The organism is [Clostridium] symbiosum ATCC 14940 (assembly GCF_000466485.1).
Taxonomy (GTDB): Bacteria; Bacillota; Clostridia; order Lachnospirales; family Lachnospiraceae; genus Otoolea; species Otoolea symbiosa.
Genome location: NZ_KE992800.1, coordinates 1 through 54,470, shown reverse-complemented (window position 1 = coordinate 54,470; position 54,470 = coordinate 1). Strand labels below are relative to the sequence as shown.

The window sequence follows — 54,470 nt, the reverse complement described above, 5'->3', positions numbered from 1 at the left end:
GTCTTGCACTGGAATTTACTTTTTCAAGTCAGCAAAGAAAAGGCTGTTACATAATATTATACGCACCTTACAGTCTCTTATAGCATGATGGAGCAAATAGTGTAAATTATTTTATAGAGAAATATGGAAACATAAAATTGCATGAAAAGGCACCGGTTTAGTGTGCCAATCGAAAATATCAGCAGTTTTACCAAAAATTAAAATGTTTCACGTGAAACATTTTAGTAAAGAAAATAGACTTTTTTACAGCAAAAAGTAGGAAATAGAAAGCAGATGTGCTATACTATAAAATGACGTGTAGGAGAAAAACGTTTTAGAAAGGAAACATCATGGGACGTACAATAGCGATTGCAAACCAAAAAGGCGGGGTCGGAAAGACTACGACTGCGATTAATTTGTCCTCCTGTCTTGCTGAAGCAGGTCAGAGAGTTTTGACAATTGATTTTGATCCGCAGGGGAATGCTACCAGCGGTCTGGGACTGGAAAAAGGCCAGATTGAAGATACCGTATATGAAATGATGCTGGGGGATTGTTCTTTTGAAGATTGTCTGCAGCGTGAGGTCCAGGAAGATCTGGATGTACTTCCTTCAGATTCCAATCTTTCCGGTGCGGAGATTGAACTTCTGGATGTGGAAAATAAAGAGTTTGTTTTAAAAAGCCACCTGGATCAAGTGAAAAACGACTATGATTTTATTATAATTGACTGTCCGCCATCTCTGAGTCTTTTAACATTGAACGCATTAGTGGCTGCAGATACCGTATTGGTTCCAATACAGTGTGAATACTATGCCCTGGAAGGATTAAGCCAGGTTCTGCGCACAATTAATATTGTAAAAAGAAAGATGAATCCTTCTTTGGAGATGGAAGGAGTAGTATTTACAATGTATGATGCCAGAACAAATTTGTCTCTGGAAGTTGTTGAGAATGTTAAGAATAACCTGAATGAAAAAATATATAAAACAATTATACCACGAAACGTACGTTTGGCGGAGGCTCCAAGTCACGGAATGCCGATTAATATTTATGACAGTAAATCGACAGGGGCAGAAAGCTACAGGCTCCTAGCCGCTGAAGTAATCAGCAGAGGAGAGGAACTATAACAGATATAGCTGAGAATGTATAAAATTACATTTGTTACTTCTTCATAAAATAGAGCATATAGTAATAAAAAATGAATGGATGAATAAACAACACAGCACAAAGGGAGGAAACAATGTCGAAGAGGACAGGACTTGGAAAAGGATTAGGAGCTTTTTTCGGTGACGATTATGATATTTCCCAGACAAAACCAAGGGCTCCGGAAGCTGTTAATGAGGAGATAAGAACAGGAACCCCGGAAGAGCCGGCAGATCATGCAGATAAGAAAGCTAACCTGGAGAAAATGGATATGGTACTTCCTGTTGCCAAAAAACCTCAGAAAAAAACGGAACCGGCTGCAAAAAAGACAACAAAGCCGGTACAAAAAGTAAAAATCGTAGAAGTTGAAAAGGAAAAATTCCTGAACATCACGAAAATCGAACCAAACAGCAGCCAGCCCAGAAAGATGTTCGATGAAGAACAACTGAATGAACTGGCAAATTCCATAAAAGCATATGGTGTATTGCAGCCTCTTCTGGTCCAAAAACAGCCCATGGGGGATAATTATGAGATCATTGCAGGAGAACGCCGCTGGCGGGCTGCAAAGCTGGCCGGTCTGAAGGAAGTTCCTGTTATAATAAGAGAATATACAAGACAGCAGACAATGGAGATTGCACTGATCGAGAATGTCCAGCGTGAAGATTTGAATCCCATAGAGGAAGCTAAGGCATACCAGATGCTGATCCGGGAATTCGGTTTAAAACAGGAAGATGTAGCCGAGCGTGTTGCTAAGAACAGAGCGACAATAACAAACAGCATGCGTCTTTTAAAGCTGGATGAGAGAGTACAGGAACTGTTAATACAAAACAGGATTACAGGCGGCCATGCAAGAGCGCTTCTTGTCCTGGAAGATGGGGAACAGCAGTATCAAATTGCCAATAAGATTATTAATAATAAATTAAGTGTCCGAGAAGTGGAACGATTAGTTAAATTATTAACAAAACCTGCGAAGATTAAAGAAGTTAAACCGGAAGAAAAGGATTTCAATATCTTTTATCAGGATCTGGAAGACAAATTAAAAGCTGTGATGGGTACAAAAGTTATTATTAATAAGAAGGATAAAAATAAAGGGCGTATCGAAATTGAATATTATTCATCTGCGGAACTGGAAAGAATAGCAGAGCTTCTCCAGTCCATTAATGGTTAAATATTAATTTTTATGAATTTTATTGCACACTTTTCAATGTCATAGAAATTAAAGAACTGAAATGAGGACATAAGATGGAAAATAGTATATTGAATAACATAGGATTTGATCCTGGATTTTTGATTATCGGGTTAAGCGTACTAACTTTAATATCATTGATTGTCACCATTATCTGCCTTTCACAGTATAAGAAGCTGTACCGCAGATATGATATGTTTATGAGGGGAAAGGATGCGGAAACTCTGGAGGATACGATTTTGGATCTAATGGATGAAGCTGCGTTTCTCCGGTCTGAGGACAGAGCAAATAAAGATTTGATCGAGTCCATGGAGGAGCAGGTCAAAGCCGGATACCAGAAAACAGGAATTGTAAAGTATAATGCTTTTAAAGGAATGGGCGGAAACCTGAGTTTTGTAATCGCTCTTTTGGACGATAATAATACAGGATTTGTTTTGAACTCCGTACACAGCAGGGAAGGCTGTTACCTCTATATGAAAGATGTTGTGGAGGGGAAAACGGAAGTGCTTCTGGGAAGTGAGGAAAAGGAGGCCCTCGAACGGGCTCTGGGTTATCACTAAACCCATTGCAAGCCTCCGGTCTGTTGCAGTGAAAATAGCTGTTGCTGAGAAGAATCGGTCAAAAGTATTGCAAATTACCGTGTTTTGTAGTAAAAGTAATAGATACAAAAAAGAGCAACAATAAATTTAAAAGGATAGAAGGTGAAAGAATGCATAAGTTTTTACGCGCTGCGGGATTCAGCATGTATCAGAAGAAGAACGACATAAGGGCGCTCCTTCGCTGCCTCTCTAAGGAAGCGGTGAGTTCCAAGTGTATACAAATAGACAGAGATACCAATTTGTGTGAGATGAAGACAGAAATTGCCCCGGGTTTGGGAATCGCCATGTACGGTGAATTGAATGAAAAAGATGAACTGGATGTGGAATACTATTTTCCCTATATTTCCAACGATACTGTCACATCGAAGGCGGAATGTTCCATACAGCGCCATGCAGAAAAAGAAACATATGCAGGTCTGCTGGATGAATATAAAGTGGGAATTTCATTAATATTTTACCTTCTTAACCCAATGGAATACAGGGAGAGGACCCAGAAAACCAATTCACCGGTCAAGGTGGAATCGGCCAGCCTGTCAGCGCTGTCGGTCCATGGAAAGATTCTTCTTCCAATTAAAAAAACAGCCATGCAGATAGAAAAAGCCAAGGTAGCTTCACGGAACAGGGACAGTCTATTGGAAGCGGCGAAGAATGGTGACGAGGACGCGATGGAATCATTAACAATAGAGGATATTGATCTTTATTCCCAGGCCTCAAGACGTGTGGAGAAAGAGGATATTTATTCGATTGTAGATACCTGTTTCATGCCAAGCGGTATTGAATGTGACCAGTATTCAGTGGTGGGCGAGATCCGCGATATCGATTTGAAGAAAAACAGGATAACCGGTGAAGAAATCTATGATATGAATCTGGAATGTAATGATTTATTCTTCCGGGTCGCCATCAATAAGATGGATTTGCTGGGTGAACCAAGTCCCGGCCGCAGGTTTAAAGGGCGGATCTGGATGCAGGGAACAGCAAATTTTAAAAACAACGGAATTTTGTGATAGAAACAGGCGTATTTTTTACAAAGGGACTTGACTTAATCAGGGAATATGAATTATAATTGACATCGTGCCTGTGATGAATAGGGCAGTAGACAGGAGAAATTCTGTATGAATTTATTCATCAATCCTAATATGTGTTTCTGTAGCTCAGCAGGATAGAGCGTCCGCCTCCTAAGCGGAAGGCCAGCGGTTCGAATCCGCTCAGGAACACTGAATACAATGCCGAAAACCTTGATGTGAGAGGTTTTCGTTTTTTTAATTTAACAGGAAAGTTCTCCTGTTAAATTAAAACCGCTCCTCGGAGGACCACAACTCTAAAGAGGGCTTGTTCACTAAGCTCGTTACACTTGCTAAGTGAGCTAATGCCTGCGGCGGTATGGAATAATGTCGCCACAGCGACCCGCCGCAGGCGGTGAAATATGTAATAGCCATCTGACTGATGAATAAGCAATCAATGGCTGCAGAGTAAAAAAGATTATTTACTATTCTATCAGGGTTCGTTCCTGAGCCGGAACGAGCCAATCAATTCCTTCAACAGCAGCGCCTGTGCGGACAGTTCTTCGCTGGCCGCCGCGCTCTCTTCGGCGGTAGCTGAGTTGAGCTGGACAACATCGGAAATCTGCGTGATACTCTGATGTACCTGTTCCACGGAGCGGGCCTGATCGTCGGAAGCTGAAGATATCTGCTCAATAATCATCTCCACCTCTTTAATACCGTCCAGGACATTCTTGAGAGAGACAGCCGTTTCACCAGAAATACGCGTTCCGTGTTCCACTGCTTTTAACGAAGCGGCGATGAGGGACGTCGTGTTATGGGACGCTTCGGCGCTTTTTTGCGGCCAGATTCCTGATTTCTGCGGCAATGACGGCGAAACCTCTGCCGTTTTCACCGGCTCGGGCAGCCTCGACGGCTGCATTGAGGGACAATATATTTGTCTGGAAGGAAATATCTTCAATTGTGCTGATAATTTTACTTATCTCGTTGGAGCTCTGTCGGATGTCCTGCATAGCCGACAGCATCTCCTGCATGCGGCGGTTGCTCACCTAGGCTTCATTTACCACCGTAGTTACGCTCATATTGGCTTTTGAAGTGCTGCTGACATTGGATATAATCTGCTGGGAGATGTCCTCTATGACCGCCGCCAGTTCCTCTGCCGCCGCCTGTTCCGTAGCGCCCTGAGCCATCGACTGCGCGCCGCAGGCTCCCTGTTCGGAGCCATAGGCTACCTGCTGGGCGGATGAGCTGATTTGGGAAAGCGTATAATTCAGGGATTTTATAATCTGCTCCAGGGCATCACGTATAAAAGAAAAATCTCCTAAATAATTACCGTCTACGGAAAGTTTCAGATTGCCCCGGGAAATTTCTTCCAGAACGCGTGTGACATTATGAATCATATCCTTGAGAGCGGCAACAGACGAACGGATGCTGCCGGCCATTCTGCCGATTTCATCATCTGTCCGGCCGAGAGGAATGTCGACGCCCAGATTACCCTGTGAGAACTCTTCCATGATTCTGCTGATACCGGCAAGAGGTTTCATGGTACGGTGTACAATAAACACGATAACAGTTGTAAGTCCGGCCAGAATTATGAGGGACAGCACACCCAGTATGGTGAGCAGCCGGTTGTGTGTCGCATTTACTTCCGAAATCGGCAGCGTGGCGACAGCCAGCCAGCCGGTCATTGCGCTGTTTCTGAACATGGAGGTATACCGGATGCCGCTATAACTGAAGTTGAGAACGCCATTATAATTGCTGTGAACCTTATCTTTATACTCCTGGGGGATATCGAGTTCGGAAACATTCCTGCCCGATGCGCTCGGATCGTCGCTGTATATGTAATCCGAATTATTGGAGATAAGTTCAAGATAACCGTGTTCCCCGACTTTGATCGATGAGATTACCTGGCCCAGACTGCTTAAATAGACATCTAAACCGGTCAGACCGGCAATCTCGCTGCCTGATTCAGAAAAAACCGGGTTTACGATCGAGACAATGATCTCTCCGGTGGCGGTTCCAGAAAGGGATCGGAAATCACGATGTCCTTCGTGGTAAGCAGCCGGTGGTACCATTCATTACCGTCAAGATTTGCCGCAACGGTACTGCCGCCGGAAAGCAGATAGGTGTCAGTATCGGAATCAGCCGCCCAAACCTGCAGCACTTTCTCATTCTGCATAAGACCTAACGCGTCGGACAATTCTTTTAACACGGCATCCATATTATCATAGGTGCGGATGTCCTGAGGAGAAGAGACGGCCTCGAAGTAGTTCTGCAGCGTGGAATTCTCTTCAAACGTTCCTGCCACGGCTATTTTCCCCCTGAAAAAATCATCGACGGAAGCCACGGCGTAATCGGTCTGGGCATCGAGCAGCCGGTTATTCAAATCGGATATGGTACCGGCAGTGGCAAAGCGCAATGTAAATCCGCCGGGGTAAGCTTGGCTATTGATTATGGGAGAGCTGTCTCTGTGTTAAAACAATGGTTCAGCATTTTCAGAAGCTCCTGAATCTGGATGGGTTTTGATAAATGCCCGTTCATACCGATTTGCAGTGACTTGCGGCTGTCCTCACTAAAGGCATTGGCCGTCATTGCAATAATCGGGATGGTTCGGGAATCGGCCCTGCCCATGGTGCGAAGTCTCTTTGTCGTCTCAATTCCATCCAGAACCGGCATATGGATATCCATTAAAATGGCATCATAGTAAAAAGGTTCTTTTTTACAGAACATCTGAAGGGCAATCTGCCCATTTCCTGCTGTCTCTACGAAAAAGTCATTCATTTCAAGAAGGGTCTGGGCTATTTCACGGTTAATTTCATTATCCTCCACAACTAAAAGCCGTTTGCCGTTAAAACTATAGGAGGGGGACTCATTTAATATTTCGTGCTGGGGTGCCGGAACCTCGCTGTATGGGAGAGAGACGGTAAAAAAGAATTCGGAGCCGCGGCCGGGTTCACTTTTTACATCCAGAACGCCTCCCATCATCTGTACCAGCCGGCTGGAGATGGCAAGCCCAAGGCCGGTACCGCCATATTGTGAAGAGATATTTTTTGCTCCCTGTTCAAACGCGTTAAAGATAGACGGCAGGACTTCCGGGGAAATGCCGATGCCAGTATCCGCCAGTGAAAAGCGCAGGGCCAGCCCGGTATCTTCTTCTTTAACAGGATGAATATGAAGAGTAATGGAACCTCCCACATCTGTAAATTTAATGGCATTTCCGATGAGATTCAGCAGAACCTGTTCAAGCCTTAGCTGATCGGCTGTTAAATGCCGTTCGGTACGGCAGTCATTTTGTATGGTAAAGGAAAGTCCCTTTGCTTCGGCCTGCATCCGCACCATCTCGTCTATGGAGGACAGAAAGGATGAAAGAAGCATCGGTGTTGGGTTCAGTTCCATTTTCCCGCTCTCAATCCGGGACATATCCAGGATATCATTGACAAGGTGAAGTAAGTACTTGCTGGAGTTATCAAGTTTTTCCAGACATTCCAATACCTGCTCCTTATTTCCGGCGGCAGAACGTGCGATAGCGGTCATACCGACGATTGCATTCATCGGGGTCCGTATTTCGTGGCTCATACGGGAAAGGAAATCTGTTTTTGCCTGGCTGACGGCATCGGCACGGGCTTTCATGACAAAGGAGGGAACAATTTTACCAATCTCCGCCAGCACACGGCGCTGTTCTTTTGTCCAGATATAATTTTCCTGGCAGACTTCGAATCCGATGGCGCCGATATAGACGCCGTTATTCCATATTGCAAAATGGAGGCAGGAGGGGAATGGGGAAATCTCTTTGTTCGGACAGACATCGCACAGCCCGTCGGATGCATACCGCATGGCGGCAGCCTCGTATTTTTCTCGGGTAATATAATAAGGCTTATTTATATGAATATAAGACATATCATTTGACCACTGGTATGTAAAACGGCAGGAGAGGAAAGAAGGATCAATTTCAAGCAGGGATACACGGTCCATATGATAAATCTTTCCAATTCTTGCGAACAACAGGGAGACGGCATCCTCCAGATTTTTCGATTTCCCCAGCAGATCCAGAGCGAAGGATATCAGATTTTCTCCGCGCTGCGCATCTTCCTGTTCAATAGTATTGACAATGTATTTTTCCGTATAGAGATTGGTCAGCATAACTCCAAGCTCATTGGAGGTGTCGAGATAGCAGGCGGCGTGTCCACGGCAGCGCTCTTTGACATAATTCAGCGTACTTTCTGCGCATCGGTAGAGGCCGCTGTAGTTATTGACGACTTCGGTGGAACACATACCGATACTGACGCTGATCCGGCTCTCTCTGCCCGGTAGAATCATGAGATTTTGAACCTGGTCGGCGATACGGGGGCCGAGCACGGCAGCCTGTTTTTTATCACAATTCCTGATAAACAGCATAAACTCATCGCCGCCCAGACGGATCTGGAGATCCTGTTCAGAGGTGGAGCCGCGCAATATATCGGCCACTTCCAGAAGAACGGCATTGGCAAAGGAGGTTCCCTCTTTCTCATTAAGCTGGCCGAAATTGTCCATATCCAGTAGCATCAGAACACAGTTTTCCCCTTCCGGTTTTTCCTGCATACATTTCTGGGCCAGCCTTGTGCCGGTCTCCTTATTCCATAAGCCGGTCAGGCTGTCACGGGATTTCGCGTTTTCCAGCGCGCTGGCCATTCCCTTCTGATTGGTAATGTCTTCAATGATACCCACAACAAAGTCGGGCCGCCCGTCTTCCGTCCAGGTTACGGTTGACATAAATTCCCGGCACCAGGAGCCGGAGAGTGTCTGGAACTCTGCATTGGCAGTTCCCAATCCGTTATGGATGGCTTCATACATTTCCCGGCAGGCGGCGTGGCAGGAGGGGACGACAAAGGAATCCAGGAAGCTGTCCGGCATCTGTTCATACCGTTCGCTGCAGTGATAGTATTCACAGGTACGGCGGGGAATGACACAGGTCCGGATCAACGGATAATAATAAAATTCACAGATGGATGTATGTTCTAAGGCAATATTCAAAATCTGGTTGCGGGCTTCCAGTTGTGCCGCCAGCCGGTGATTTTGCAGTATTGCCTGCTTATTCTGATCAATATTGAGAAAAACGCTGTGGTTCAGCAGATCTTCACCCGTGTCCTGACTGACGGAGCCGGAGACACCCTGTAAAACACTGGGGGCGGACATATGCACAGCGGCAATTTTCCAGCCGTCCGGAGTATGGATGCAGGCAGCGCTTATCCTGGCCTTTAAAGTGAAGAGCGGGCCGGAAGAGACGGGTCTCATTATTGTTAAATCAGCCATAAAAACAGCGTCATCCTGGGATACCGACGTCTCACAGGAGTTAGTTAATTCCGGCAGATAGGGCTCCGGATCCTGGGAGTATTCTTCTTTCAGGGCAGCCTCCACCTTCTGGATACCACACAGGCTGCCATCGGTTCCGATGCCGATCCATTGGATTTCATCTGTCAGAAGAGAGAGGACAGTATTTATGTCCCTTTTTTTCAAATAGGCGTCTAAAAAAGCTCTGACAGTCTTTTCAGCTGCGCCGTTCGTTATGCTCATATAAAGTTCCTCCAGAGCCAGAGCAGTTGCTGCCCGGCCATGTGATTTATTGGATTTGATACGCTGTATTTTATAATTTCTGCAGGTGTTTTTATTGATTTAACAATATCATTTATGACGGGATTTTGCAATGGAGATTTAGTTGAGGTTGGGGGACCCGTGAGCCGTAACTGTGCAACTCATGGTTGCATCATGGTAAAAATGCAATCTGCTATTTTTAGATAATTATATCTGCTAGAATAAAATCATTAGAAAATATTATGATTCCGGAATAGTATACGAAATTTAAAACGATTGAAATTCTGGTGTCTGATACGTGACATGGACGTATCCGGCTTCAGGTAAACAGGGAGAAAACAGGAGGACAGAAATGCCGCATATTTTATCAGAGGAAAACAGAGAGATTCAGGAAATGGCCAGAGAGTTTGCCGAGGCAAAGATAAGGCCGGTATCAAAGGAGTACGATTTGAAGGGGGAAACGCCGCTTTCGGTGTATAAAGAAGCAGCCGGGCTGGGATATACGTCCCTGTGTATTCCGGAAGAGTTTGGAGGAGCCGGACTTGGCACATTTGCCAATATTCTTGTAGCAGAGGAATTTGCCAGGGCAGACGCTGGATTCTCCGTTGCCGTACAGGCCAGCACTTTGGCGATGAAGCCGATTCTTCTTGCAGGGACGAAGGAGCAGAAACAGTATGCAGCTGACGCGCTGATCAACGGAGGCATGGGGTCCTTCTGCCTGACGGAGCCAGACGCAGGCTCTGACGCGGGAGCTATCAGGACAAAGGCGGTAAAGAAGGATGGGGAGTACATAATTACAGGCCGCAAATGTTTTATAACCAATGCACCCCATGCTGATTTCTACGTTGTCTTTGCCAAGACGGAGCCGGACGCGGGAACGAAAGGGATTTCAGCATTTCTTGTTGAACGCGGCAGAGAGGGGCTTTCGATTGGAAAACACGAGGACAAAATGGGAATCCGCCTTTCCACCACGGCTGATGTGATACTGGAGGAAGTACATGTACCGGAAGCTCATCTTCTGGGGGCAGAGGGAAAAGGATTCAAGCTGGCAATGCAGACACTGGACAGAACCAGACTGGAATGCGCGGCCATGGCGGCGGGGCTGAGTCAGAGAGCTATTGACCTAAGTGTAGACTATGCAAAGACCAGGGTGACATTCGGAAAACCGATAGCGAAGCTGCAGGCAATCCAGTTTATGCTTGCAGATATGGAAATCAGGAACCAGGCGGCCAGGAGCCTTGTATATCAGTGCGCTGCGATGATTGACAGCGGGGCTGTGGACGGAAAGATGAACGCGCTTGCCAAGACATTCTCATCGGAAGCCGCCATGCAGAACACACTCGATGCGGTACAGATATTCTCCGGATATGGATATTCCAGAGAATATGAAGTGGAAAAACTGATGCGTGACGCCAAGATATTTATGATTTTTGAGGGTACAAACCAGATTCAGAGAACGGTGATTGCGGGACATTTAATAAAATAAAAACAGTATGAACAGAGAGGGGGACGACCCATGGCAGGCGTTTTAGAGGGGATCCGTGTAATCGGCCTTACCCGTTATATTGCAGGGCCATATTGCGGCGCCCCCCTCCCTGTCTTTCTATAGCGTCGTCGCTTTCGGCAGGCTGAAAATAAATTCCGTTCCAACGCCTTCCGTACTGACCACATCAATATTTTCACCGTGGGCCTGTATAATTTCTTTGACAATGGCCAGGCCGAGTCCGGTTCCTTTCTTGTCTTTTCCACGGGATACATCGCTCTTATAAAAACGCTCCCATATCTTTTTGATATTATTCTTTGGGATACCAACACCGGTATCCTTCACCGACACAAATACCTTCTCATAGCGTACCGAGGTCTGGATATAGATGACCGAATCCTCCCGGCTGAATTTGATGGCATTGTCAATCAGATTGTAGAGAACCTGCTGAATCTTGCCGAGATCAGCGTAGACCATCTGGATGGAATCGGAGAAGGTGAGATCAAAAGTGATTCTTTTTGCACTGCATGTACCTTCAAAGGTAGCCGCCGTATCCTTGACGGTCCTGTTGATATCGAAATTAGTCCGGCTCAGATAGCCTTTGCTGTCCAGTGAATTGAGAGTCAGCATGCCCTGGGTCAGCTTATTTAAGCGCTCGGTTTCGGAGATGATGATTCCCAGGTATTTTTGGTACAGCTCCGGCGGGATTGTCCCGTCCAGGATTGCTTCCAGATAACCTTTGATGGAGGTCAGAGGGGAGCGGAAATCATGGGAGACATTGGCGATGAACTTTCTCTGGTATTCTTCCATATCATTCAGTTCGCTGGACATATAGTTCAGCGTGTTAGCCAGATAGCCGATCTCATCATGGCTCGTTATTTTTATGTTGTGTGACAGATTTCCCGCCGCGTACTCATTGGCTGCATAGGTTATTTTCTTGAGCGGGAAATAGACGATTTTCGTAAATATCAGCAAGATAATCAGGGACAGGGCAAAAATAATCCCCGATGTAATGTACACAATATTCAGGAATCCGTTCTGTTCCGCCTTAATAACACTGATAGGAAGGTGAATGGTAATATAACCGTAGGTATTCATGTTTCCCGTAATGGGGGAGGAGACAGACAGGACATCGCTGTCAAACATCCCGTAATACCGGCCGATGGTGTACAGCCGGTTTCCCTGGGCAGTCGGATCAAAGCCTTCCACGGCAGTGCCGGCTGCTTTCCGGCTGCTGTCGGCAGTGATAATCCCGCTGTGGTCCATAATCCAGATCCTGGCCTTCATGTAGGTTGCGACCGCATCCAGTTGAGGATAAGCGGTTGCCAGGTCCAGATACTTCCCCTCATATACCTTGCTGCAGTTATCGGCAATCATGGTTGCCTCGTCATACAGGGCTTCCGCCTTCTGCTCAATCAGATGTTCATAGGTCAGATTAGATGATACGGTTGCTATCGTAACAAAACCCAGGAAGCCGAACAGCAGATAGCCCAGGATAAATTTGTAATAAAGTGTATGTGTCATGACATTCCTCCGTCTCGTTAGTATAAGACGCTGTTCAGGGAATAGGTGAGGAAGTCCACCAGTTCTTTGATCAGTGTTGGTTTTGGATAATTATTTCTTACGGCCAGCATCATCGGATAGGGAAACGCATTGTCTTTAAATGGTATGGCCCGCAGTTCCGGATATTTGGGAACCAGATTCGACGTATTGGAGTCGATGCACAGGCCGCACAGGCCGTCTTCACTGCACAGCTTGTACATGTAAACCGTGTCGCTGGTACGGCGAACGTCGGGGGTGAATCCCTCCGCCTGGCAAAGCCGCAGGAATTTATTGTACGCAAAATCATTGATGCATAAAATAAATTTTTCATTTCTCAAATCTTTAATTTCCAGCTCCTCCTTCGATGCGAGAGGATTGCTTTTTTCCACAATCAAAAGACGTCTGGTGGAGGGCAGGCTGTAGGTGATGAAGCCGTCCGTATTCTCATAATCGGATATCACGACAGCATCCAGCGTCCCCGCTTTCAGACACTTTAGGCCCTCGATATAGCCGTGCTCATACGGTTGAATTTCCGTATGCGGGTGCAGCTCTTTAAAATATTCCCAGATCTTTTTTGAACCGAAGTAAATCAGTCCTCCCGACAGGCCAAGCCGTATTTTTCCCTTGTGGCGCGTGGCCGATTCTTCCAGCTTCAGATTTAGCTGGTCCCATTCCGCAAGAATCGGGCGGCTGTCCTCCAGAAGCTCCTGGCCGAACTGGGTCGGTATCATGCCCTTGGGGGTCCGGTAGAACAGGGCGGCGCCCAGTTCCTTCTCCAGTAACGACAGGGATTTGCTGAGAGCCTGGTGGGAGATAAAAAGCACTTCCGAGGCCTTTAAAAGGCTGCCGCTCTCACATACCTGCATGAAATAACGTAACTGTCGTATTTCCAATAATCTCACCTTCCCGTATATGTGTACACGTATCTATGGTATCTTCACTGTACTGCCTGTTTTGGCAGGATGAACTGTGACCTATATTATACATCACTTTATTTTTGGATGCAACTTTCAGTTGCATTCCTGTAAAAATTTAAACTGCTATTTTTAGAAAATTTGCTCTGATACAATAAATACATAGAAAATTAAAAGGACGGTGGAAGAAGAATATGAAGATTATTGTATGTGTAAAACAGGTTCCCGATACAACGGAAATTAAAATTGATCCTGTGACAAACACACTGATACGCGCCGGTGTCCCCAGCATCGTGAATCCATATGACGCATATGCCCTGGAAACGGCACTCCGTTTGAAGGAACGCTATGGGGCGGAGGTCCTTGTTATTTCCATGGGACCGGAGCAGGCCAAAGAAGCGTTAAAGGAATGTCTGGCGGTAGGAGCGGATCGGGCATGGCTCATCAGCGACAGGGCGTTCGGCGGTTCCGACACGCTGGCGACCAGCTTTGTACTGTCCCGGGCAGTTGCGTGGCTGAGCAAAGAGCTGGGAGACGTCGGACTGATCCTCTGCGGCAAACAGGCGATAGACGGAGATACGGCCCAGGTTGGACCGGAGATGGCGGAACATCTGGACCTCCCCCAGATTACCTATGCATCCGATGCAGAGCTGTCGGAGGACGGGGTTTTAGTGAAACGGGAGAATGACGACGGTTACGACATGATTAAAACAAAACTTCCGGCAGTGGTAACGGTAACGAAAATCTCCGGGGAGACAAGACTTATAAATCCTCAGGCCAGTGAGAAGACACTGGCAAAAATGACAACCTGGTCAACGGTGATTGTCGGTTTAATTGCCCTTATCCTGTCATTGCAGTTTTCCAGCATTATCTCCCTGCTGTCCATGGCCTATACTTTTATGACGGCTGGAGGATTGGTGATGATAGCGGGCGGAATCCTCTGGAAGAAAGGGACGACCCAGGGTGCCATTGCCAGCTTCCTGATTGGAATTGCCTGTGTTATTGTCAATAAAATGGGATTACAGATGCCGATGGCATCCATCTTCCCGATATTGCCGTCTTTGATTGCCTATGTGGCGGTCAGCCTGATGACACAGCCGAAAAAAGGCTGAGCCATTTTGCCGGTGCGAAAGAAAACAGGGGAAGGATAAGACTCATCCAATCACCCCACAACCCCGTCCGCCGGCCGTCCCGGCGGCGTCCTCACCTGCTAAACGAAACCTGGACCAGGAAATTTCAACCACCTAATAATACTCGACTTATGTCTCATAATGTGGTAAAGTTATATAGTGTGACTTGATACCAAATGAATGATTGGAATGTATAGTTATGGGACAGTATATTGTATTAGACTTGGAATGGAATCAGAGTCCTCTTGGGAAAGACGGCTCCATGGATCGGCTGCCGTTTGAAATTATTGAAATCGGCGCGGTCAAGCTGAATGCTAGTTTATAAATCATATCGGAATTCCGCCGTCTGATCCGGCCCAGAGTATACCGGCAGATGCACTTTAAAATTTCTGAAGTAACCCACATGTCGATGGATGAACTGAATATGGAAGGCGAGGAGTTCGGCAAGGCCATGGAAGAGTTTCTGGCCTGGTGCGGGGACGACTATAAATTCTGTACCTGGGGTTCCATGGATTTGACGGAGCTTCAGAGGAATATGGTGTACCATGGCCTGGATATTCCTTTCCGAATGCCGCTGCTGTATTACGATCTTCAGAAAATTTACGGACTGATTAGGGGAGATAAGCAGAAGGATTCGCTGGATACGGTTGTGGAGGAGCTGGGGATTGCGGAAGACAGGCCGTTTCACCGGGCGCTCGATGATGCGTATTATACCGGGCGTATCATGGCCGAGATGGATTTTTACAGCATGGTGGAGTATGTCTCAGTGGATTATTACAGGCCGCCGGAGACAGAGGAAGATGAGATTTACCTGGAATTTCCGGGATATGCGAAGTTCGTATCCAGGATGTATGATACAAAAGAAAGAATACTTGAGGAGCGCAGAGTGACGGACATGGTCTGCTACAAATGCCGCCGTACACTAAGGAAAAAGATTAGATGGTTTTCCTCAAACCAGAAGTTCTATTTTTGCCTTGCTTATTGCCCGGAACACGGTTATATGAAGGGCAAAATCCGCATTAAAAAATCGGAGGACGGTTCCGTCTTTGCCGTTAAGACGACAAAGCTGATAGGAGAAGACGGTGCGGCTCTGATTACGAAAAAGAAGGAAGAAGCAAAAAAGAAGCGGGCAGATCGCAACAAAGCGAAGCGGGCATTCAGAAATAATTCGGATAAATCTGTATCAGAAGAATGCGGAACACTTTAAAAAGATAGTGGGAGAATATCGGAAACGGTATTCTCCCATTTGTATTGAAGGCGGTGACCTGCGCGGGGAGCATGCCGGTAATCGCTATAGATTTTCAGGCGCGCCCTGGCGCTGGCTGAAACTGCCGGCAATCCGTAAAAACTCGTCGGTCATGGCTTCGGGAGTTTCCCTCATGCCGCCCTCAAGCCAGCAGAGCAGCATATTATAAAATGCGCCGGCAAAATAATAAAGCTCATATTTTGCAATGGAATTGGCCGGCATATCGCCGTAGGCATCAATCTCACAGTCTGTGATAACATCCAGCAGAGTGGTGGAAATCTTTGCATGGTGAAACGCCAGCACGAGATCGGCATGTTCACGGTAGAACCGGAACTTATACAGTATCATCTCCCTGCTGTGCGGACTCTCAGTTAAGGCCGGCATTTTTTCATGATATTCAAGACTCAGTTTATGGATTCCATAGCCGATAATTTCTTCCACCGATTTAAAGTTCCGGTAGAAAGAAGCCCGGGCAACACCGGATTTTTCAATTAACTCTGTAACTTTAACCTTTGACCAGTCTTTTTCGCCTGCAAAATCAACCAGTGCCGAGAATAAACGGTCTTTTACCAGTTGATTGGCTATTTTTCTTTTATCCATGATGATACATTTTCCCATATTTTGTCTCAGGTTGACGCATTGACATCAACGATCTATGTGATACAATATGTATCATATAAAGATTTCTTTAATCTGTCAAGAGGAGGAGCATATGGTTTTTTATTTTAGTGGTACGGGGAACAGTCAGCTAGTGGCAGTCCGGATAGCAGAAATGACAGGCGATAAGGCAGTATCGATTAACCGATATATGAAGAAGGGAGAAAAAGCGGTGTTCCGTTCGGAACGCCCGCTGGTATTTGTTGCTCCTGTATATTCCTGGCGTCTGCCAAGGGTGGTGGAGCAATGGATTATGGAGAATGATTTTGAAGGCAGCCGCGATGCTTATTTTATATTGACCTGCGGCGGCAGCGGCGGAAATGCCGCTGTTTATGCGGAAAAACTCTGCCGCCGAAAAGGGCTGCGTTATCGCGGTCTGTGTTCGGTGCTTATGCCGGAAAATTATCTGGCTCTGTTTCCCACCCCAGGTGAATCCGAAAGCCGGGAAATTATTGAAAAAGCCGGTCCGGTCATAACCGATCTTGCAAGGCAGATTCAATCAGGAGAGACATTGACCGCGCAGCCGGTTTCCCTTGTCGGCAAGATTGAAAGCGGCCCCGTCAATCCGCTGTTTTACAGACTTTTTGTAAAAGATAAAGGTTTTACTGTTTCTGATAAATGTATCTCCTGCGGAAAATGCGCCCTGCGATGTCCGCTGAACAACATATCCATTGAAGGCGGAAAACCCGTATGGAAGGGCCGCTGCACCCACTGCATGGCCTGTATCGGGGGATGTCCCACGGAGGCAATCGAATACAAGGCTAAGTCCAGCGGGCAGCGCCGCCATTATATCATGGACGATTCTCTTTGCTGGAAGAATGAATGTCCAGAAACGCTGTAGTTCTCCATCCGGCCAGAAACCTAGTAACGCTATTTTCTTTTTCGTCCTTTACCGGCGGGAGCTTTCCGTTCCCGCTCAGGGGAGGAAATTCTCTTCTGCTGCATCATCAGGTCAAAATCAGCTTCCGAAATTCCCGTTTCCTTTAACCGCTCGGCTCTGCGCCGGCGCCGCTCCAGTAAAGCCGCCTCTTCCTGCGCCCTGCGCCGTTTGAAGACCAATACGGCAAATGTCCCGGAACCGCCGGCAACAACGACGACGGCGAGAATCTTCCAGAACAGCGACGGTATTTTGAGGGAAATACTGAATTTATTGCCGTCCTGTTTTGACGGCTCCGATTCGGGCGGCTGTGCTGCTCCATCCGCGTTTCGCGCTGACGGTCCTGGGGCCGGTTCCTTGTCCTCCGGATGTGAAATATCCGGATTTTCAGCAGCGGGAGCCAACGCAGACGGCTGCACTTCAAGGAGGGCCTGGGGCAGAGCCAAACCGGCATCGGAGACAGCATCCTTTAATGTAAGGTAAGCGTGTCCAACCGTTCTTTCTCCCAGCAGGTAATTTACGCAGGCGATTGCCCCTGACGGAGCTCCGGCCGGCAGTGTGTAATCAAGAGATACGGTTGTTTCGGAAAAGTCCGCTGTAACCGGAAGAATAATTTTACTGTCCGGATCAATGGTCAGCACCTGCTTTTCAGAGGTGGGCAGGCCGGATATTTTCAAATCGTCGCCAATGGTAGAAAATGTTTTATCATAATCGGCTATTCTTACCGCTTTAAAATTATTAAATCCAAAGTTCAGCAATGCCTTTGTGTCGCTGTACTGGGTCCCGGAGCTGTGCAGGATGACGGTAACAAACTTCGTATCTCCCTGCTGTGCGCCAATGACCAGCGTATTGAGAGCAATGGAGGTATAGCCGGTCTTGCCTCCGATTACATCGGGACGGTACTGATCCGGCCAGTTTTTCTTGATCATTTTGTTGCCGGGGGAAATTCCCTGGCCTTCCGGGTTCTTCTTATTGGGAGGCAGCTCATAGTATGTAGTTGCCACTATTTTTGAAAAATCCGCGTTTTCAAATGCCGCCTTTGTAATCAGCGCCATGTCGTAAGCGCTGACATAATGGTTTTCATCATTCAGTCCGCTCGGGTTTGAAAAATGGGAATCCTGACAGCCGAGCTCGGCCGCCTTTTCATTCATCAGCACGGCAAATTCTTCCGTTGTGCCGGAAATGTGTTCAGCCAGGGCATTAGCCGCTTCATTGGCAGACTTTAAAAGCAGGGCGTAAAGACAGTCTTTTACGCTGGCGGTATCTCCGGTATCATAACCGGCGCTGCTGCTGTTGGACTCCACATTGTACACCGCATTCTGGGAAAAGGTCACCGTCTCATCCATCGAACAGCGTTCCAGCACAATCAATGCGGTCAGGACCTTGGTGATACTGGCCGGGGCGTACGTGGCGTGGATATTCTTTCCATATATTACGGCGCCTGAGTTGGCATCCATAATAATACCTGCATCGGACTCAATGGACACGTTGTCCGGCCAGTCGGCTGAAGCCAGCACGGTGGACGGACAGAGCCAGGCCATCAAAAGCAGGGATAATAACATGCTTATAATTTTTCGTTTCATTCTATAATCAAATCCTGTTCTTGTTAATAATCAGCGGGTTTCTGTCACTGTATATATTAATATTTGTAATATAAACGTAATTACTATTTAACAGTATATAGGAATCCGAATTTCATGTAAAGAAAAATTGTCCACATGTGGAAAAGTCTGTAAATTCCATGTTATTGTTTACATCATGCATAAAGAGGCATGCTGTGAACCAATGTCACTTAGTTAAGCAGGTGAGGACGCCGCCGTAGGCCAGCGGACGGGGTGGTGGGATTGTCCTTACGGCTGTTTTTCCGGCGTCCGGCGGATAAAAAAAATACATATGGCGAACAACAGGATGGTTGCCGCTGCAAAAGTGACACCAATTCTGGCAGCGGTATCCACAAAAAATGGTTCCGGGACAATGTTTATCAACAAATCGGTTGATGGATCCAGAATCCACAGGTCATTGGTAAAGAATATTTTGTGGAAAAGTATAAAATATTTCGTGAAGTCTGTGGATATTATGGCTGCAAGGGCAGCAGTTAATGCAAAAAACAGCGCAGTACCGATACAGAGCATCCGAGGCAGCAGGCGTTTTATATCAGCTTTCGTCCGCCAAAGCAGTGCGATGCTGAGAAGGATAATCACTGCACAAATCCTGCGGATGGCGATCGCAGCTAAAAAGAGATGCTGCACATCGACCATATGGGCGATCTCCCGTTCATTGAAAAACTCCCGCTGAACGCCTCCCACAGTTGTGGGGACATGAAGATCCGCCCTCTTACCACGGAGAAAGGCCATCATCTCCTGCGTCACGTCCAGAAGATCCTCCATTTCCATATTTACATCCTCTGCAACACCATATTTTTCATACTCTTTTTCATAATAGCCCGGGGTCCAGTATGCGACAGCCTCTACCGATGTGATCAGAAAAATAATCATCAGGCAGAATGCGCACAGGATACCGAGAAAATGCTGGAAATATTTCATCACTTACCTGGCAGAAACACCGGCTTTTACGGAATATTTCTGCGGCTCCTTTCTCAGATAAACAGCCGTCCGTTAATCAAGACGGCAACAATCGCTTTGTTCCATAATGTAAAGTACCAATAGATTATAGCAGAAAGCCAATGCGGGGAAAAGGTCAGTCGGGCGGAAAAATTGTGAATTTTTTTACAGCCGTCCCCGGAAGACCTTGCAAAGAACCGCAATTCTCCTGTATACTAACAGCAAAAGGCAGAAATTCAGGAGGATTTATGATAAAAGCAGTTATATTTGATATGGACGGGGTTATTATAGACAGCGAGATGGAGTACTTAAAATATATCTATGAGTTCGCTAAGGAAAAGAATCCGGACATCCTGATCGAGGATCTGTACGGAACGGTTGGAACGACAAAACGGGACTGCTGGATTGTGGTGGAGAAGGCGGTGGATAACGGTGAATCCTGGGAGGAGTTAAGACAGCAGTACCGCAGCCGCTGGGACGAGGTGTTTGAGTTAGTGGATTATCAGGCCATTTTCCGCCCGGAGGTTCTTACGGTAATGGACTGGATACGGGAGAGAGGATTTAAACTGGCTGTTGCATCCTCCACCAACATCGAGCAGGTCACAAAGATCCTGACAATGAACCATGTGGCAGAGCGTCTGGAACTGATGGTAAGCGGAGGAATGTTCAAAAGGAGCAAACCGGATCCGGAAATCTATTTTTATACGGCAGAGAAACTGGGGGTAAAGCCGGAGGAATGCCTGGTGATCGAAGACTCCACCGTGGGGATTACCGCGGCCCACAGCGCCGGAATGCATGTGGCGGCTCTGATAGACCGCCGGTTTAACTTTGACAGGAGTCTTGCTGACTTTGAACTGGGAAGCCTGAATGACATACCTGGGCTGGTTGAAAAAATAAGCGGTAATGCAGTCCGGCGTGCCGTTTATCCAGATTGGCTGCAAAATATCTGATTGACAACGGCCACAGCCGGATTTTGTGCCTGAATGGACCGTCTTACATATCCGGGCACATGAGGAGGCAGGGCTGCCCGTTTTTCCGGAGCTGATTCGGGAAGTACCGGTAGCGGAAAGCAATATACCCTATATTCTGAAACAGATGAAACAGGAGGACGCGGGATTTACCGCAATCTTTGCATTCAGCGACAGCATGGCCTGACCGTATCAGCCGTTTTTTTCCGGTGCGAGGAGACTGACGGCCGCATATACCGCCGCGCTTATCAGAATGCTGGAAATACTGGCGTAAGGCAGGCGTATCAGTTCCAGCGAGGCGGCCAGCGAAACTGCCATGCCTGCAAAGGCGCTGTACAGCGCTCCGCGGCTGGTGCCTTTTTTCCAGATGACGCCGCCCAGGAAGGGAACGAGACAGCCGGAGGCCATCAGGCTGTATCCCATGGAGAGTACCCGGATAATGTCGTTCATTTTCAGCGCCAGAAGTATTCCGATGCAGCAGACTGCCATATCGGCCAGAAGCATCAGGCGCCGGCAGGTTCTGCTGTCTGCTCCGGGATTTACCATACCAAGGTAGATATCATGGACAAAGTTTGCGGCCACGGCAATGTAAGCGCTGTTGCAGGAGGAGACCACGGCGCAGATTACGGCCGCCAGGATCACGGCGGCCACGGCGGTGGGAAGGCGCGTGAGCAGCAGAGAGGAAAATACATTTTCAGCGGGAATACCGGGAAACAAAGCGCGCCCGTACATGCCCAGCAGGGGCGGAATGAATGCGACCGGGATCAATGTCAGTCCGGCCAGAAGATAACCGCCTCTGGCCGATTTGAGGGATTTGGCAGAGGCGGCGCTCTGGAATGAGATCTGGTTCACTGAGCTTGCCAAAACGATGGGAGCAGTCATAGAGACTAAAAATTCGGCGCCAAAGGGCGCTAGATGAAAGCTGGAAGCAGGCAGAGCGGCTGCCAGTACCCCAGGACCGGGAGCGGACATCATCAGAAACAGGGCTGTGGACATTCCGATAAAGATAATGACGCTCTGGATGGAGGAGACTGCCATAGACCCCCATAAACCAGCGGCGTTTGAGTATACCAGCGCGATAACCGCAGTCAGGACGACACCCCACTGGGCCGGAAGGCCCAATGTCAGGAATATGGCCCTTCCGGCCAGAAGCTGCCCGGCCAGCAGAGAAACGCTGCAGGAGATACTTGCGGCAGTATAAATCATACGGGTCGCATGACCGCTGTAACGGCGGGCAAAATAATCGGCCGGGGAGACATAGTGATGGGTGCGGATGAAACGGCACAGGGCCGCAGTGATAAAGTAGGAAAGCCCGCAGCCGATACCATACCAGGCGCCCGCAATGCCGTAGCGGGCGCCGTATTCCGCACCGCCGATGACAAATCCGCTGCCGATTTGGCCGCCGATGGCGCTGCCTGCCAGCAAAAACAGGGAAGTTTGACCGGGGGCCGCGATAGTGTCCTGAAAGCTGCGTATCCGGCGGCTTGCTCGCCTGCTGATGAGCAGCATCGCAGTTCCATAGGACAGCAGGATTAAAATAACAATGGACGGGGTGGTCATAAGGTGCCTCACTTTCGGTTGAATAGGTGAATTTGGGTGGAGTAGAATGAGGGTGCTGCAAAATTAAAGCAGCACCCTCGGTATTAGTTCGTTCGCCCCGCAGGGGCGCCTGCAAAATTGCGTTTTCTATGCGGCCTGCGCCTCTGTATTCTTGCTGCAAAGACTTACGATAATGTAAGCGATGGCAGACGGAATGACAGGGAAGATTCCGGCCGGTATGATACTGCCAAACGGGAATACGACACCGGTCCAACTGATAAGTACGGTGGCAACGCCAACGATGGAAGCGGCAACGGCGCCGGCTGCAGTGCCTCTTTTCCAGGCCAAACCGCCGACAAACGGAACGAAACAAGCGGCAGCCAGGAAGGAGTATACGGAGTTCAGAAGCCCCAGGATGCTGCTGGCGGACAGAGCCAGAGCGGTTGAGGTAGCCATGAAGCCGATATTGACTCCCAATGTAATTTTCTTTAACTGGGCCTCTGTTGGGTTTTTCTTCAGCGTGCCCTGCCAGATATCGCGAGTCAATACAGTTGACATCGTGATCAGGCCGCAGTCGATGGTGGACATGCAGGCGGCCAGAACAGCGGCGATAATCAGCGCGCAGACAATGGCGGGAAGTTCCATCAGGATGACATCGAAGAAAGCGCTGTTTCCGGTGGCGCCGTATTTAAAGGAACCGTAAGAGCCGATAAAGGCGGGCATCAGAGCCAGCGGAATCATAACAAGGCAGGAAAGATAGCAGGCAATACGGGAAATCTTCGCGCTCTTTGCGGAGTTAACACGCTGATAAGTCGGCTGGTCGGTTACGATACCTAACAGCAGAGGCAGCATCATGCCTGCAAAACCGGCTGCGGACAGACCGCTGAAATCCAGAGAGGAGCTTGCCAGGTTACCGGCCTGAATGGCTGCGCTCATCTCGCCTACAGCGCCCTTGCTGAACAGGACAATCGTGGTGGCAACGAGGCCGACCAGGATAACGCCTGTCTGGATAACGGAGGTGGCAAAAGCGCCCCACAGTCCGGAAAGCTGAGAATACAGCAGAACGACTACGGCAATAGAGATAGCGCCCACGTTGCCCGGCAGCCCAAGCGCTTCAAAAAGGGCCTTGCCTGCCATAATCTGTCCGGCAATTAAGCCGATGGAGGAAATAGCGGTACTCAAATCATAGATAGTGCCTGGAATTTCATTGTGATAACGTTTACGGGTATAGTCTGTCATAGACATATAGCCGTTGTTATAAATAAAGTTATTCAGAAAAAGAGCTACCACGACTGTGGACAGCGCACAGGCAATACCGTAGGCGGCGCCTGCAAGTCCGCTGACAGCGCCCTCTGCAGCGCCTCCGACCACGAAACCGTTGCCTATCTGGCCTCCGATTGCGCCTCCCATCAGAAGCAGCACTCCGGCGGAGCGGCCCATGCTTAAATATCCTTCAAAGTTGCTCGCCTTGCTGCGGCCCATCCATCCAATCACGACCATTGCTGCAAAATAAAGTATTAATACAATTACGATAGTTGGAATCATTGCGTTCATATATCATATTCCTTTCTGCCGTGTTACGGTGTGAACACGGTCTCCAGATTATTAGGGATATGTAACAGTTCATACAACATGAAATGTTACAGGATATATCTTATCTATTCAATATAAGAGCCTGCATCATAGCCCTCGTGAATCGCCAGACGGACATTCCGTGCCTGCCTGCAGTCGCCGATCTTCCAGAATTCCGGGGCACAGGAGCGGAAAGACTCCGCTTCATCCAGCTTCGGAGCCAGGCCAGCGGCAATTATGACCGTATCGGCCGGAAGCTTGATTTCTTTCCCGTCCTGCTCTGCCGTAACGCCATCCGGAAGAATGCCGGTACATCGCATGCCGGTGCGGGCCGTAATGCCAAGCCGTTCCATTTCCAGCAGAACTGCTTCGTGGTGAAGAAAAGGTGCATCACGGCACAGCTCAGGTTTCATCTCAAGGACGGTCACTTTCTTACCCAGTTCACCCAGAAAGATACTTTCCTCACATCCAACCAGGCCTCCGCCCAGAATGACTACATTCTGTCCAATCTATTCCATATGCTCATGCATCCCGACTGCGGAAACTGCGATTTCAAGGTCCACGCCCGGCACAGGAGGCACGATGGGATCGGCGCCGATGGCACAGACGATGGCGTCGGTCCTCAGGCTCCTTGCCAGTTCCGGCGTCATACCGGTATTCAACATGACGGTTATCTTACGCCGTTCCACTCTCCGGATTAATACCTGCATAAGCTGATCCAGCTTTGATTTGAACGAAACGTGTTCGGCAAAACGGATAGCTCCTCCCAGCCGGCCGGATTTTTCCGCCAGGATAACCTGGTGTCCCCGGTCGGCCAGTGTGATGGCCGCCTCCATACCGGCAGGACCGCCACCGATGACAAGCACTTTTTTAGGAATGAGGGCAGGACAGACGTCCTTTTCGGTATATTCGCGCCCGGCTACCGGATTGACGGAGCATCGTGTCAGGCGGGAGGAATATTTGACATAGGGGACAAAGGACTCACTGATACAGTGGTTGCACCGTATGCAGGGAGTGACATCATCGGCCCGGCCGCCGCGGAGCTTGCCGGGCATCTGGGCATCGGCAATAATGGAGCGGCCCACGGCGATGATATCGGCTTTGCCTTCGGCCAGCACCTGTTCCATCAGCTCCGGTTCATCCAGTCCGCCCACAACGGCCACCGGTGTTTTAACGGCCTTTTTAATAGCGGCCGCAAATTCCACATTGACGCCAAATGGGTGGAACATGCTCGGAACCATATGCTGATTGGTTTCCGGGTAATGGAACGTACCGGCAGTCACATGAATCAGATCGACTTTTCCATCCAGTAACTTTGCAAATTCAACCTGATCATCAATGGTCAGCCCGCCTTCTACCAGTTCACTGCCGCTTAACCGGAACTCGATCAGGAGTTCGGGGCAGCGCCTGCGGATGGCATCCACCACCATGAGGGAGATTCGCGCCCGGTTTTCCAGAGAGCCGCCAAATTTGTCGGTCCGGTGATTGTTCAGCGGGGACAGGAATTCATGAAGCAGCCAGCCGTGGCCGCCATGGATCATAACCATCTCCACACCGCCCAGCCAGGCCATCTCCGCCGCATTGGCAAAACAATTCACTATGTAGTCTATCGTTTTTTCATCCAGCGCGGTGTAATCTTTTCCCAGGTGCCCGGGGGCGTCGCTGGGCGCCCAGATTGGTCCGTCGTAATATTCCGGATTCGCCCGGCCTCCGGGATGAAGAATCTCGATTGCGGGAATGGCATTGTGGCGCCTGATGGCGTCAGTTGCCAGAATCAGGGAAGGCATAACTTCCGGATCATCCAGAGCCAGGCACAGGAGATGGGATATTCCTGTTTTCAGGTCAATTCGGGCCTCTCCCATATTGACAATGGCGGCGCCTCCTTTGGCTTTTCGTTCAAATATGGCAATGTTATCCGGGGTAAAGTGAGCCTGGGGGGTCAGATTGGCCACCGACACAGGAGCCGCTTCAATCCTGTTTTTTAAGACGGTACGGCCCAGCCGGAGCGGCTGAAACAGATGTGCATACGGATGCATGGCAGTCCTCCTTCTCATGTCCCATTCTGGTTTGAGACATATTGAATAATTTGATTGCGGCACAGAAAATAGCTTGTTGATATTATAATTTGATGTTTTGAAAAAGTAATTAAATAATTCTGATTAGTGATTTAAAAATTCTGATATTATCTGCCGCTGATCACGGGGGTACTTTTCACACGGTAATGTCCCGTGCGGCAATTGGGCGCGTTACTGTTCACAAAATGGACGGCATTGCGGTCTTGTGTTTACCGCCTGTATTTGCTAAAATTTAAACAAAGAAGAGTTGGGTAGGGGGAGGTACAAGAGGATGGATAAATCGAAAAAGATACCTGAATCACTGGACTATTGGAAAAAGTATATTACTCTGCATCACGTATTGGCCTGTGAACTGTCTTACAGCTTAATCTATAACAATATTCGCCCGGATAAGGTCGGAGATGCCCTGGCCACCGTAGGGCTTGACACACTTCCCAACCGGTTTTTGCTGCTTCAGGTGGACGATTATTACAATTACAGCAGCAAGATGATTATCACCCAGGAGTTTTTTCAGAAAACCATCCTGATTAACCTGATGCGGGAATGTATGGACAGCATGGGACTGAAGGGATTTATGGCCAATCTGGTGAGTCTGGACAAGATAATCTGCTTTTTGTGCTGTCCGGAATGGGAGGGGCCGGATATCAACAGACGACTGATGGAGGTTGCGGAGTGCTTTAAAAAATGTGTCCGGACAAAAAGCTCTTACACGATTTCCGTCTGTATCAGCCAGCAGTGCAGCAGGCTGGGGCAGTTTTCCCTGATGTATCCAAGAATGGATCTGGCGCTGAGCAAAAGCTACTTCTCGGGAAAGGAGTTCAATATCCTTTTGGAGGAGGTGGAGCCGGATGCGGAGGAGGTCCGGGAGGAGGCCGATATAAATAAATTTTATCCTGAGCTGCTGGCCGCTTTTGCCAGAGGCAACCGGGACCAGCTTGAGGAAGTGCTTCAGGGAATTGTACGGGCACTTCTGGAGGGACGGACGCGCCCGCAGAAGGCGAAGATGGAAATGATCCGGCTGCTTCAGCGGATTGAGGATTACTGTGTGCGCTGCGGCGTGCCGGAGAGCTGGATTCAGCGGCGCAGCGACGCAGCCATGACCAGGATCCTGTCATGCGGCTTTGTGGGGGATACGAGGATCTGTTTTCTGGAGTTTTATGACGAGGTGACCCAGGCATTGGGAGAACACAGTGCAGACGAGGAGTATTCCTTTAAAATTCCTGTTACCGAGTATATTGATACCCACTATATGGAGAATATCAGGTTAGGCAGCCTGGCAGATATCATGGGATTCAGCGAGGGGCATTTCGCCCGCATATTCCGTAAGGAATTTGGCATGACTTTTGTCCAGTATCTCACGGAATGCCGGATCCAGCGCAGCAAGGAACTGCTGGCCGATACCTCGGTCCCGATTGAGCAGATCGCCTATAGAGTCGGGCTGAACAGCTACAGCTATTTCTGCACCTGTTTTAAGCGTACCTGCGGTATTTCCCCCGGGGCCTTCCGGGCCGGAGCCGTCCGGAGCGTGGAGGCGGATTCCTTAAATGTTCCGGAGAAGAAAAGTTGAAATTTTAAAATATAATGTTTAAATATTGAATAACATTTGGAACAGCAAACTGTTAGGATGTACATATTGGCACAGAAAAAAAAGCGTATTCTGGTAAAAATACACAAACTGTCCGGCGGCGCGGTGTTGTTCCGCCCCCGGGTTATCAGCAATCAGAATCTGGCTGAAAGCTGAAAACATTTTAGAGAATAGGAGGCCTATATGTCCCATTATCCACATTTGTTTGCGCCTATCCGTGTGCGCAACGTTTACATCAAGAACCGTATTGAGTCTGCACCCATGTCCGCCAGCGGCGACGTTCCATTCTATACCCGAGAGGCGTATGAAATGTATGATACCATTGCCAGGGGCGGCGCCGGTATTGTAACGCTGGGTGAGGCAGGCGTGCATAGCCTGACCGATCATGCCCATCCAACCATGCCGCATCTGGATGACGAAAATCTTCTTCCGACCCTGATTCAAACCGTTGACACCGTACATAAGTGGGGAGCGCTGGCTTCCATCGAACTGACCCACTCCGGCTGCCGCGCAAAAGGCGCTTTTCTGGCGGAGGGCGGTTATGTCATCGGACCCAGCCCAATGGAGGCGAATCTTTACGGAGACAAAGTCATCGAAATGGACGAGGACATGATGAACATGATAGCAGATGCCTATGCGCAGGCTGCCTACATGGCCGAATTTGCAGGCTGTGATATTGTAAACATCCATGGCGGCCATGGATGGCTGATCAGCCAGTTCCTGTCCGACCTGAATAACCACCGCACTGATAAGTACGGCGGCTGTATAGAAAATAAAGCGCGGTTCCCGCTTATGATTGTGGACCGCATCCGCCAAAGATGCCCGAATCTGATTATCGAGTTCCGTTTAAGCGGTGAGGAGGATACCGAGGGAGGCATCCCGATTGAAGAAACGGTGGAATTTGCCAAACTGCTGGATGGAAAGGTGGATATTATTCATGTTTCCGCGGCGACCTTCCATGATACGGGAACCGCATCCCGCATGTTCCCGTCCGTGTTCTACCCCAGGGGCTGCAATGTAGAAAATGCTGCGAAAATTAAGGCTGTCGTAAAGGAATCCCTGGTTTCCGTTGTCGGAGGCATCAATGATCCGGATTATATGGAGTCTGTGCTGGTGGATGGTAAAACCGACTTTGTCGTGGTCGGCCGGCAGTTTATAGCGGATCCCGACTGGCCAAAGAAGGCCCGTATGGGAAAAGCCGATGAAATCAGTAAATGCATACGCTGCGAGACATGTATCAGCGCCGGCTTTATTCCTCATGTTCCGTTTTCATCCGGTGTGCTCCGCTGTACCGTGAATCCGGCCTGGGGACGTGAATATGAGAATACCCGCAAAGAAGAGAAACCGGACCGTGTAAAGAAAGTACTGGTAGCAGGCGGGGGCCCGGGCGGCATGGAAGCGGCAATTACCGCTGCGCGCCGCGGACATAACGTGATTCTGTGTGAGAAGAGCGATCACCTGGCTGCCAACCTGGACTACTCAAAACAGCTATCCTTCAAAAAGGATATTGTAGAGTTCCTCAAATCCATGATGCTCAGGGTACAGCGTACCCCAAATCTGGAACTTCGTCTGAATACGGAAGTTACCGAGGAGCTGATTCTGGCAGAGAAGCCGGATGTACTGATTGCCGCCTGCGGAGCTGAGCCGGTGAATCCGCCCATACCAGGGCTTGACCGGCCCATCGTACATCACATCACCGATCTGTATAAAAAACACATTTCCGTCGCTAAGAAGGTGGTAATTATCGGAGGCGGCCTCGCCGGAAGCGAGGAAGGCCTCGGCCTTGCCTGGGAAGGCCACGACGTAACCATCGTGGAGATGAGGGACGGGCTGGCAAAAGATGCGCCTTATATTCACTGGCGCCATCTGCTCACAAAGCTGAACGAGTCCGTTCATTCCTATTGCTCTGCTAAGGTATTGTCGGTGGAGGAGAATGGGGTTAAAATTGTGGATGCAGACGGTACGGAACTGCTTCTGGAAGCTGACACCGTTCTGGTGGCAGCAGGCATGCGCGGCATTTCTGCACAGCTGGATAGCTGGCATGAGCTGGCCGGGGAGGTTATTTTTGTCGGTGACTGCCGTAAGGCGTCCAAGATTCAGGAGGCAATGCGCACAGGATATTGCGCCGGCCTGACGATATAATTATATAGTGGAAATGGGCAGGACTTTGACTCGATTCAAAGTTCTGCCTTTTTTATGTCTAAATACGGATCAAAGGAGCTTATTACGTTTTACAAAGTATTTACAATTTTTATATTGACAGTTGAGCATATGTTCAACTATAATATGCTTGACAGTTGAATATGTACTCAACTGTATGAGAGATATTTTACGGATGATTTTGTGAGATATAACTCTTATCTATTGATACTTTATAATACGGGAAACCCATGATAAATTTAAGAAAGGTATAGGTAATCAAATGGAATCCAATAAAAAGCGTTTAATCCGTATTGCTATGGGCGCAGTTCTTTTCACTGCCGCAGTCCTGGTGAATACAAATAGTTCCATAATCAAAGCGGTCCTTTTTCTGGCGCCTTTTATCATCATAGGCGGAGATGTCATTCTGAAAGCGTTTAAAAATATCGTCCGCGGCCGGATATTTGATGAAAATTTTTTGATGAGCATTGCAACCATCGGCGCATTTTTAATCGGGGAATATCCGGAAGGCGTCGCTGTCATGCTGTTTTACCAGGTAGGGGAATTATTTCAAAGCTATGCCGTGGATAAGTCGCGTAAATCCATTGCCGGTCTCATGGATATCCGCCCCGACTATGCGAATATCCGAAAAAACGGACAGATTGAGACGGTTGCACCGGATAAGGTGGCTGTCGGCGACATAATCATCGTTCGGGCCGGGGAAAAGGTTCCTCTTGACGGAGTTATCCTGGAAGGGAACTCCCTGATGGATACCAAGGCTCTGACTGGAGAATCGGTTCCACGGGAAGCGGTCACGGGGGATACGATTTTGAGCGGTTTTATTAATATGAGCGGACTGCTGACTGTACGGGTGACGAAGGAATTCGGCGAATCCACCGTCAGCAGGATACTCGATTTAGTGGAAAATGCAAGCAGTAAGAAATCCAATTCTGAAAACTTCATAACCAAATTTGCCCGCTATTATACACCGGTTGTAGTCGTCGTTGCCATATTGATGGCGGTGATTCCTCCTCTCGTTATTCCGGGAACCTCTTTTTCTGTTTGGATATACCGCGCTCTGACCTTCCTGGTTATATCCTGTCCGTGTGCGCTTGTCATTTCAGTGCCTATGAGTTTTTTCGGCGGGATTGGAGCCGCTTCCCTGAGCGGCGTTCTGGTTAAGGGCGGCAATTATCTTGAAGCGCTGGCACAGACGGAAACCATAGTTTTTGACAAGACAGGAACCCTGACTAAAGGTATATTTAAGGTACAGTCCATTGAACCAAAAGGGATTTCCAAAGAAGAACTGCTGCGTTTGACAGCTTATGCGGAAAGCTATTCCAGCCACCCCATTTCTCTTTCTTTAAAAGCGGCTTATGGGAAAAAGATTGACAGCAGTCTTGTTACAGAGGTTGAAGAGATTGCCGGACACGGTGTCACGGCTGTTGTGGACAATCACAAAATCGCCGTCGGCAGCAATAAAATGGTTCTCCGGTACGGTCTGCCCCCGGCAGACACCGGTGATGCGGCGGGCACCATTGTCCATGTGATAGTAGACGGAGAATACCGCGGCTTTATCGTTATCGCGGATGAAATCAAGGAGGACGCATTTAACGCTGTGGAGGCTCTCAGAAATTTACAGGTGAAGGAAACCGTAATGCTTACGGGGGACACCGATGCCATCGGCAGGTCGGTAGCAGCCCGGCTTAAACTTGACAAGGTTTACACGGAGCTTCTTCCCGGCGATAAAGTGGAGAAGGTAGAGGCAATGATGAAAAACAAATCAGCCAAAGGAAAGCTGGTTTTCGTAGGTGACGGGATTAATGATGCGCCTGTGCTGGCGCGCGCCGACCTTGGTATTGCTATGGGCGGCCTGGGGTCAGATGCCGCCATTGAAGCCGCGGATATTGTTATCATGACGGATGAACCATCCAAAATAGCTACAGCCATAAAAATATCAAAAAAAACGCTGACAATTGTCCGCCAGAATATTATACTGTCTCTGGCAGTAAAATTTGGCGTCCTGATTTTAGGAGCCGCCGGATTAGCCACTATGTGGGCCGCAGTGTTTGCCGATGTAGGAGTGTCTGTAATTGCTGTTCTGAATGCTGCACGCATTCTCAGCAAGAAACAATATATGTGAGTAAATTGTAATAACAGGAGGAGGTTACCATGGAAATGAAAGACAGCGGCTGTCATATTGTGAATGAAAAATTGGTGGAGGAAGCTAAAGCAGGTATATCCAACAGGGCTGAATTAGATTACCTTTCAGAGCTTTTTAAACTATTAAGCGACCCTACCCGTATGAAACTGGTTTTGGCCTTATCCTGCGGGGAGATGTGTGTCTGCGATTTGGGCGCAGCTCTTGGCATGACAAAGTCTGCAATTTCACATCAGTTGAAAACCATGAAGCAGTGCAGTGTGGTTAAGTCACGCAGGGAAGGGAAAAATGTTTTTTACAGTCTTCACGACCAGCATATGACAGATATTATAGCCCTTGCGGCATGCCATGCCGGCCATGTCCGACCGGTTTCAGAGGAAGGCTGATGTGATTCATATTCCCGGAAAAGAAAACCCGGCTAAGGGGCATATGCTTAAGCAGATGCTTCTTAGCCGGATTTTCAATATCGGGCGGCGTCTCCGGTTTTATTCCTTATACGGCGTAATATCATGGCAGGAGAGCAGACAGGCGTCCTGCGACTCCCAGCGGATATAGGAGGCATCTGCCATGGACCAGACCTTGAGGACAGGATTGTAAACTTCCATTGTCTGGTTAATGTTAATCCGGATATCGCGCACAGGGCAGATTCTGCAGGGAGTATTCCTGTCAAAGAAAGCTTTGTAACACGGCATTCCCAGACGGGCCGACGGAGCAATGGCGTAGGTCTTGGCATTGATATATTTCAGCGCATAGGTGTCGGGATCGATTACATAAATCCAGGAATTCTGGTTGTCCAGCACCATTTGGAGATTTTCGGCCATGGCCACCGCGCGGTTCTGTGCCCGCATTTTCAGCAGGAAGGTGGATAATAGCTCTGAAATAAAAATCAGCGCATCAATCTGAGCCTGTGTCCAGATTCGTTTGTCTTTACAGTCGTCAAACCCCACATAACCGGTAAATCTGCCGTCATTGCGTATCGCACACTGCAGCAGGGAATGGATTCCCTGTTTATGAAACATATTGTACAGTTTGGGCGGAAGCGTGGCGACATCAGGGCAGAAAAAGACGCCGTTCTCGTTAAAGAGATCGCAGTAACGGCAGTTTCCGTCCATGAATTTACTGTAGTCTACATTCTGTAAATTAGCAATTTCAGATTTAATTCCCTTATTACACCATTCAAAGGTATTATTGCAGAAGGTGCCGTCATTCGTGTCCTCGATAATATAGACACGGCTGACATTACATTTTTGCCCTACCATCTCCAAGATGGAATTGATGGCCGCCTCCTGATTTCTGGCCTCATAAAGCACTTGAAATGCCTGTTGGATGATGCTGTATGTTACCAGGTTCAGTGAGTCGTCAGACTCAATTCGGGTGCCGGCCGCCGGAAGCTGATCTGAATTCCGGATAAATCCGCCGGACATAACGGTCCTGTCGTACAGTGCGTATTGATCCTTGCCCTGCTGTTTGGCATGGTAGAGCGCCTGATCGCATGCATGGAAAAGTGTCTGGTAATCGGAGCCGTCGTCAGGGCAGCAGGAGATACCGATGCTGCATGACAAATGGTAATCCTGCAATTCATCCTTCAGTACATTGTGGAACGCGTCAACGACTCTCTGGGCGCGTGCGTGCAAAACCTGGTCATCGGCAAAGCTGCACATATATACCAGGAATTCATCACCGCCGATCCTGACTATGACGTCCCCGGTACGGAACAAACGCTGGAGCTGTGAGGAAATTTCAGTCAGCACGGCATCACCGAACATGTGACCGTAGGAATCATTAATCTGTTTGAAATTATCGAGATCAATAATCATCATTGACGCCTGCTCCGAGCCTCCCCGTTCCTCCAGAAGCTTCTGGATTTTATGGCGTCCCGTACTTTTATTATACAGCCCGGTGAGGGCATCGCGTTCCGCTTTTGCGGTCAGTTCCTGGGTTTTTCGCTTCTCGGCGTCAATATCCAGTATAACCCCGACAGCTTTGATTGGATTTCTGTTCCGGTCAAACTGTGTGGTGGCACGTACCCGGCACCAGACATAATGACCGGCTGAATTTGCTATCCTGATTTCAAGCTCACGGTACGGAACACCATTTCGTATACTCTCCATCAGGGCTAAGAAGGATGGTACATCTTCTGGAAAAAGATGGGAGGCATTCGGAATCCGGCTAAGGCTGCCTTCGGAATCCGGCTTATACCCAAACTTCTTCTCCCAGTTGGAGGAATATGAAATCATATCGCTTCCGATATCCCATTCAAAAATAATATCATTTGTCTGATCCAGAATGATCTGGTGGCGTTCCATTGTCAGCCTCAAATCCTCCTGGGCCTGCTTTACCTGGGTCATATCTGTGAGAACGCAATTGATGTACTCCTTGCCGTCCCCGGAAACGGACAACTGGCATTTATCGAGAATCCAGATTATGCGTCCGTCCCTGGCAAGTATCCTGTATTCCAGTTCAATGGGGATTCCAAGCAGAAGCTTCTCGTGGAACCGGGCAATTACCTCGGCCCTGTCGTCCGGGTGTATTATATTGAGGTAATGACCCTGCAGCTCATCATTTAAATCGGTACGGCTGTAACCTGAAAGGTTGAAAAACCCCTGATTGGCATCAATAATAGTAAACCAGCGGTCATTTACACATTGCAGGATGCCCACCATCAGGTTCTGTATTTCCGTTATTCCCGAGGAACGTTCGGACTGTGCGGCCTGAATTGGCGGACTTTCGAGCCTTTTCCATACGATGAGAATACGGTGGGAATGCGGTGCCTGAATATTGATACGCAGAGTCACAGCTTCATACCAGAGATAATCACCGGTGGCCCTGTGGAGAACACGGTATTTGAGCGTGTGCTTCAGAAGGCCGTTTTCAACGAAATCATGGATATAATTATCACTGGAACCGGCCACGATGCCTTGGTCCTCGGTATGTACCGATTTTTCGGTGAAATTTTTAAGGGCTTCTTTATAATTACCGCCGGAGCGCAGCGGTTCAAAATCTTCGCTGGCTATATAAACAAGATGGTAGATACCTGTGCTTAAATCCACTTCCATTACGGTGGAATCAGCGCAGCGCAGCATAGCCGCATATTTCATCTGGCCATATTGCTGTGTATCCTGTTCTTCCGTCTGTCTGAATTGTGGCAGCGCAGGCGCTTTTCTTAAGTCGGCTTTTGGGGAATGTCCGTCGGCATAGCTGTGGGTCAGACGGACAAATTTTTCGCGGGAGCTTTTAAAGCATTCCAGCAGTTTGGGCGAAAACACACCGCATTCTCCGTTCAGAATCATCGTGTACGCCTTAGCCGGTGAAAAAGCCTTTTTGTATACGCGGTCGGTGGTAAGTGCATCATATGCGTCGGCGATTCCCACTGCCTGCGCACAGATGGGGATACTGTCTCCCTTCAGCCCGTCCGGATACCCCTTACCGTCCCAGCGTTCGTGGTGATACCGGCAAATCCGGTAGGCATAGCGCAGATACTCTTTATCATCCATCCGATCAAGGCCCGAAAGAATTTCACAGCCCTTTTCCGAATGGGTTTTCATAATTGAAAATTCTTCGGCGGTGAGCGGCCCCGGTTTATTTAAAATAGCATCGGGAATCGATATTTTACCAATGTCATGCAGGGCGGATGCGCTTGCAATAATATTAATGGTGCGTTCGCTTAAATCATATTCCGGATAACTGTGCATGATATTTTCAAGCAATATCTTTGTGAACATACGGATTCTCAGGATATGCTGGCCGGATTCCACGCTCCTGTGTTCAACGACGGAGGAGAGGGCGTCCATCAGTACATCCCGGGACTCGCGCAGCTTTACGGACTGGAGCTCCACCAGCTCCTCCAAATGCTCTCTGTGCAGATTCAGTTCAATGGCATTCTGCACTCTTCTTTTAACCACATGCGGTTCGAAGGGCTTCATAACAATATCGGAAGCGCCGAGATCAAAAGCCCGGACCTCACTCTCGATGGTATCTTCTGAGGTGATGATAATAACCGGGATGTTTTTAAGCAGCCTGGTCCGGTTCATATCCGACATAACTTCATAACCGTTTTTCACCGGCATGATAATATCCAGCAGCAGGGCGGCGATGGAGTCTTTATACTGATTGAGCAGAAGCAGGGCCTGTTCGCCGTTTTCAGCCTCAAGAATATTATAATTATTTTCAAATAAGGCACGAAGAATAGCGCGGTTTACTTCTACATCGTCCACTACTAACAGGGTATTACGGTTCATATGAAGTCACTCCTCTTTAGTTTCGCCGCCGTTTAATTACCTTCAGACGGGTAAATTCTTCACGGTCTTTTTCTTCCAGGGAATTAGTGATATCCCGGACCAGGCCGCTGTAGGATGGAATTGTAATGTTTTTCAGTGCATTGGCCCGTTTCTGGGTCTTTTTGATACTGGAAGCAAGGCGGTATGCGGAATTCTCCACCATAGACAGGCGGATGGTCAGCTCTTTAACCCGGTCGAACGCGGCCCGGGCCTGATCCAGAGATTCTTTTGTGCTGTAAAAAGCGTAAGTGGGAACCTCCTCCTGCTTTTTATGGAAGCGCACCAGAGGTATCTCCGTTCCCATAATGCTCCGGGCTTTGATTTCAATCGAATCCTCCACCGGGATCGATTCACCGGCCTCCTGGACATAGCTGATGCCCAGCTCGATATTTGCCTTCTGGAGCGCCCGATAGGCGGTCTGGAAGGTGACATCGATTTCCGACTGGATGTCTTTGGCCTGATCGATAAGAGCCATCAGTTCACGGATCAGGATATTTCGTTTTTTATCCATCAGCTCGTAACCCTGGCTGGCCAGGGCCAGGGAGTTTTTCGCCAGTATCAGATTCCCTTTTGTAGGAAAAGTATTTGGATTCATTTAGATTCATCCCCTCCTCCGGGCGGTCGTTCTTCTGTTTTAATCGGCGGCCGGTTTATAATACTGATCCAGCACCTTTGTGTCTATACGATCCAGCTCTGTCCTGGGCAGCATGCCAAGAAGCTCCCAGCCGATATCTAAGGTCTTAAGGATACTGCGGTTCTCGTGAGGATCCTGGCCGATGAAACGTGTCTCAAATTCTTTTCCGAATTTCAGATATAATTTATCTATCGGTGACAATTCATCCTCGCCGATTACCGACGCCAGAGCTCTGGCATCGCCGACTTTGGCGTAGCAGGAAAAAAGCTGGTTTGCCACATCCTGATGGTCGGCTCTGGTAAAACCGTCGCCAATGCCGTCCTTCATCAGTCTTGAAAGCGATGGAAGGACACTTACCGGGGGATAAATGGACTGGCCCTGCAGGCCCCGGTCTAATACGATCTGGCCCTCGGTGATATATCCGGTCAGATCGGGAATCGGATGCGTGATATCGTCGTTCGGCATCGTCAGAATCGGAATCTGGGTCACGGACCCGTTTATGCCGGCTACGATTCCGGCGCGTTCATAGATGGCGGCCAATTCACTGTACAGGTATCCCGGGTATCCTTTTCTGGAAGGAATCTCGCCCTTGGAGGAGGAGACCTCACGCATGGCCTCCGCAAAGGAAGTCATATCGGTCAGGATAACCAGAATGTGCATATGCTTTTCAAACGCCAGATACTCTGCAGTTGTCAGTGCAATCTTCGGAGTAATGAGACGCTCCATAACAGGATCATTTGCCAGGTTGATGAAGGTGACAACGTGATCGGAAACACCGCTCTCCTCGAATGTCCGGCGGAAATAATCCCCGACCTCGTATTTTACACCCATTGCCGCAAATACAATGGCAAACTTTTCGGAAGAATCATCTCCCAGGGATGCCTGCTGTACGATCTGGGCAGCAAGCTGATCGTGGGGAAGTCCGTTGCCGGAGAAAATCGGCAGTTTCTGTCCGCGGATCAGAGTAGTCAGTCCGTCGATAGCCGAGATACCGGTCCGTATATAGTTTCTGGGATATTCCCGTGAAACTGGATTCAACGGTTTTCCGTTCACGTCCAGCCGGACGTTTCCGGGTACCGGACCCAGACCGTCGATAGGCTGGCCGATACCGTTGAAGGTCCGCCCGAGCATCTCCTCGGAGACAACGATCTCCATCGGATGTCCGGTCAGCCTGGTGTGGGTATTGCGAAGCGCCATATTCTCGGTCCCCTCAAAGACCTGGATAATGGCCTTTTCACCGTAAAGTTCGATTATCTTTCCCAGCTTGCGTTCCTGGCCGCCGACGTTCATTTCCACGATCTCATCGTAGGCGGCATTCTCGACGCCGTCCAGTACCACCAGAGGGCCGTTAATGGAACTGAGTCCCAAATATTCAATTGCCATGATATAAGTCCCTCCTTAAGCGTTCCGTTCCACGACACCGTCATAGAACCGGTCAACAGCATCCCGGTATTCATCGAAGAGCTCGGGGCGGTTATTGGGAACGTCGTATTTGATAGATATAATTTTCTCAAAAATATCGTCCTGTTTTAAAACGGACATCGGCATGCCCATCCCAATCAGTGCGCGGCAGCGTTTATAGAGATACAGGATAATTTCCATCATCTTAAACTGCTTTTTCATCGGAACACAGGTGTCCTCGGCATGAAAGGCATTCTGCTGTAGGAAGCCCAGGCGGATTACCTTGGCGATTTCCAGTACCAGCTTCTGATCGTCGGGCAGAACGTCGCTGCCTATCAGCTTGACAATCTCCATCAGTCCATTTTCCTGTGTCAGTATATAGACAAGCTGGTTCCGGTAGTCGATGAAGCGCTTATCCACATTTTCCGTATACCAGGGCGCCAAATCGGTCAGATATTCAGAATAGCTGGTCAGCCACTGGATAGCCGGGAAATGTCTGGCATAGGCCAGGTTCTTATCAAGCCCCCAGAAGCAGCGGACAAAACGCTTGGTATTCTGTGTCACCGGCTCGGAGAAATCGCCTCCCTGCGGCGAGACGGCGCCGATAATGGAAACGGAACCTTCCGTACCGTTTAAGTTCTGCATCATTCCGGCTCTCTCATAGAAAGCGGACAGCCGGGATGCCAGATAAGCCGGGAAACCTTCTTCGGCAGGCATCTCCTCCAGACGCCCGGAAAGCTCTCTCAGCGCCTCGGCCCAGCGTGACGTGGAATCAGCCATGATAGCGACGTGATAACCCATATCACGGTAGTATTCCGCCAGGGTAAGACCGGAATAGAGACTGGCCTCACGCGCTGCAACCGGCATGTTGGAGGTATTGGCTATCAGCGTAGTGCGGTCCATTAAGGGATTGCCGGAACGCGGATCGGTCAGCTCCTGGAACTCTTCCAGAACCTGGGTCATCTCATTGCCGCGCTCTCCGCAGCCGATATAGATAATAATGTCGGCATCGGACCATTTTGCGATCTGATGCTGGGTCATGGTTTTACCTGTGCCGAAGCCGCCGGGGATACAGGCGGTGCCGCCTTTTGCCAGGGGAAACAGGGTATCCAGGATACGCTGTCCTGTAATGAGCGGCCGGGATGCCGGATAGCGTTTGCTGACGGGGCGCGGGATGCGGATAGGCCATTTCTGTGCCATCGTAAGCTTGATTTCCGAGCCGTCCGGCTGTAATAGTGTGATGAGCGGATCGTGGATCGTATATTTTCCGTCTGCCGCGGCATCGAGAACGGTTCCCTCAATTCCGGGGGGGACCATGGGCTTGTGGACGATGGCTCTTGTCTCGGGCACTTCGGCAAAGATAGAACCCTGATACAGCACATCTCCTTTTTTAACGGTAATAAGAGTGTCCCACAATTTACTGCCGTCCAGTGACTCGACACTTACGCCGCGGTCAATATAGGCGCCGCCCGTTTTTTTGATTTCAGACAGGGGCCTTTCAATTCCGTCAAATATATTGGTAAGAATGCCGGGTGCCAGTATGACCGATACGGGCGAGCCGCTTCCCGTGACGGATTCCCCGGGCTTTAAGCCGGAAGTCTCCTCATAAACCTCAATCGTTGTCCGCTCGCTTGTAAGGCCGATTACTTCCCCCACCAGGTTCTCCGTGCCGACATAGACGAGTTCATTCATCTTAAAGCCCGGATCGCCCTTCAGGTAGACAATGGGACCGTTGATACCATAAATAATGCCTGTTCGCTCCATCTTATCTGCCTCCTATCCGGAACTGGAATTTATCAGAGATTTCCGCCAGTTTTGTTTTAAATGAATTATCAATCAGAATATTTTTCGACGGAATGACGGCCTGTATACCGCCCAGAAACGTAGTGTCGCTGAGCTTTATCTCTGCGCCCGTATGCAATGCGATACGGTTTAACTTATCCTCGTCGGATGGATCCAGATAAACGGTCATCGGAGCGTGCTGGGCAAATTCCAGCGCTTTTTTAACCTCCGATTCCAGAAACCGCTGATAGTCGGCTGAATCCATGAAAAGGGCAAGCCGGTTCCTCAGCTCGCTGATCAGCATGGTTTTCAGCTCCTCCTGCTTCTGGCTGTACTCCCGCTTGATATTGATCTGTTCTATCGATAACTGCTTGTTGATTTCGTGTTCAATTTTTTCCACCTCTGCGTCCACCTGCATGTCGGATTGACGCCTGGCATCCCTTTTATGCTCTTCCAGGATAGAACGCAGGGAGGCCGTATAGTCGGCCAGCATTTTATTGCTGCGCTCGGTAGCATCCCCATAGCAGAGGGATTCGAAATGTTCCAGTTTTTCTTCAATGGTCAAGTTATGTTCACCTGCTTTCCAGTACTGCTTTTCAGCTTTTACAGTGGAATTTCTGTTATAGCTTGAGGCCGATTGCCTCGTTCACATAGGCGGTGATAAAGTCCGGCTTGCGGCCGGTGCCGTGACGGTCGGGAATTTCCACAAAAAGAGGAAAATTGTGTTCCAGTCTGACACGGTTGATGAGATCCGGAAAGTCGCGCCCGAATTTTTCGGTCAGCAGAACAATACCTATCTCTTTATCGGCGAGGACTTTATCGAGAGCCTCTTTTACTTCCTGCATTTCATGGACAACAACGCCCTCGACACCTGCCAGGCGCATTCCGGTGAGCGTGTCAATGTTGTCGCTTATCAGGTACATCTTCATTATAACTTACCAAGGATCATGAAGGAGATGATCAGTCCGTAAAGGCAGACACCTTCGGCAAGTCCGGCGAAGATGAGCGATTTTCCGAAAATAGTGGAGTCCTCGCTGATGGCTCCCAAAGCTGCCGAAGCAGCGGCGGAAACAGCGATACCTCCTCCGATACCGGAAAGTCCGGTTGAGAGGGCGGCAGCAATATATCCCATACCGGCTGCCGAGTTTACTGCAGATTCCGCAGCCTCACCTGCGGCATAGGCCTGGCCTGAGAACATGAGGACGGATGCGGTTATCAGTGTGCCGAAAAAGAGCAGTGCGTTGACGCCCAGGGCAGTTTTATATCTGCCCCTGGTCTTTTCGCCGGCGGCGAAAGCGCCGAAGGGAACGGCGATACTCAAAATAAGTGCTGCAGCTAATACGATTTTAACGGTTAATGACATAATAGTAATCCTCCATATCTTTATTCACGTATTTTATATAAAGTTGTGTCATGCCTTTCCATAGGGCTTGAACTCACGTCCGCTGCCTTTATAGAAACGGCTGAATATTTCATAATATTCCAGTCTCAGAACCTGGATCCCGACAATCAGTCCCTCCATTGCACAGACAAACAGGTTGCCGATGATGACAACAGCCCAGTTGAGGGAACCTGATTCTGCGCCTGCCAGCATCATTACGACTTCCATCATGGCTGCATGGCTGACGGCGAAAGCTCCCACACGGACAAAGGACAGGGTGTTGGAGAAATAGCTGAGCAGCATCTCAAACATCTCGAAAAAGCCCTGTACAAAGAACATGACCCGGGAATCGGAATGCTTTCCGGCCTGTTTCTTGACCAGTGAAGCAAGCGGTTCCTTCAGAAAGATAATGACAAGCGGGATGCCGAACATCACGGCAAGCACCCAGGCTGCAGGGAGCGTTTTCCCCATCATGAAGAGAACAACAACAGCCAGTACGCTTCCGTAAAAGACGAGGCCGGCCAGTCCATTGGCATCAAACCAGGATTTCTCAGGGTCATGGAAACGGACGGAATTGACGATGTTTAAAATCATTGTCAGAACGATAATTCCCATTCCCAGCGCAACTGCCACAATAAATACGGTGTTCAGCTTCCCGATAAACGGCAGATTCATCATCTGGGCCGCAGGCCGCAGCCATAGGGGATGGATTACATCTTCAAAGCCGAAGACACTGCCGAACAGGAAACCGAATACGGCTGAGAAAAATCCGCAGCAGGAGATAACCGCAGCCAGATCCATCTTTTTAACCCGGTAAAGAAGGTAGCCTCCCAATAAGAGCAGCAGCCCCTGGCCCACATCTCCAAACATGAAGCCGAAAAGGAAGGAGTAGGTAATGCCAATCAGGATGGTCGGATCAAACTCTCCATAGGCGGGCAGGCCGTACATTTTAATGAACATCTCAAACGGCCGGAACAGCTTTGGATTTCTCAGCTTTGTCGGAGGCGGTGTCAGCAGGTTATTATGATCATCTTCCACAATACAGAACGTCTTGTCGTCCGTCTCAAGCTCTTTCTTAAAGTTTGCGGCATCTGTCTCCGTCATCCACCCGCAGAGAATGTAAAAGGTGTTAACATCATGGTTTGTGCAGGCGGCCAGCTTCCTCACATTAAAATTGGTGTTATAGGAATTCAGCTTTTCGTAGGCAGCCAGGATGTCCCGGCGGTTTTCTTCCAGAATACGGCTGATTTCCGAATTCGTTGACTCCAGTGCAGCCTCGGCTTTCTTAATCTGCTGTTCCAGTGCATCGATCGCCTCCCCGGGAGTGCCGTTATACTCATCCGGCACAATGAAACGTTCAAAATGAAGGGAGGTATAGATTGCATCAATTCGTTTTGATATCACGGCCGGCACAAAGTAAACGATGGAAACGTAATGCTCATCCTCATGACATTTGTAGAGGATTGTATCTAATGATTCGTAGACCACTTTTTCAAATTTGGCGTAATACTCCCGCGGGATCCGGCCGAAGCGGAACCGGATATGCTGGAAATGCAGGATTGACCGGATGTCATAATCCAGCTCCCTGAATGGGACAATCTTGTTGTAGGAAGTCCTGAGGGTATCCAGTTCCTCTTCCAGTTTTCCCTTGCTGTCACGGTAATCTGCCAGTTCCTTGTCTACACGCTGTACGGTTTCAGAGGCCTCTTCGATTGAAATATCCCCGCCGGCCAAAATCCGTATGGACTTATTCCTTCCGGCGGATGTATCTTTGTCCCGGGATGTCTCACTGGCATTGAAAGAATTGGCCAGGCGGGCAGCCCGGGTAAATAATTCTTTATAGGGATTAATCTCAATGTAAGGGCGAAGATCTTTGACAGTTTTTAATTCTGATAAAGCATTTTCAATCTGAATTTCGTATTTGCTGAGATACAGATTGACAACCCGGTCTATATCCTCTTTGGGACCGGTTATGCTTAGAAATTTCATTTTCTCTATCACGGCGTGTTCCCCCCTGACTCTTCTTTTTCTATAATATCCAGTATTTCACCGGCGCCCAGATGATAACGAATCCCCTCGATTACAGTAATAATCTTTCTCAACTCCTCTTCTTTAAAATACAGATACGAGTAGAGAGTGGCTATCGAATATGGATTTCTTCTGGCAGCGGTGCGGTGAATGTGCGCCAGTATCACGCCATACAGAATTTCCAGGTCAGGCTTCTCTTCAAGAGACGCCGCCTTTGTCTGTGCGCCATACCAGGTATCTGAGAGAACGGAAAAAAACTCATCCATGCTTTCCGCGGCAATCAGATGCTCCAGCTGGCTGCTTCGCAGCCGGTAACGGATTGGTATCAGAAGCTTTTTAACTGCTTCTCCGGAAACGGTGTAGTACCGTTTGGTTCTGTAAATCCACTGCAGGTTGAGCAGATCCAGCTTTGTACCAAAGCCCTGCAGGATTGCGTCCTGTTCCCGTCTGGGTATTTTTTTCTTTATTGCTCTCCATGTTACATTGAAATAGTATAAATCAAGCGCCATCTCATAGTCGAAATGGCCTCCGTCGCCGGAATCGCGGATACCTGCGAGCAGCGGGTAATAAATAGTGCCCTCCAGGCTTTCTATGAATTCATCCGTCGTTGCCGCGGTGCCGATGGCAGCAAGGTTGAGCTTCGAATGAGAGCGGAAAAAATCTTCGTATCTGGACAGCCCCACGGGAACCGGCTGATGGGCCGCCGCATTCCTAAGGCAGCTTTTTAATATATCGATCTCAAAGTGCATAAAATACAGTTTGAAAAACTGACGCTGTTTTATCCCGGCAAAACGGTACAGTCTGGCATAATCCCTGTACAGGGCGCCGGCCAGCAGACGTTCGATTGTACCACGGTGAAGATCTTCGCTGTCCATATCCGGGAATATATCGGAGTAGGTGGGAATGGAGCGCAAAAAATCCACAGCTTCAGGTACACTTTCCAGCGCAGCCATAGCGCGGTACTGTTCTTTGGTAAGAAGCTGCCCCTTCATTGCGCGGACCTTTGCCGTAAGTCCGCTGTAGGCCAGAAGTCCTCTCATAAGAATCACGCTCCTGTCATTTCTTTAAACAGCTGTTCCACATAATTTTTGCTCTGACACTTATAATGGTTTTCAAGCTTTTCCAGCATATGATCGGCGCGGCTTTGCTGACAGGCCAGCTTTTTCTTCATCTCAGCCTCCATTGAGGTCCGCACCTCGTCAATGCGTGCGGAAGTTTCCGCCTCAAGTTCCCGGTCAAAGCTTTCTGTTTCCCGGCGGATCTGCTCTGCGATATCCTTTTTCCGGGCTGCCGCGTCATCCATTATTTTAACAGCTTTATTTTCAATTAGTGATATTTTTCCAATAATCCGATCCATGTAGGTTACCTCCTGCGGTGATTGATGAAGTTCATGCCAGAGCGTGTCAGAAAATCTATTCCCGCTGTCTGAACCGATCTTTACAATAGTATACGCATAACGGTGAAAAGTACACTTTCAGAAACAGTACAGAAAGCATGAACTGTTTCCATTTAACGATAGCCTGCACGCTCCGCGCACAGATCACCGCCTTTAATTAAAAGAAACCATAGCAGAATTGGGATATTCCGCTATGGTTTTTGGGCAGTTATAAATAAAGCGATTTCAGCCAATGGAATCCGAACTTCTGTCATTCAATTATTCGGTGACAGGTGTGAGGTATTCCTTTGCAACGTAGGCATCCTGGCCGTTGTATCTGATAATACACCATCTGTCATCATGATCACGCACATATTCAACTTCTGCACCCCGGGCCAGCTGTACGACAATGCGTCCGTCTGTTGCAGGGGTTGCCCGTACGTTCAGTGTATCCGCATTAACTTTGTATTTAACAGTTGCAGCTTCTGTAGTCGGCTCCTCTGCCGGACTTTCACTTTCTGTCGGAACCGGTTCAGTCATTTCTGTTGAGACGGCCGGTGCAGTAGTTTCCGGGACTTTCTCTTTTCCCGGGTGAATCATCTTGATGATAAAGATTAATACTACAATAATTGCGATTAATAGTAAAGGTTTTATAATACTTCCCGCGTCGAAGGAAGGACCGGAAGACTGTACTCTGCGCCTTCTGCTGGAACTTCCCCCTGAGGAGGAGCGCCGGCCCGGTGATTCATCCGTCCTGCGCCGCGCTGATGCAGCCGGTGCAGGTTTACGCCGCCGTTCGTTGTAGTCGTTGGCAAATGTGTAAACCTCCTGTGAGAGAAGATGATGGGCCTGATTGGCATTGTAGGCGCTGTTGTCTTCTTCATGAATAGCCTTATTGCCTATGGTCCTGATCTTGTGATAATGTTCGCAGGTGGTCTTGCTGATGATTCCATCATCATATAGCCCGTCAATCATATCAATCAGGTTGCCTTCCATAACGCCTGATTTCTCACAAAGGCACTTCACCATAAATTCCAGGGTCTGGCGTGCCTTAATCATAGCCATGTTGTACTTTTTCTGTCCGATTAGACGTTCTGTATCTCTAACTCCGCTTTGAATTTTCTCCCAGCTGTTTGTGCCCGGATTGTCTGTATTGTTCATAGGCTGTCTCCTTTGTATCAGTGTTACTCAAACCTTAATTATCCCTATTATAATATATAGGAAAATTTTATGCACCTATATTTTAAAATAAATTTATAAAATTAGGAAAAATGTAATATATATCTTAGAATTGCCGCAGCTATTTGAGAATTTACAGATTAACTTGCATAAAAATCGTTGAAATGGTAAGATAGAAAGATAAAATAAATGGAAAAACCATGAAAAATAAAGGTAAATGTAAAATCAGGAGGACACGGTATGAGACTACGCCATATACCGGGCGCAGAGCAGATGATAGAGGACAGCCCCTACGTAATTCAGAATCCCGAAGAGCGGAAGGGAAAGTGGCATGAGGTTTTCGGAAATCACAATCCGATACGCATAGAAGTAGGTATGGGGAAGGGCAGGTTTATCATGGAACTGGCCAAAGCCAACCCTGAAATAAATTATATCGGCATAGAGCGGTATTCGACCGTACTGCTGAAGGCGATACAGAAGAGAGAACAGCTTGCAATTACGAATATCTGCTTTATGTGTATAGATGCAAAGAATATGGCCGATATTTTTGATATGGGGGAGGTTGACAGAATTTATCTGAATTTCTCCGATCCATGGCCAAAGGACAGGCATGCCAAGAGAAGGCTGACATCACCTCAGTTTATGGAGGTATATGATAAAATCCTGAAGAAAGACGGCACCGTGGAATTTAAGACAGACAACAGGGGGCTTTTTGATTATTCCCTGGAATCGGTACCGGAGGCAGGATGGAATATTTTAGAATATACATTTGACCTTCATCACAGTGAAATGGCGGAGGGGAATGTAATGACGGAGTATGAGACAAAGTTTGCGGCAGAGGGAAAGCCGATCTGCAAACTTGTGGCCGCCAGAGAGATTGCGGCAGACGGAAAATAAAAAGCCGCATGGCCCGTCGGGTATCTGTACATGTGCGATAAGCATATAATGTGGAAAACAGCAGACAGCAGGTGTGCAGATATGAGCATGAAAGCCAGAATTACCCGTGAATTGTCGAAAGCGACAAGTGATAAGGCGGAACTAAACAAAACCGTTCTGAAATGGAAAAAGCATTTTGACGAAGCGGGAAAGGTGATCGGTGCTGACAGAAAAAAGAAGAAGTAGGAGGAGTTGCGAATGGAGAAGAGATTTACGAGCGAGAATTTTGAAACGGAAGTTTTGAAATCAGATGTACCGGTACTGGTAGATTTTTATGCCGACTGGTGCGGTCCGTGCAAACGAATGGCACCCATCGTAGAACAGCTGGCTTCCGAGTATGAAGGTAAGATTACGGTCGGAAAGGTAAATATAGACGACAGTACGGATCTTGCCATTAAATACGGCGTTATGTCAATACCGACTCTGATCGTATTCCGAAGAGGAGAAGTGTTCAGAAAAGAAGTGGGAGTACAGACGAAGGCGACGGTGGCGAAGGCGATCAACCAGGCCATTTAATAATTAATTAACTTGAAGCGTGAATGCAGGGGGGATCCGGCTTTTGCCGGAGCCCTCTTTTACGAATAAAACCGGGATAGTTTTAATAAAATATATACTTTGGATATATTTTTTACAAAACTTTAAAAAAAAGGTTGACAATTGGAGATGATTGAGATAAAATAATCCATGCGTCACGAAAAATGACGAAAGAAAATATTCTCAGCGCCTTTAGCTCAGTTGGTAGAGCAGTAGACTCTTAATCTATTTGTCCAGGGTTCGAGTCCCTGAAGGCGCACTGATAAGTACTGATTTTGCAGACTGAGAGCTGTGGGGTCGGTGCTTTTTTTTGCGTGAGAAAGGCCCCGGGGGTTCCGGAGCCTTATTTTGTATCTCAATTTTTTATGCAGCGGTTCCCGGCCGGAGACGGATGCGGTGAAGCGTGAGATACATTTTAATATCCTGCTTTGAAAAATAATGGATCTAACTGGTAAATATCGGTGTGTAATATTAGATACTGACTGGCTAAATGCAAATAAAGTCTTGTTACGGCATAATCGTAATGCCCCAGGAGCAGCCGGAGCTGTTCAAGATTCCCCCCACCCATGATAAAACTGGTTGCGAAAGTATGTCTAAGTAAATGCGGATGGATTCGGTCGATATTAGTATTCCGCTTAATACGGAGAAACATAGACTTTATAACATCCTCGTTTATACCCTTGTTTTCAGTTAACTTCCGGAAAAGAGTACCGGACGGCTTATATAACCGAACATATTCACGGAGATTTTCTTCAAGCTTAGGAGCCATCGGTACAACACGGGATTTATCAAACTTTGAGCGGTTAATCGTAATGGCATGTGAATCGAAAATTAAATCCGATGGAGTCAGTGCAATCACCTCGCAGGAGCGCAATCCGGCATCCAGCATTAAATGAATCATACACCAATTACGAAGATCGTTATTTTGCGAGCCATCAAAAACAGAATCAATAGCAACAACTTCCTGAGCCAATAACGGTACAATAATATCATCGTCCTTCCTGGGGAGCTTTACGTCTTCAGTTAATTTAATAGCGATATGCCCATTCTTATATAGCCAGTTCAAAAAGGTTCTTGTTGCTCGTGAATAGGTACATACTGTATTGGATTTGATGCAGCCATTGACATTCATACTATTCCGAAGCGGATGCCCTGCATACTTTTCCTTTGCTCTTAGATAAACAACATATTCTGCATAAAGTGTGTCTGGCAGTTCCGACACTGGCAGTTCCGGCGCACACCGTGTATTATAAAATTGCAAAAAGTAACCTATATTTTTTCGATAATACAATAATGTACGAGGAGCCCAGTAAGAACTGCCAAAATCCATAAAAGCATAAAAGGCTTCAAAAATCGTCATTGAAAACACCTCCATCTTGAAAATCACTCAGGAATGTGCTATCATCATAAAAAGCACCAGAAGACTTATCAAACAAGACAAAATCGTGCGTAAGATTTTCTTCGACCATTCCCGTGAGTTCATTCGGGTTGAATTCACGGGACTTTTTATTTTTATATCTCAGTGCATTCATTAAGTCATTGTCATTCATCTTAAGCAGTGCGTCCATAGCATCCTGCATCACTCCATCATTATTGATTCCCTTTGTATAAATTCCAAACACTATCGCTTTATTTAACAAGCTGCGCTTCATTACATCTTTATTCAATTGTCGGTTATAGATACGTATCAGCCGGAGCTGCTCCGGGAGCTGCCGCATATCTACCAGCTTCGTATTACGGAGTGCAGACCAAAAGCCGCAGTAGTCACGACGACTTTTATTGCTGTCACCGGACGGCTGCACCAGGCGCAGGATATCATGTGTCAGATAGTTGATAATGAGAGGTCGATTATCTAAATAATCATAAACACGTTTTGCGGCGCCTTTAAGCCGGTTATCTGAGACGGGCAACAAACAGTAGGACTTTGTTCCTTTTCGCATTGTCTGGTACTCTACATTTGTTACCAGATGTATTTTGGGAGTCAGAAAGTCGGCAAATGCAATCATAGCATCAGAAACCTTCCGGGATAAATCATATTGCTTCATATAAGCTCGGCAGCTCCGCTTAAAGTCTTCACATGCCCCAAACTCAAGATAAAATTCCAAGCGGGCAATCGTCATATACTTCCAGCTCCGCTGTACATAAGCCTTTTCATAACAATACAGGTCATATCGATTAATCAATCCGTTAAAATACCAGAGCTTAAAAAAGAATGCCTTGTAACCCTGCTCAACCACCTCTTTACTTTTCAGGTAAATCCGAACAAAACATTTCCCACCACGATTACCAAGGGAAACATAATCAATTTCATAGTCTTCGCTTCCGACTTTCGCTGTATGATAATTTGCTCCCCGGTATCGGTCAACTCGCATTTTGTAGAAGTTCTCGATAGAAAAGAACTTTTCCGGATTGACAAGATAATTGCTATGCCAGCAGTAATCAATCCGGTTTTCCTGAACAAAGGAAATGTCAAATCCGAACTGGTCTACAATCGCCTGTACGTATCGTAATGATTCTTCGAAAGCTGCATGGATACCGTACATCCAGAGCATATAGCTGCGCAGCTGCACAATGATCTCACAGGTAACCGAATTAAAGCCAGAAGCAGACGGAGGTACTTTAGATGCAATAAAAACATGAAAGTATTCCGGACACTCCAAACACACATTATAGTATTTGCCATAAGACAAATTCAGCAAATTCATATTTTCGCCGATGGTATCCAGATAGAACGGTATTGAATCGTTGTATCCCATCTTATCCCGCAGCCGTTCTGTAGTCTTACGAAAATGTAATACAGCGGCATCCTCAGTATTAATAGTGAAATCATTTATTAACTTCACACTGTAGTAAAATGTATCGATATTATGTAAAAATTTTTGTTGTTTAATATCAAACCAAAATGGACGCTCATCCATTGGTATTTCATTTGCAATGATGGAGTCCATTAAATACTTGTCAATAGCCATAATACCCCCTATTTTGTATCTCAAATCTCATTTTGTGGAAAAACTAGGCAAAAGGCAATTTGCCTAGTGATGTTATCCACCGAATTTCCTTGTATCCATGCGGATTCAGCCCTGTATCTCAGTGTATTTTGAGACCACCTATTAGAAGACGGTGGTAGGGGCGCCGGAAGGCCAAAACGGGCGGCTTTCGCTCCGCTCAATCCGTCCCGTCTTCGGCCTCTTCCGGCTGCCCAAACAACAAATTAAATGCTGCCTGCCGTTTATCCTGTTCCTCCTGTGCTTTCGCCGTCATCCGATCCACCTGACGCAGCGTATCATATAGGGCATATAAATGATCATCGGCTACATAAGTTCGAATGAATTCTGCTCGTTTACGTTTTCCGGAAAATTTATCCTCATAGTCACTTTTCGAGAAGTAGTAATTCAGGAAATAGCGATCCAAGCCCAGCAAATTTTTACAGATTACCGTATAATTTGCTATATCACGGACTTTTTTAGGAATCCGATCATAAATCTGACTGCTGCATAAAAACTGCATCCCATATTTACGATTAAAGGACAACAAGGCAAGCAGCTCCGGAGGGAACGACTTCCAATCACTGGCATCGAACGTTGTATGTATTTCGTCCAGAGCAATGACGGAATGCATATGATGTGTATTTGCATACTTACTTGCTTTAATCAGATCAGTCCAATGGTCAATTGCCATGTTTTCATTCACATAACAAAAATTTGTCGCTATGAAGACATGATCCGGACCAAGCTCTTTTCGAACACGTTCCATCTGCGCTACCATAGATAGTGTTTTACCTTCGCCGGGCAAAGCAACAAATTGATAAATTCCCCAAAATTTACGAGGTTTCGCGCGAAGGAAATCAACAATGACCCAACGAATAGCAGATAGAATCTGAAACGGAATCCGAAGACGAACTAAAAACGAGATAAACTTTCGAAGCCTTAACCGAAAGCAAAGATCACGGCGATGGATTTTATACCACCACTTTAAACGGCGTGATCTGCGCCTACTTGAAGCAAGATACCGCGCTTTGCGTTCCAGAACTGGTAGCTGAGGGTTCTTCTTTTTCTTTCTTTTTATCTTTTTCATTATAACCTCCTTTTGTATCTCATGCCTCTCGCCCATCGGCTCCGGCCGGGAACCGCAGCAAAATTTTTTGAGATACATATTTAAGGGATAATATCAGCAATACGCCTGATAACCCAGTTAACGATAAATAAAGTAAACTTTGCAAGTTTAATTCCATACACGATAGAGAAGATGGTTAAAATTGTTGGAAGAGGGATAAAGAAGTTTACCTGCGCAATAAACTGTATCATCGTTTCAAATGAGCTTGATATCGTCCCAAGCTGACTGGAACCCACACTTAAATCCGGAAAATGGTCAACTATGAGGTTTGTAAAAAACTGTAGCACAGAACAAATAATATCTGTCATAAGACCTCCAATCTATCCAACATGGAATTGAACATCAAACTGGTCTAACACCCATTTCCCAAAAGCGACCCACAAGACAGCTGATAAAATTGTACGGCACCAATAAAAGGCGTCCGCATACTTGGTCAGATCCATAATGACGATGGTATCAGACTGAACCGCCTGTTTCAGTGCATCCGGCGTCTGCATTGTAAATACAGGCGGAGTGTCCGAAAAGGAATAATTCGTTTTATCAAAGATATCAATAATCTGATTAATGGCGGAAAGTTTGGCCTTTAAAGCGTTTGTCATATCTGAGTAGGAATTATTAATCCGAGTCGTGTCAATTGCAAAGAAGGCAGATATCTCTGCGGCAATCGATTTTGGCACTGCAATCACCTGGTCTTTAATATCGGCCAATGCTCCAGGAATGGTTTGCAGCCAGTCACCGAGCTTTGCCAGCTCTTTACCAATGTTGTCCGGGATTGAAATTATTTTATCCCTAATATCCGCCAGAACGGACGGAATAGCATCTATTTTTGTACCGATATTAACAAGAGCTGAATCAAATGCGGATGCTATATTGCCGGGAAGAGCAAGAATACCGTTAAATATTTTTTGAAGCCAAGCTGCAATCCCGGTAAGAGTAACGTCACCTTCGCCAGTTCCGGAAGACTCCGACTCATCCGGGAACGCTGGGTCTGTCGGAACCACTATTTCACCGTTTGCTGTCAAAGTTTTACCAATATATTCATCAAGGCTGGCTGCCGCATTTTGATTATCAATTGTTTTTCCTATATCAGCCGTTCCATTCCATGTTACAGCTCCGGCTCCAGCATAGGGAACGTCAACAGATGGAGAAGATGAATAAGTAACAGAGAGCGGAAAGCGTAAATTTAAAAATGAATAATTACCAGGAAAACTTATTGGAGGAACCTCGCCATGAGGATATACAGCAGATTTATAATTACCAAGACAATGTTGAAAAGATGTAACGGAACCAACAACGCTAGAAGTATCTAAAACGTCACGACTCACATAACAAATTCCATTATCTGCAACAGTGCCACCATCAAATGTATAAGAACCAGAAAAACCCGTCGTACGTTCAATCATTACTGTTGTTCCAGGCGTTGCATAATAACGATATGAATCCCACCAAAGAGAGCCAGTATAAGATACCGTCATGTCTTTATAACTACCAGAATGACGCAATGTTTCAAATGAATAATAATAAGCCATTGCATCAACCATGATAGAAGTATTAGGAGCAGAGCCATCCACCGCACTAATATTTAACTCCGATATTGCAAACGCCTGGGCCGCCTGAATAAATTCCTCCGGCAGGTCAGACAAACTATCAATTTTATCGTCTGCTTGATGTGCAATTCCCCAGTCAGCCGCAGAAACCATCTTCTCTTTTGTAATTACAACCTCTTTATCCCGAGTATCTTCTTTTGCTTTATAACCAAAACGCAACTGTTGCTTTAAGTAATCTGGATTTTCAGCAGCCTCTTCTAAAATTTCCACTCGCCGTTTCTCGTAAAAATCACTAAAGGACACGACCGCAGATGCAGCCTGAACATACCCGGAAAATTTACATCCAAAACTAAACAGCACATCACAAACCACAGATAAAAAACCTTCGCCAAACTCCAATGCAACAGACGCAGCATAGACTTCCAACGGCCGGATATAAAAAGACGTAACCATTGTCGAAGAAAAGATAAACACTGCACATATCAAAGACAGAACTTTTCTTGTAAATACTCTAATTTTCATAATGCCTTCTTTCCTTTGTATCTCAATTTACCAGCTGCAGCCTGGCGTCACCCGGGAGTAATGAGATACAAATTTTCCGGATTTTTGTATCTCATTTCTACTGGAGCTACGGATGCTCGAGAACCATTTTTGAGATACAAACCTAATTTTGGATACAAAAAAGGAAGGGCATGAGCTGCCCTCCCTGTAATCTGCCATCAGCCCGCCTTAGATAACACACCTTTAATCTTTTTGATGACAAAGTTCGCTGCCGCAGATGCTCCAACAACCGCCAGCGCAGCAACAACAACCAAACCGATGACCTGAATGCCAGTGAACTGTATGTCTGCAATACCCTGCTGCACGTTTGTAAGCAGTTCACCGGAAAGAAGACTTTTTCCTGAAACACCGCCGCTTTCAGATGCAAACGCCTGCATAGACGGTACAATTGTCATTGCCGTAGTAGTTGCAGTTACGCAGATAAGTGTCTTCTTTGACTTCACGTCAGATAATACAGTAGCTAATTTCTTTCTCATAGAAACCTCCTTAAATAAATATTTTTGTTATAAGCGAACGAATAAAGCGAATCACAAAGAAGGCAATGATTAAAAAGTATACAACTAAGTTCACAGCCAATGAATAAGTGAGAAGCTGATTCGTTATAACCAACTGTTCAAATACAGGATCGTCTCCTGCATAGGAAGAGGTATACAGTTCCCCTTCTTCCTCTTCCGGTGAATTAAAAAAAGCATCATATTCAGCAGCCTGCCAGGATTCTTCAAGAGCTGGATCGTCAAACTGGTAATAAATCATCCCTGTTCTCAAAATGTACATCAACCTGCTCCTAATATATAAGTGTAGGGTTT

Annotated in this window: 47 protein-coding genes, 2 tRNA genes and 2 pseudogenes; 20 read left to right on the top strand and 31 right to left on the bottom strand. The window is 47.5% G+C overall.

All coding sequences use genetic code 11. The features are described 5' to 3' along the window. Positions 1 to 329 precede the first annotated feature (329 nt). From CLOSYM_RS01905 to CLOSYM_RS01885, 5 genes are all read left to right on the top strand, one after another. On the top strand, positions 330 to 1,100 hold the full coding sequence (locus tag CLOSYM_RS01905; protein ID WP_003503717.1) for a ParA family protein: 771 nt from the start codon (positions 330 to 332) through the stop codon (positions 1,098 to 1,100). A gap of 113 nt (positions 1,101 to 1,213) precedes the next feature. Further along, entirely contained in the window at positions 1,214 to 2,284 is a 1,071-nt protein-coding gene (locus CLOSYM_RS01900) for a ParB/RepB/Spo0J family partition protein (RefSeq protein ID WP_021640725.1), read from the top strand. A 74-nt stretch (positions 2,285 to 2,358) separates the two neighbouring features. Next, positions 2,359 to 2,862, top strand: a complete 504-nt coding sequence (locus CLOSYM_RS01895) for a DUF4446 family protein (protein ID WP_003503721.1) — start codon at positions 2,359 to 2,361, stop codon at positions 2,860 to 2,862. A 149-nt stretch (positions 2,863 to 3,011) separates the two neighbouring features. Further along, complete coding sequence (locus CLOSYM_RS01890; protein WP_044902045.1) at positions 3,012 to 3,905, top strand: DUF3881 family protein; 894 nt, start codon at positions 3,012 to 3,014, stop codon at positions 3,903 to 3,905. A 136-nt stretch (positions 3,906 to 4,041) separates the two neighbouring features. Further along, positions 4,042 to 4,115: transfer RNA gene (locus tag CLOSYM_RS01885), tRNA-Arg, on the top strand. A 280-nt stretch (positions 4,116 to 4,395) separates the two neighbouring features. Here the strand turns inward: CLOSYM_RS01885 and CLOSYM_RS23140 are convergent. From CLOSYM_RS23140 to CLOSYM_RS01875, 5 genes are read right to left on the bottom strand one after another with little or no spacing between them, the layout of a single operon-like run. Next, the gene (locus tag CLOSYM_RS23140) at positions 4,396 to 4,794 is read right to left on the bottom strand and encodes a methyl-accepting chemotaxis protein (protein WP_278245235.1); all 399 of its coding nucleotides are present in this window, start codon (positions 4,792 to 4,794) and stop codon (positions 4,396 to 4,398) included. Beyond that, positions 4,715 to 4,912 (bottom strand): methyl-accepting chemotaxis protein, encoded by a 198-nt coding sequence (locus CLOSYM_RS23950; protein ID WP_278245236.1) that lies wholly within the window; start codon positions 4,910 to 4,912, stop codon positions 4,715 to 4,717. The genes CLOSYM_RS23140 and CLOSYM_RS23950 overlap by 80 nt, the downstream gene beginning before the upstream one ends. Positions 4,913 to 4,948: 36 nt before the next feature. Beyond that, a complete protein-coding gene (locus CLOSYM_RS23130) occupies positions 4,949 to 5,974 on the bottom strand; it encodes a methyl-accepting chemotaxis protein (RefSeq protein WP_181900369.1) in 1,026 nt (341 codons plus the stop codon). Continuing rightward, positions 5,884 to 6,318 (bottom strand): hypothetical protein, encoded by a 435-nt coding sequence (locus tag CLOSYM_RS23125; RefSeq protein ID WP_021640719.1) that lies wholly within the window; start codon positions 6,316 to 6,318, stop codon positions 5,884 to 5,886. Before CLOSYM_RS23125 ends, CLOSYM_RS23130 begins: the two co-directional genes overlap by 91 nt. 32 nt (positions 6,319 to 6,350) lie before the next feature. Continuing rightward, on the bottom strand, positions 6,351 to 9,449 hold the full coding sequence (locus CLOSYM_RS01875; protein ID WP_021640718.1) for an ATP-binding protein: 3,099 nt from the start codon (positions 9,447 to 9,449) through the stop codon (positions 6,351 to 6,353). A gap of 370 nt (positions 9,450 to 9,819) precedes the next feature. Between CLOSYM_RS01875 and CLOSYM_RS01870 the strand changes: the two genes are divergently transcribed. Next, a complete protein-coding gene (locus CLOSYM_RS01870) occupies positions 9,820 to 10,953 on the top strand; it encodes an acyl-CoA dehydrogenase family protein (protein WP_021640717.1) in 1,134 nt (377 codons plus the stop codon). A 30-nt stretch (positions 10,954 to 10,983) separates the two neighbouring features. Beyond that, positions 10,984 to 11,076, top strand: a complete 93-nt coding sequence (locus CLOSYM_RS23330) for a CoA transferase (protein ID WP_242827651.1) — start codon at positions 10,984 to 10,986, stop codon at positions 11,074 to 11,076. On the opposite strand, the gene CLOSYM_RS01865 is transcribed toward CLOSYM_RS23330, so the two are convergent. Both CLOSYM_RS01865 and CLOSYM_RS01860 read right to left on the bottom strand, forming a co-directional pair. Next, positions 11,071 to 12,474, bottom strand: coding sequence for a sensor histidine kinase (locus tag CLOSYM_RS01865; RefSeq protein WP_003503824.1), 1,404 nt, complete (start codon positions 12,472 to 12,474; stop codon positions 11,071 to 11,073). The genes CLOSYM_RS23330 and CLOSYM_RS01865 overlap by 6 nt on opposite strands. Before the next feature lie 17 nt (positions 12,475 to 12,491). Continuing rightward, entirely contained in the window at positions 12,492 to 13,394 is a 903-nt protein-coding gene (locus CLOSYM_RS01860) for a LysR family transcriptional regulator (RefSeq protein WP_242828635.1), read from the bottom strand. A 206-nt stretch (positions 13,395 to 13,600) separates the two neighbouring features. Between CLOSYM_RS01860 and CLOSYM_RS01855 the strand changes: the two genes are divergently transcribed. Beyond that, positions 13,601 to 14,518, top strand: coding sequence for an electron transfer flavoprotein subunit beta/FixA family protein (locus CLOSYM_RS01855; protein ID WP_021640715.1), 918 nt, complete (start codon positions 13,601 to 13,603; stop codon positions 14,516 to 14,518). Positions 14,519 to 14,735: 217 nt separating this feature from the next. Next, a pseudogene (locus CLOSYM_RS01850) lies at positions 14,736 to 15,743 on the top strand (3'-5' exonuclease). Between the two features lie 84 nt (positions 15,744 to 15,827). Here CLOSYM_RS01850 and CLOSYM_RS01845 read toward each other — a convergent pair. Beyond that, the gene (locus tag CLOSYM_RS01845) at positions 15,828 to 16,382 is read right to left on the bottom strand and encodes a TetR/AcrR family transcriptional regulator (RefSeq protein WP_024738865.1); all 555 of its coding nucleotides are present in this window, start codon (positions 16,380 to 16,382) and stop codon (positions 15,828 to 15,830) included. A gap of 112 nt (positions 16,383 to 16,494) precedes the next feature. On the opposite strand from CLOSYM_RS01845, the gene CLOSYM_RS01840 reads away from it, so the two are divergent. Continuing rightward, a complete protein-coding gene (locus tag CLOSYM_RS01840) occupies positions 16,495 to 17,280 on the top strand; it encodes an EFR1 family ferrodoxin (RefSeq protein ID WP_003503834.1) in 786 nt (261 codons plus the stop codon). A 29-nt stretch (positions 17,281 to 17,309) separates the two neighbouring features. Here the strand turns inward: CLOSYM_RS01840 and CLOSYM_RS01835 are convergent, their stop codons facing one another. Beyond that, the gene (locus CLOSYM_RS01835) at positions 17,310 to 18,899 is read right to left on the bottom strand and encodes a D-alanyl-D-alanine carboxypeptidase family protein (RefSeq protein WP_021640711.1); all 1,590 of its coding nucleotides are present in this window, start codon (positions 18,897 to 18,899) and stop codon (positions 17,310 to 17,312) included. A gap of 267 nt (positions 18,900 to 19,166) precedes the next feature. Continuing rightward, entirely contained in the window at positions 19,167 to 19,859 is a 693-nt protein-coding gene (locus tag CLOSYM_RS01830) for a TIGR01906 family membrane protein (protein ID WP_003510962.1), read from the bottom strand. A gap of 266 nt (positions 19,860 to 20,125) precedes the next feature. Between CLOSYM_RS01830 and CLOSYM_RS01825 the strand changes: the two genes are divergently transcribed. Together CLOSYM_RS01825 and CLOSYM_RS01820 are read left to right on the top strand one after the other, a co-directional pair. Then, positions 20,126 to 20,827 carry an HAD family hydrolase gene (locus tag CLOSYM_RS01825; protein ID WP_003503839.1) on the top strand — a complete coding sequence of 234 codons (702 nt, stop codon included), beginning with the start codon at positions 20,126 to 20,128 and terminating at the stop codon, positions 20,825 to 20,827. A 25-nt stretch (positions 20,828 to 20,852) separates the two neighbouring features. Beyond that, complete coding sequence (locus tag CLOSYM_RS01820; RefSeq protein WP_003503842.1) at positions 20,853 to 21,032, top strand: hypothetical protein; 180 nt, start codon at positions 20,853 to 20,855, stop codon at positions 21,030 to 21,032. A gap of 5 nt (positions 21,033 to 21,037) precedes the next feature. Here CLOSYM_RS01820 and CLOSYM_RS01815 read toward each other — a convergent pair whose 3' ends face one another. From CLOSYM_RS01815 to CLOSYM_RS01805, 3 genes and pseudogenes are all read right to left on the bottom strand, one after another. Further along, positions 21,038 to 22,405, bottom strand: coding sequence for a sodium:solute symporter family protein (locus CLOSYM_RS01815; RefSeq protein WP_003503843.1), 1,368 nt, complete (start codon positions 22,403 to 22,405; stop codon positions 21,038 to 21,040). Between the two features lie 126 nt (positions 22,406 to 22,531). After that, entirely contained in the window at positions 22,532 to 23,938 is a 1,407-nt protein-coding gene (locus CLOSYM_RS01810) for a sodium:solute symporter family protein (RefSeq protein WP_003503845.1), read from the bottom strand. Between the two features lie 104 nt (positions 23,939 to 24,042). Further along, positions 24,043 to 25,992: pseudogene (locus tag CLOSYM_RS01805) on the bottom strand (oxidoreductase). A gap of 310 nt (positions 25,993 to 26,302) precedes the next feature. Between CLOSYM_RS01805 and CLOSYM_RS01800 the strand changes: the two are divergent. From CLOSYM_RS01800 to CLOSYM_RS01785, 4 genes are all read left to right on the top strand, one after another. Next, positions 26,303 to 27,598: a helix-turn-helix transcriptional regulator gene (locus tag CLOSYM_RS01800; protein WP_021640704.1), complete on the top strand. Its 1,296-nt coding sequence runs from the start codon at positions 26,303 to 26,305 to the stop codon at positions 27,596 to 27,598. Positions 27,599 to 27,799: 201 nt separating this feature from the next. Further along, positions 27,800 to 29,758: an oxidoreductase gene (locus tag CLOSYM_RS01795; RefSeq protein WP_044902044.1), complete on the top strand. Its 1,959-nt coding sequence runs from the start codon at positions 27,800 to 27,802 to the stop codon at positions 29,756 to 29,758. A 280-nt stretch (positions 29,759 to 30,038) separates the two neighbouring features. Further along, on the top strand, positions 30,039 to 31,898 hold the full coding sequence (locus CLOSYM_RS01790) for a heavy metal translocating P-type ATPase (RefSeq protein ID WP_021640701.1): 1,860 nt from the start codon (positions 30,039 to 30,041) through the stop codon (positions 31,896 to 31,898). A 29-nt stretch (positions 31,899 to 31,927) separates the two neighbouring features. Beyond that, positions 31,928 to 32,302, top strand: a complete 375-nt coding sequence (locus CLOSYM_RS01785; RefSeq protein ID WP_003503854.1) for an ArsR/SmtB family transcription factor — start codon at positions 31,928 to 31,930, stop codon at positions 32,300 to 32,302. Positions 32,303 to 32,401: 99 nt separating this feature from the next. Here CLOSYM_RS01785 and CLOSYM_RS01780 read toward each other — a convergent pair whose 3' ends face one another. From CLOSYM_RS01780 to CLOSYM_RS01730, 11 genes are all read right to left on the bottom strand, one after another. Further along, positions 32,402 to 36,154 carry a diguanylate cyclase domain-containing protein gene (locus CLOSYM_RS01780; protein ID WP_021640700.1) on the bottom strand — a complete coding sequence of 1,251 codons (3,753 nt, stop codon included), beginning with the start codon at positions 36,152 to 36,154 and terminating at the stop codon, positions 32,402 to 32,404. Between the two features lie 16 nt (positions 36,155 to 36,170). Beyond that, the gene (locus CLOSYM_RS01775; protein ID WP_003503859.1) at positions 36,171 to 36,788 is read right to left on the bottom strand and encodes a V-type ATP synthase subunit D; all 618 of its coding nucleotides are present in this window, start codon (positions 36,786 to 36,788) and stop codon (positions 36,171 to 36,173) included. Between the two features lie 39 nt (positions 36,789 to 36,827). Further along, a complete protein-coding gene (locus CLOSYM_RS01770; RefSeq protein ID WP_003503861.1) occupies positions 36,828 to 38,210 on the bottom strand; it encodes a V-type ATP synthase subunit B in 1,383 nt (460 codons plus the stop codon). A gap of 15 nt (positions 38,211 to 38,225) precedes the next feature. After that, entirely contained in the window at positions 38,226 to 39,992 is a 1,767-nt protein-coding gene (locus CLOSYM_RS01765) for a V-type ATP synthase subunit A (protein ID WP_021640699.1), read from the bottom strand. Between the two features lies 1 nt (position 39,993). Continuing rightward, on the bottom strand, positions 39,994 to 40,575 hold the full coding sequence (locus tag CLOSYM_RS01760) for a V-type ATP synthase subunit E (protein WP_021640698.1): 582 nt from the start codon (positions 40,573 to 40,575) through the stop codon (positions 39,994 to 39,996). A gap of 55 nt (positions 40,576 to 40,630) precedes the next feature. Next, positions 40,631 to 40,939, bottom strand: a complete 309-nt coding sequence (locus CLOSYM_RS01755) for a V-type ATP synthase subunit F (protein ID WP_003503867.1) — start codon at positions 40,937 to 40,939, stop codon at positions 40,631 to 40,633. Continuing rightward, complete coding sequence (locus tag CLOSYM_RS01750; protein WP_003503869.1) at positions 40,939 to 41,373, bottom strand: ATP synthase subunit C; 435 nt, start codon at positions 41,371 to 41,373, stop codon at positions 40,939 to 40,941. The genes CLOSYM_RS01755 and CLOSYM_RS01750 overlap by 1 nt, the downstream gene beginning before the upstream one ends. Positions 41,374 to 41,421: 48 nt before the next feature. Next, the gene (locus tag CLOSYM_RS01745; RefSeq protein WP_003503872.1) at positions 41,422 to 43,392 is read right to left on the bottom strand and encodes a V-type ATP synthase subunit I; all 1,971 of its coding nucleotides are present in this window, start codon (positions 43,390 to 43,392) and stop codon (positions 41,422 to 41,424) included. Beyond that, positions 43,389 to 44,459, bottom strand: coding sequence for a V0D/AC39 family V-type ATPase subunit (locus CLOSYM_RS01740; RefSeq protein WP_044902043.1), 1,071 nt, complete (start codon positions 44,457 to 44,459; stop codon positions 43,389 to 43,391). Before CLOSYM_RS01740 ends, CLOSYM_RS01745 begins: the two co-directional genes overlap by 4 nt. A gap of 5 nt (positions 44,460 to 44,464) precedes the next feature. Continuing rightward, a complete protein-coding gene (locus CLOSYM_RS01735) occupies positions 44,465 to 44,776 on the bottom strand; it encodes a hypothetical protein (protein WP_003503876.1) in 312 nt (103 codons plus the stop codon). A 297-nt stretch (positions 44,777 to 45,073) separates the two neighbouring features. After that, the gene (locus tag CLOSYM_RS01730) at positions 45,074 to 45,955 is read right to left on the bottom strand and encodes an SH3 domain-containing protein (protein ID WP_003503878.1); all 882 of its coding nucleotides are present in this window, start codon (positions 45,953 to 45,955) and stop codon (positions 45,074 to 45,076) included. 258 nt (positions 45,956 to 46,213) lie between these two features. Here CLOSYM_RS01730 and trmB point away from each other — a divergent pair, with 258 nt between their 5' ends. The 4 genes from trmB to CLOSYM_RS01715 all read left to right on the top strand — a co-directional run bounded on the left by trmB (position 46,214) and on the right by CLOSYM_RS01715 (position 47,702). After that, the gene (gene trmB / locus CLOSYM_RS01725; RefSeq protein WP_003503880.1) at positions 46,214 to 46,870 is read left to right on the top strand and encodes a tRNA (guanosine(46)-N7)-methyltransferase TrmB; all 657 of its coding nucleotides are present in this window, start codon (positions 46,214 to 46,216) and stop codon (positions 46,868 to 46,870) included. 81 nt (positions 46,871 to 46,951) lie between these two features. Next, positions 46,952 to 47,095 (top strand): hypothetical protein, encoded by a 144-nt coding sequence (locus CLOSYM_RS22905; RefSeq protein ID WP_009298649.1) that lies wholly within the window; start codon positions 46,952 to 46,954, stop codon positions 47,093 to 47,095. 12 nt (positions 47,096 to 47,107) lie between these two features. Further along, positions 47,108 to 47,425, top strand: coding sequence for a thioredoxin (gene trxA, locus CLOSYM_RS01720; RefSeq protein WP_003503882.1), 318 nt, complete (start codon positions 47,108 to 47,110; stop codon positions 47,423 to 47,425). A 204-nt stretch (positions 47,426 to 47,629) separates the two neighbouring features. Beyond that, positions 47,630 to 47,702 (top strand) — tRNA-Lys (locus CLOSYM_RS01715). Between the two features lie 156 nt (positions 47,703 to 47,858). On the opposite strand, the gene CLOSYM_RS01710 is transcribed toward CLOSYM_RS01715, so the two are convergent. The 7 genes from CLOSYM_RS01710 to CLOSYM_RS01680 form a co-directional block, all read right to left on the bottom strand. Continuing rightward, positions 47,859 to 48,803, bottom strand: a complete 945-nt coding sequence (locus CLOSYM_RS01710) for a tyrosine-type recombinase/integrase (RefSeq protein ID WP_021640693.1) — start codon at positions 48,801 to 48,803, stop codon at positions 47,859 to 47,861. Next, positions 48,790 to 50,412 carry a hypothetical protein gene (locus tag CLOSYM_RS01705; protein WP_021640692.1) on the bottom strand — a complete coding sequence of 541 codons (1,623 nt, stop codon included), beginning with the start codon at positions 50,410 to 50,412 and terminating at the stop codon, positions 48,790 to 48,792. Before CLOSYM_RS01705 ends, CLOSYM_RS01710 begins: the two co-directional genes overlap by 14 nt. A 196-nt stretch (positions 50,413 to 50,608) precedes the next feature. After that, positions 50,609 to 51,517 carry a zonular occludens toxin domain-containing protein gene (locus CLOSYM_RS01700; protein WP_044902042.1) on the bottom strand — a complete coding sequence of 303 codons (909 nt, stop codon included), beginning with the start codon at positions 51,515 to 51,517 and terminating at the stop codon, positions 50,609 to 50,611. A gap of 80 nt (positions 51,518 to 51,597) precedes the next feature. After that, positions 51,598 to 51,864, bottom strand: a complete 267-nt coding sequence (locus CLOSYM_RS01695) for a hypothetical protein (RefSeq protein WP_021640690.1) — start codon at positions 51,862 to 51,864, stop codon at positions 51,598 to 51,600. Between the two features lie 12 nt (positions 51,865 to 51,876). Next, positions 51,877 to 53,625, bottom strand: a complete 1,749-nt coding sequence (locus CLOSYM_RS01690; protein ID WP_044902041.1) for a hypothetical protein — start codon at positions 53,623 to 53,625, stop codon at positions 51,877 to 51,879. 197 nt (positions 53,626 to 53,822) lie between these two features. After that, positions 53,823 to 54,140, bottom strand: a complete 318-nt coding sequence (locus CLOSYM_RS01685; RefSeq protein ID WP_021640688.1) for a hypothetical protein — start codon at positions 54,138 to 54,140, stop codon at positions 53,823 to 53,825. Positions 54,141 to 54,150: 10 nt separating this feature from the next. Further along, positions 54,151 to 54,470, bottom strand: a 320-nt coding sequence (locus tag CLOSYM_RS01680; protein ID WP_021640687.1) for a hypothetical protein, incomplete at its 5' end; no start/stop codon positions are given.

What these genes read in the sequence shown, in the direction of transcription:
- CLOSYM_RS01905 (WP_003503717.1), top strand. Translation starts at nt 330, where the DNA reads ATGGGACGTACAATAGCGATTGCAAACCAAAAAGGCGGGGTCGGAAAG.
- CLOSYM_RS01900 (WP_021640725.1), top strand. Translation starts at nt 1,214, where the DNA reads ATGTCGAAGAGGACAGGACTTGGAAAAGGATTAGGAGCTTTTTTCGGT.
- CLOSYM_RS01895 (WP_003503721.1), top strand. Translation starts at nt 2,359, where the DNA reads ATGGAAAATAGTATATTGAATAACATAGGATTTGATCCTGGATTTTTG.
- CLOSYM_RS01890 (WP_044902045.1), top strand. Translation starts at nt 3,012, where the DNA reads ATGCATAAGTTTTTACGCGCTGCGGGATTCAGCATGTATCAGAAGAAG.
- CLOSYM_RS23950 (WP_278245236.1), bottom strand. Translation starts at nt 4,912, where the DNA reads ATGCAGGACATCCGACAGAGCTCCAACGAGATAAGTAAAATTATCAGC.
- CLOSYM_RS23130 (WP_181900369.1), bottom strand. Translation starts at nt 5,974, where the DNA reads ATGGTACCACCGGCTGCTTACCACGAAGGACATCGTGATTTCCGATCC.
- CLOSYM_RS01875 (WP_021640718.1), bottom strand. Translation starts at nt 9,449, where the DNA reads ATGAGCATAACGAACGGCGCAGCTGAAAAGACTGTCAGAGCTTTTTTA.
- CLOSYM_RS01870 (WP_021640717.1), top strand. Translation starts at nt 9,820, where the DNA reads ATGCCGCATATTTTATCAGAGGAAAACAGAGAGATTCAGGAAATGGCC.
- CLOSYM_RS23330 (WP_242827651.1), top strand. Translation starts at nt 10,984, where the DNA reads ATGGCAGGCGTTTTAGAGGGGATCCGTGTAATCGGCCTTACCCGTTAT.
- CLOSYM_RS01865 (WP_003503824.1), bottom strand. Translation starts at nt 12,474, where the DNA reads ATGACACATACACTTTATTACAAATTTATCCTGGGCTATCTGCTGTTC.
- CLOSYM_RS01855 (WP_021640715.1), top strand. Translation starts at nt 13,601, where the DNA reads ATGAAGATTATTGTATGTGTAAAACAGGTTCCCGATACAACGGAAATT.
- CLOSYM_RS01845 (WP_024738865.1), bottom strand. Translation starts at nt 16,382, where the DNA reads ATGGATAAAAGAAAAATAGCCAATCAACTGGTAAAAGACCGTTTATTC.
- CLOSYM_RS01840 (WP_003503834.1), top strand. Translation starts at nt 16,495, where the DNA reads ATGGTTTTTTATTTTAGTGGTACGGGGAACAGTCAGCTAGTGGCAGTC.
- CLOSYM_RS01835 (WP_021640711.1), bottom strand. Translation starts at nt 18,899, where the DNA reads ATGAAACGAAAAATTATAAGCATGTTATTATCCCTGCTTTTGATGGCC.
- CLOSYM_RS01830 (WP_003510962.1), bottom strand. Translation starts at nt 19,859, where the DNA reads ATGAAATATTTCCAGCATTTTCTCGGTATCCTGTGCGCATTCTGCCTG.
- CLOSYM_RS01825 (WP_003503839.1), top strand. Translation starts at nt 20,126, where the DNA reads ATGATAAAAGCAGTTATATTTGATATGGACGGGGTTATTATAGACAGC.
- CLOSYM_RS01815 (WP_003503843.1), bottom strand. Translation starts at nt 22,405, where the DNA reads ATGACCACCCCGTCCATTGTTATTTTAATCCTGCTGTCCTATGGAACT.
- CLOSYM_RS01810 (WP_003503845.1), bottom strand. Translation starts at nt 23,938, where the DNA reads ATGAACGCAATGATTCCAACTATCGTAATTGTATTAATACTTTATTTT.
- CLOSYM_RS01800 (WP_021640704.1), top strand. Translation starts at nt 26,303, where the DNA reads ATGGATAAATCGAAAAAGATACCTGAATCACTGGACTATTGGAAAAAG.
- CLOSYM_RS01795 (WP_044902044.1), top strand. Translation starts at nt 27,800, where the DNA reads ATGTCCCATTATCCACATTTGTTTGCGCCTATCCGTGTGCGCAACGTT.
- CLOSYM_RS01790 (WP_021640701.1), top strand. Translation starts at nt 30,039, where the DNA reads ATGGAATCCAATAAAAAGCGTTTAATCCGTATTGCTATGGGCGCAGTT.
- CLOSYM_RS01785 (WP_003503854.1), top strand. Translation starts at nt 31,928, where the DNA reads ATGGAAATGAAAGACAGCGGCTGTCATATTGTGAATGAAAAATTGGTG.
- CLOSYM_RS01780 (WP_021640700.1), bottom strand. Translation starts at nt 36,154, where the DNA reads ATGAACCGTAATACCCTGTTAGTAGTGGACGATGTAGAAGTAAACCGC.
- CLOSYM_RS01775 (WP_003503859.1), bottom strand. Translation starts at nt 36,788, where the DNA reads ATGAATCCAAATACTTTTCCTACAAAAGGGAATCTGATACTGGCGAAA.
- CLOSYM_RS01770 (WP_003503861.1), bottom strand. Translation starts at nt 38,210, where the DNA reads ATGGCAATTGAATATTTGGGACTCAGTTCCATTAACGGCCCTCTGGTG.
- CLOSYM_RS01765 (WP_021640699.1), bottom strand. Translation starts at nt 39,992, where the DNA reads ATGGAGCGAACAGGCATTATTTATGGTATCAACGGTCCCATTGTCTAC.
- CLOSYM_RS01755 (WP_003503867.1), bottom strand. Translation starts at nt 40,939, where the DNA reads ATGAAGATGTACCTGATAAGCGACAACATTGACACGCTCACCGGAATG.
- CLOSYM_RS01750 (WP_003503869.1), bottom strand. Translation starts at nt 41,373, where the DNA reads ATGTCATTAACCGTTAAAATCGTATTAGCTGCAGCACTTATTTTGAGT.
- CLOSYM_RS01740 (WP_044902043.1), bottom strand. Translation starts at nt 44,459, where the DNA reads ATGAGAGGACTTCTGGCCTACAGCGGACTTACGGCAAAGGTCCGCGCA.
- CLOSYM_RS01735 (WP_003503876.1), bottom strand. Translation starts at nt 44,776, where the DNA reads ATGGATCGGATTATTGGAAAAATATCACTAATTGAAAATAAAGCTGTT.
- CLOSYM_RS01730 (WP_003503878.1), bottom strand. Translation starts at nt 45,955, where the DNA reads ATGAACAATACAGACAATCCGGGCACAAACAGCTGGGAGAAAATTCAA.
- trmB (WP_003503880.1), top strand. Translation starts at nt 46,214, where the DNA reads ATGAGACTACGCCATATACCGGGCGCAGAGCAGATGATAGAGGACAGC.
- CLOSYM_RS22905 (WP_009298649.1), top strand. Translation starts at nt 46,952, where the DNA reads ATGAGCATGAAAGCCAGAATTACCCGTGAATTGTCGAAAGCGACAAGT.
- trxA (WP_003503882.1), top strand. Translation starts at nt 47,108, where the DNA reads ATGGAGAAGAGATTTACGAGCGAGAATTTTGAAACGGAAGTTTTGAAA.
- CLOSYM_RS01710 (WP_021640693.1), bottom strand. Translation starts at nt 48,803, where the DNA reads ATGACGATTTTTGAAGCCTTTTATGCTTTTATGGATTTTGGCAGTTCT.
- CLOSYM_RS01705 (WP_021640692.1), bottom strand. Translation starts at nt 50,412, where the DNA reads ATGGCTATTGACAAGTATTTAATGGACTCCATCATTGCAAATGAAATA.
- CLOSYM_RS01700 (WP_044902042.1), bottom strand. Translation starts at nt 51,517, where the DNA reads ATGAAAAAGATAAAAAGAAAGAAAAAGAAGAACCCTCAGCTACCAGTT.
- CLOSYM_RS01695 (WP_021640690.1), bottom strand. Translation starts at nt 51,864, where the DNA reads ATGACAGATATTATTTGTTCTGTGCTACAGTTTTTTACAAACCTCATA.
- CLOSYM_RS01690 (WP_044902041.1), bottom strand. Translation starts at nt 53,625, where the DNA reads ATGAAAATTAGAGTATTTACAAGAAAAGTTCTGTCTTTGATATGTGCA.
- CLOSYM_RS01685 (WP_021640688.1), bottom strand. Translation starts at nt 54,140, where the DNA reads ATGAGAAAGAAATTAGCTACTGTATTATCTGACGTGAAGTCAAAGAAG.